The organism is Aeromonas sp. Y289-2 (assembly GCF_027705925.1).
GTDB lineage: Bacteria > Pseudomonadota > Gammaproteobacteria > Enterobacterales > Aeromonadaceae > Aeromonas > Aeromonas veronii.
In genome coordinates this window covers 1-57,671 of the sequence record NZ_JAPDCH010000005.1, presented here as the reverse complement: position 1 = coordinate 57,671, position 57,671 = coordinate 1, and the positions used below count along the sequence as shown (strand labels likewise).

Below are 57,671 nucleotides of genomic sequence, written 5' to 3'. Positions count from 1 at the left end.
CCGCTTTACCGGCGTAGAGGTAGCCCAGCTCAGCTGCGTAGTAGTCGTTGAAGTTGTAACCGCCGAACAGGCTCAGCGCGGTGGCGTCTTTGTCTGTATCCAGACCTTGTACATCGTCAAGGTTGTGAGCATAAGCCCAACCTGCACCAACACCGGTGTACCAGTCATCGGCAGCCTGAGCTGTGGTGCCTGCGGCGGCGAGCGCCAGTGCAATCAGGGTAGGAGCCATTTTGAGTTTCATCGGTTTATCCTCGTTGTGTTAGCCCATGTCGGGCAATGCACTTGTTTTTATTGCTGCGAAAAATCGCCAGCAAAGTGGATAGCGAAGGCTTTGGACTCTCATGATGCATTGGCGTCATGGACAACAGACCGGACAAGAAGCGCTTTTTAGTGCTTATCCAATACCTTACAGGCGCAACTACTTTATGCTTTCGAGACGAGGCAGGCAAGGGCAGGGAGGCGGGAGTGAGGGATGCAAGCGAGAACGAGACAAACAAAAAGGGATGCCGCAGCATCCCTTTTTTTCGCACTATCTGAACGAGGTCAGATTATTGCTGAACTTCTTGTACGCCAGATACGCGAACTTCTACGCGACGATCCGGAGCCAGGCAGGAGATCAGTTGAGCTTTAGCAGTTACGCCGTTGCACTTGGTGCCGGTAACCGGGTTGGCTTCGCCACGACCTTCGATGGCAACTTTGCTGGCAGCCATACCTTTGCTTACCAGGAAGTTGGCAACGGTACGGGCACGGGCTTCAGACAGCTTCTGGTTGTAAGCGTCGGAACCGATACGGTCGGTGTAACCAACAACAACAGCGTTGCCATCTTTCGGCTGGAACTCAACGATTTGCTGATTCAGACCGTTCAGGGCTGCAACGCCTTCCGGCTTCAGGGTGTCTTTGCCGAAGGCAAACAGCACGTCTGAGTTCAGGGCGAAGTTCTTCTCTACCACTTGCGGAGCAGGAGCCGGAGCTTCTTCAACTACCGGAGCAGCTACCGGAGCTACGTAGGAAGTACGGAACGGGTGGTATACCGCTTCCAGAGTAGCAATGCTCTGGTTGGCCTTGTAACGCTCACCGTTGGCGTGCAGGTCAGCCACGTCCCACATGTAGCGGTAGCGAGCTTGCAGATCCAGCGCGTCATTTACCTTGTAAGTCACACCAGCACCGGCCAGCGGGGAAACTTTAGTGTCGCTGGTGCCCAGACCATCGGTGTGACCCCAGTAGGCGCCGCCTTCAGCGAACAGGGAGAAGTCGTTGCCAACCGGCAGACGGGCGATACCGGACAGGGTGGCACCCTGGCTCTCGTAACGGTTGCCGTCGGTGTTGCCACGACCGGTGTACTGGTAGCCCAGTTCGGTACCGAAGTTCTCGGTGAAGTTGTAACCCATGAAGGCGTTGGCGGCAGCCGCGTCTTCCTGGCCTACATTGGTGCTTTCCAGCTTGTTCAGGCCGTTGAAGTGAGTAGCACCGACACCGGCACCGAAGTAGATGTCGTCAGCGGCGTGAGCAGCGGTAGCACCCAGAGCAGCCATGGCGATGGCGATCATGGAAGGAGCCATTTTCATCATAAAAAAATCCTCGTTGAGATCGCACGTTATTCACGTGCTTCACACTTTGTAATTTATGTAAGCTGCAGGCTCCGCCGTACGGCTGGCGTCGAGTCTGGCAGATGACCCGGCAGAACCGGGTTGCACACTCTCCTGGTGTGTCGAGTGCGCTGGCATGGCACGCAATGCGTGAGAAACCACTGCCAGGCAACTGATGTCATTCCGATGACGAGGCGCACTCTATGCCGATTTTAAAACATGATCAAGCTCACAAATGAGCCTTGTGGCAAATTGTGTCGTGCTCTTAACTGGCTGTTTATTTTGATTAATTAGTGATCCAGATAGGCCCTGTGCAGTTTCTTCTCCAGCTTCATATAAGCCTGAACCCAATCGCTATGCGGGCTGGCAGGATTCGCTCTGGTGGCAAAGACCGCAAGGTAATCTGCCTGGGTTGCGCTCTGCAGCAGGGGGGTAAATGTCATCAAAAAATGTCGGGCCAGATAGGGGTCAAGGGGCCAGATGTTGAGGATGGCGCGAGCCACAGGCTGAACCGCAGCTGAACAGATGAAGTGGCGATGTCCCGCCTCCAGCCAGTCGGCCATCTCGCACATGCCCGATTCGGGCACCAGACCACCATCACCCGGGGTGGTTGCCAGAGCAATTGCCTGACCATTTACCGTGATGAGCTGCTCATTGTTATGCAGGGTGCCGTCGTGGCTGCGCAAGGCCAGGTCCGGGCATGCCTGTTCAAGAAACAGGCTGCAGCTCTCCGGCAGGGCGGCCAGCAGCTCGCTGGCGTGGCTGGACATCAAGGCCGGAAGCCAGAATGCTTCGGTGCGATATTGTTCACCTTGCAGGCGCTGTTGTGCCAGTTCTTCTGTGCTGGATACGGGGTGCAGGCGAGAGATAATGCCGGGAAACGCCATACTTATTCCTCTTAATGGGTATCCGGCGGATTATACGAGTTATTGGGGGGGCCACAATAAAGGTTTCTTTTCGAGACTGTTTACCTGAGGCGGCTGAGCGATTACCATCCCCCCTTGAAGGCAAGGGTTGTCGCCGAAAGGCGCTCATAAGATAGAGGCTCGACCATAACGAGTCCGAACAAAACTGATACACTTGACTACGAGTCGTCGCGAAAAATAAAAGGCGGAGTAAATCCGCCAAACGGAGTATGGAACATTATGAATTCAAATATCGTCACTGTTGGCAAGAAGATCCGTCAGATCCGTGAAGCGGTCGGTTTGAGCCGTCCGAAGTTTGCAGATTTGCTGGGTGTTCCTCCCACCACGCTGAAAAACTACGAGCTGGGTTACCGTGAAGTTGGGGGCGCCTTCCTGGTTGCCCTGGCGCACCACCCGGATCTGCACAAGTTCACCCTCTGGCTGCTGGCAGACAAGAAAGTCGCCGAAATCGGCCAGATTGGCCCGGATGACCTCGCCAAGGCGTGATCATCGATGTGAATAGAAATGCCGCCTTCGGGCGGTATTTTTTTGGGTTGCCGATCGATATTTTGATCTAACACGCTTTGAATTATCCATGCAGGCCAACGAGAATAAGCGGCCCCAAAAAGTGGGCCACTGGTGGTATCTGGCCACCCGAACACTATTACATTCAGGATGATATGAGCAATCGTATGGAGTATGGGTATGAGCAGTAATGAGTTGGATAAACGCTATGGCCTGATGACTGCCATTGCGATGGTGGTCGGCGTGGTGATCGGCTCCGGTGTCTTCTTCAAGGCCGATGATGTACTGCGTCTGACTGGCGGTAATCTGGCCATTGCGTTGCTGGCATGGGCGCTGGGGGCATTTTCGATGATCTTCGGCGCGCTGGTGTTTGCCGAGTTTGCCCAGCGGATCGAAAAGTCCAACGGTATCGTCGATTATGCCGAAGCGGCATACGGCAAAATGTTTGGTTATCTGGTGGGGTGGTTCAAAGGCGTACTCTATTACGCCCCTCTTTCTGCCATCCTTGCCTGGGTCGCCGCTCTTTACACCATGATCTTGCTCGGTAGTGATAATCCGACCAACTCTGGTGCGACCTGGATACTGGCGGCTGTCTATATGACGGTCACCTATCTGATCAACTTCTACACCCCGATCCTGGCGGGCAAGCTGCAAGTGGGTTCTACCCTGATCAAGTTGATCCCGCTGATCCTGGTTGCCATTGTGGGCACTATTTCAGGCTTGCTCAATGGTGTCACCGTGACCAACTTTGTGCAGGCAATGGATGGGATAGGAAGCACCGGAGGCACTCTGGCCACGGCCGTGGTTGCCACCGCCTTCGCTTATGAGGGGTGGATCGCCGCTGTGACCATCAACAGCGAAATTCGCGATTCCAAGAAGAATCTGCCCAGAGCGCTGGTGATTGGCACCCTGATAGTCTTTGTGGTCTATGTCACCTATTTTCTGGGGATCGCCAGCGTCTTGCCGACGGACGAGATAGTGGCGCAAGGGGATAACGCGGTAAATCTCGCGACAACCAGCCTGTTTGGCGGGACTGCCTCGACCATTTTGACCGTGTTCGTGATTATCTCCTGCCTCGGAACCCTCAATGGTCTGGTGTTGGCGACCATGCGTATTCCCTACTCGCTGGCGATCCGCAATCAGGGGCCTGCCCCCAAGTGGATGAGCCGTATCGAACCGCATCACCACATGCCAATTAACTCGGCCCTCGCGGCAGCGTTGTTGTCGGTGATCTACTCAGTGTTGTGGTACTGCAGCATCAACGAGACATTCGGTCGTTACATCGCCCTGGACGAGATGCCGATCGTGCTGATTTATGGCCTCTATCTGTTCCTCTATGTCTGGTACATGCGCACCTTTACCGAGTTGGGCTGGATAAAGCGGTTCGTGATCCCGACCTGTGCCACCCTGGGCGCGCTCATCATTCTGTATGGCGGTATCACCAATCCCAGTCTGGGGCTCTATCTGCTGGTCTCTGTGGGGGTGATTCTGCTCGGGTTGCTCTTCTACCGTAAGGAGTGACCGGGTAAGTAAGTTGAAAAAAGCGCCGAATGGCGCTTTTTTCATGTGTAAACCACAGCATGTCGGCAACTAACTGCCCAGCAACCCGAGGCGGCCCAGTTCATCCTTGAGCTGATCGAGGTTGCGCTCGACGCAGGCTTCCCCCTCGTTGATGGCATCGCTGGCACGATGAAAATCCATGATGGAGAAGCTGCCAAGGCGTGGGCAGAGCTGGATCTCCGGCGGGTCACCGGCCATCCGGGCGCGGGTGATCCGCTCCTGCATGATGTTGATGGAGCCACTCATCACGCTCCACAGACCCGGGGTGGCTGGCGCCGATTCACCGCGATTGAGCCACTGGCTGAGCAGGCCGCCGCTGCCGGGTTGATCCGGCTCGTCGGTCCAGGGTTGGTGCATATCGGTGTTGAGGTTGACCGCAATCACCACCTCGGCCCCCATGGCGCGGGCCAGCGAGATGGGCACCGGATTGACCACGGCGCCATCGACCAGCCAGCGGTCGTTGATCCGGGTCGGGGTTAGGATCCCCGGCATGCCGCAGGAGGCGCGCACCGACTGGCGCAGCGGGCCCTGTTGCAGCCAGATCTCGCGGCCGGTATCGAGTTCGGTGGCGATGCAGGCGAAGGGGATGGGCAGGTTCTCGAGATCGGGATCCCCCAGATGGCTGGCGGCAAGACCAAACACCTTTTCGCCGCGAAACAGACCGCCGGAGAGGGCCGGGTCGAGCAGGCTGACCACCTGCAGGCGGGTAAAGCCGCGCACCCAGGTTTCCAGCCGATCCAGTTCTCCGGCGGCATAGGCGGCACCGACAAAGCTGCCGATGGAGCAGCCAGCGATCAAATCCGGTTTGATGCCGAGGCGTTCAAGGGCGCGGATGACGCCGATATGGGCCCATCCTCTGGCGGCGCCGCTCCCGAGAGCGAGCCCTACGCGGGGTTTACGTGGCACGACAGTCCTCCAAAAAAGGGGTTGAGGGCTCAGCTTACTCCGAGAGTCAGGAGGAGTCACCCTGCCATCTTTCGCTGCGGTTGCGACCATTGGCCTTGGCCTGATAGAGCGCCACATCGGCGCGGCGCACCGCTTCGTGCAGGGGAAGGCTCTCCTGGTGGGGCAGATAGCCGAGGCTGATGGTGACCTCCAGCCCGGGTTCGATGGCGGCCCAGTCGTGATCCGCCACTGCCTTTCTCAGCCGCTCCGCCAGCTCGCCGAGCTGCGTTGCATCTGCGCGGCCAATCAGCAGCAGAAACTCTTCGCCACCCCAGCGGATCAGGTGATCTGTGGGTCTAAGCTGCTGCTGGCAGATCTGCACCAGCCGGATCAGCACGATATCGCCGACGGCATGGCCGAAGTTGTCATTGACCCGTTTGAAGTGATCCGCATCGAACATCAGGATCCCCGCTTGCAACCGGGACAGCTCTCCCGCCTGTTCCAGCAGCACCAGATAGTGGCGGTTGAAGGCGCCGGTGAGGGCATCGTGGCAGGAGAGGTAATTGAGCCGCTGGTTGAGGCGATGGGATCTCAGGTTGGAGAGGGCGGCCAGCAGCATAAAGAGGATGGCGAGCAGGGTCGGCGTGGACTGGCAGAGCATGGCCCACACCAGCGGCATCAGGGTGACGTTGTGCACCAGTCGCAACGGGGTATCTGGGATTGCCATGGTCAGCTGCAATGCCCCTTGTTGCCACTGGTATTCGTCGGTCGGCTCGGGGTCTTGCGGCACCACGGGCTGATGTGCGCTGCTGGCCAGCACCTGATGGTACTGATTGAGCAGCAGATACTCACCCAGCGCCGGCGCCAGTTGATTGAGCTGCGATTGCAAGCGTGAGAGCAGGATGTCCATGCTGATCATCCCTACCAGCGAGCCGTCCTTGTAGAGAGGCTGGGACATGGTGACCATGGTGCCCAGTCCGGCAAAATCTTCGTAGGGGCGGGAGAGAATGGTGTCCCGGCTTGGGTTGGGTGACATCAGCGCATCCTGCCAGTAGTGCTTGTCATAGATGCTGCGGGCAAAACGAAACTGGCTGGAGGGGATCCAGGGATAGAGGTAGATAAAGTTGTCCACGCCGGTGAAGTAGGCCCAGGCGATCTCGCTGCCCAGGCGCTGGCTGGCGGTGGCCAGCAAGGGGGAGAGGCTCAGGGCCAAATGAAGTTGCGCCTCCCGCGCACTGCCGGGGGGCGGCAGCGGGCCGTCACCGGTGAGGTTGCCCGCCAGTCCGGCTGGTAAATCGCCGGGGAGCTTGTCGAGGGCCAGCCCCTCTGGCAGTACCTCGATATGGCGATAGAGCTGGCGGGTGAGCACCGACTGGGGGTCGCTGCGCAGTCGCTCTTCGGCCTGCCCGCGCATCGCCTCCAGAAACACTTCGGTCTGTTTGAACCGATCCCGCAGGTAGATGGCGCTGTTGAGGGTATCGCTCTGGTAGAGGCGTTCTATCTGTTTCAGGCTTTGCCGCAAGGTCAGACCAATCAGCAGGATGACCACGGCGAACAGGAGCCAGGTCAGGCGTGTGAGAAAGCGGTGGTCAGACATTTTGGGCATAGGCAGTCAGTCGGGTTGCGAAGGAAATTGTCGTTAGTGTATGCGATGTGGCGTGAAAACAAACGGCGCGACCTGAAACAGAGTGAGCTTATCCCGCTCTTGTTACGTTTTGTCACATTTATACATAGTCACGGCATAGTCTGGGGCTAAAATGGCCCCAATCTGGATTTACCCTCTCACTCTTCATGGACTGTTCGATGAAAATGCGTATCTGGCTCGGCTTGGGCCTTCTTCTAATCGTGGTTGCCGGCGTCTGGGCGCTGCGTCACAGCGAACCCGCCGCCAAAGCACCGACCAGACAGGTCAATATCCGCACTCAAACCGTCAAACAGAGTCTGGCCGAGCCGACCCTCAAGCTGGTGGGCAAGCTGGCGGCCAATCGTTCTGTCATCATCAGCCCCGAAGTGACCGGTCGCATCGTCAAGATTGCGGTGCAATCTGGTCAGAGCGTGGCGAAGGGGGAGACCCTGATCGCGCTGGATGCGGGCAAGCAGCAGGCGGAGCTGGCCGAGCAGAGCGCCAGTCTGCGCGACGAGAACCGCAAGCTGAGTGATATGCGCAAGCTGGTGGCCCGTGGCGCCGTGACCCAATCCGAGCTGGAGGGGCAGGAGGCCACCGTGGCCCAGGTGCAAGCTCGCCTCGATGCCGCCCGCTACGAGCTCTCCCTGCGTACCCTGCAGGCGCCCTTTGCCGGTACCGTGAGTCTGATTGACTTGAGTGAAGGGGCGCTGGTGGGCAGCGGCGACACCCTGCTGCATCTCGATGAACTGGACAAACTGCGCCTCGATCTGGCGGTGCCGGAGCGTTACCTCTCCCTGCTGCGCCCGGGCATGGCGGTCACCGCCACCAGCACTGCCTGGCCGGATCAGCAATTCAACGGCACTCTGACCACTCTAGATAGCCGCATTTCAAACGATACTCAGAACATCAAGGCGCGGGTGATGATCCCCAATGGCAATGGCCAGTTGCGCCCGGGCATGTTGCTCAATGTGGAGCTGGCACTGCCCGCCCAGCAGCTCACCCTGATCCCCGCCCAGTCGGTAGAGTACGCTGGTGAGCAGCGCTTTGTTTACCGTCTCGAGGCCGATGGCCGGGTCAAGCGGGTGCCTGTAGTGCTCGGCGAGACCGAAGGGGAGACCGTCTGGGTCACCGAGGGGCTGAAGGTCGGCGATCGCATCGTGGTCGAGGGGCTGGTCAATCTGCGTGATGGGGTGCAGGTGCGTGATCTGGCCGAGGTGAACGGCTGATGTGGCTCTCCGATATCTCAGTTCGCCGCCCGCTGGTGGCGGTGGTGCTCAGCGCCCTGCTGACCGTGTTTGGTCTGGTCGCCTTCAGCAAATTGACGGTGCGGGAGATGCCCGATGTGCAGATCCCCTCGGTCTCCATCACCACCACCTATGAGGGGGCTGCCCCCTCGGTGATGGAGAGTCAGGTCACCAAGCCCATCGAGGATCAGCTCTCCGGCATCAGCGGCATCAAGAACATCAACTCCATGACCCGCAAGGGTCGCTCGATGATCACCGTCGAGTTCAAGCTCGGCTGGAACATGGTGGAGGGGATCTCCGATGTGCGCGATGCCCTTTCTCGCGCGCGGCCACGGCTGCCCGATGATGTGGACGAGCCGCTGGTGACCAAGGATAGCGGCAACGGCGATGTGGCGATCTGGCTCAACTTCAGCAGCAGCCAGATGGATCGCACCGCCATGACCGACTACGCCAACCGGGTGCTGGTCGACCCCTTGAGTCTGGTGGACGGGGTGAGCGAAGTGGCGCTCTCCGGCGATCTGACTCAGGTGATGTATGTACGGTTGCGCCCGGCCGACATGGCGGCCCGAGGCATCACGGTGAGCGATGTGGAAGAGGCCCTCAAGCGCGAGAACATCGAGCTGCCGGGCGGCGAGATCCGCAACAACTCCATGACCATGGCGGTGCAGATCGCCCGTCTCTACCACACAGCGGAAGATTTTCAGCAACTGCAAGTCACCACAGCCGCCAACGGCCAGAGCGTCTATCTGGCCGATATCGCCGACGTGGCGGTGGGAGCCAAGAACGAAGACAGCGCCTATCAGCGCAACGGCAAAGAGAGTCTGGGTATCGGCATCGTCGCCCAGTCCACCGCCAACCCGCTGGCTGTCGCGCAGGGGATCGAGAAGAAACTCGGTGAGATGCAGCGCTTCCTGCCGGAGGGGGCCAAGCTCGAGGTGGATTACGACTCCACCATCTTTATCAAGCAGGCCATCGACGAGGTGTACGAGACCCTGGCCATCTGCGCCGTGCTGGTGGTGGCAGTGCTCTATCTGTTCCTCGGGCAGGGGCGCACCACGCTTATTCCTGCCATTACGGTGCCGGTATCGCTGATATCAGCCTTTATCGGCGCCTGGTATTTCGGCTTTTCCATCAACCTCATCACCCTGCTGGCCCTTATTCTCGCCATCGGCTTGGTGGTGGATGATGCCATCGTGGTGGTGGAGAACATCCACCACCATCTGCAGCGGGGTGAACCGCCCCTGCTGGCCGCCTGGCACGGCACCCGCGAAGTGGGCTTTGCGGTCATCGCCACCACCGCCGTGCTGGTGATGGTGTTTGTCCCCATCGCCTTTATGGATGGCATGGTGGGGCGGCTCTTTACCGAGTTTGCGATTCTGCTTTCGCTTGCGGTGCTCTGCTCCTCGCTGGTGGCGCTGACCCTGACCCCGGCCATGGGCTCCTGGTTGATGCGCCCGCTGGATAAACCGAACCGGCTGACCGCCGGGCTCGACCGCGGGCTCGGCTGGCTGGAGGGGCACTATCGTCACCTGCTGGCGTGGGTGCTGCGTCGCTCCCGCTGGACGCCGCTGGTGCTGCTGCTCTGTCTGGGCGGTATCGGGGCCCTCTTTGCCCAGCTGCCGACCAGCCTTACCCCGACCGAGGATCGCGGCGTCATCTATGTCTTCGTCAAGGGGGCAGAGGGGACCAGCATCGAGCGGATGAAGCGCAACATGCAGCAGGTGGAGTCCGCCATCATGCCGATGCTGGGCAAAGGGGTGGTGCAGGCGCTCAGCTTCAGCACCCCCGCCTTTGGCCGTGGCGGCGATCAGACCGGTATGGTGATCATCCAGCTCACCGACTGGGCCGAGCGCGACGTCACCGCCACCGAGTTCTCCCGCTCGCTGGGTGCCAAGCTCTCCGGCATTCCCGATGTGATGATCCGCACCTTCCAGCCCGGTTTCCGAGGCGGCTCCACCGCACCGGTGCAGTTCGTGCTGCAGGGTAACGACTATGCCGAGCTCTACCAGCAAGGGTTGGCGCTGCAACAGGCGGCGCAGGGCAGCGGCCTGATGCTGAGCCCGGATCTCGACTACGCCGAGAAGACCCCCGAGCTGCAGGTGACCATCAATCGCGACAGCGCCAGCCAGCTCGGCATTCCTGTCTCCACCGTGGCCAACAGCTTGCAGACCCTGCTGGGCGGGGCGAGCAAGACCACCTATGTGGACAGGGGCGAGGAGTATGACGTCTACCTGCGCGGCAACCAGACCGAGTTCAACGGCATCTCGGATCTTGGCCGCATCTACCTGAAGGCCGCCAATGGCGAGATGGTCAGTCTCTCGACTCTGGCGACCGTCAAGCAGGTGGCGACTGCCAACCGCCTCAACCACTACCAGCGGCAAAAGGCGATCTCCCTGACCGCCGATGTGCACCCCGATCACACCCTGGGTGAGGCACTTGATTTCCTCGATGGTTGGGCCAACGCCAACCTGCCCACCGGTATGACGGTGGATTACGCCGGTGATTCCAAGGATTACCGCGACAATCAGGGGGAGATGGTGCTGGTCTTTGGCCTCGCCCTGCTGGTGGTCTATCTGGTGCTGGTGGCCCAGTTCGAGAGCACCCTGACCCCGGCGGTGGTGATGGTGACTGTGCCGCTCGGTATCTTCGGCGGCCTGCTTGGCCTCTGGCTGACGGGGCAGGAGATGAGCATCTACAGCCAGATCGGGATGATCATGCTGATCGGCATGGTGACCAAGAACGGCATCCTCATCGTCGAGTTCATCAACCAGCTGCGCCAGCGCGGCGAAGGGTTCGAGGAGGCGATCATCGCAGGCTCGGTGCGCCGCTTGCGCCCCATCCTGATGACTTCGCTGACCGCCATTATCGGCGCTGTGCCGCTGATGCTCTCCATGGGGGCGGGTTACGAGAGCCGGATGGCGGTGGGGACAGTGGTCTTCTTCGGATTGTCGCTGGCAACCCTAGTCACTCTGCTGGTGGTGCCCGCCATCTACCATCTGATCGCCCGTCACGCCGGCATGACAGGGGCGCGGGATCAACAGGTAGACGAAGCGCTGGCCGCCAAAGGGGCAGGGGAGTCGCACCCTCCGGCGCCCTGATCAGCGCCTTGGCCTCAATCCTGGCCTGAACCCTGACCTGCGCGCTCAAGCGGGGGCCGGTTATCAGCCTCATCATCACAAGGGCGCCTGCGGGCGCCCTTGCTATTGCGGGCGGCAGCCTATTCCGCGGGATCTATAGGGACAAAAAGCCATCGCTCCCCTTGGCCGCAACCGGTATAATGCGCGACCCGAATTTTTCCAGGTGTTCAAAATGCAGCCGGTACCCAACCTTTTCTCCTATCCCCGCTATTGGGCCGAGTGCTACGGCACTGCGCCCTTCCTGCCCATGTCCCGCAAAGAGATGGACAAGCTCGGTTGGGACAGCTGCGACGTCATTCTGGTGACGGGGGATGCCTACGTGGATCACCCGAGCTTCGGCATGGCGGTCATCGGCCGGATGCTTGAGGCGCAGGGCTTTCGGGTCGGCATCATCGCCCAGCCGGACTGGTCATCGAAGGATGACTTTATGCGTCTGGGCAAACCGAATCTCTTCTTCGGGGTGACCGCGGGCAACATGGACTCCATGATCAACCGCTACACCTCCGACAAGAAGCTGCGCCACGACGACGCCTACACCCCGGGGGATGTGGGTGGCAAGCGGCCGGATCGCGCGACTCTGGTCTATACCCAGCGCTGCAAGGAGGCCTTCAAGGAGGTCCCCGTCGTCATCGGCGGCATCGAGGCTTCCCTGCGCCGCATCGCCCACTACGACTACTGGTCCGAGACCATCCGCCGCTCCATCCTGCTCGATGCCAAGGCCGATATCCTGATCTACGGCAACGCCGAGCGGCCGCTGGTGGAAGTGGCCCACCGCATCGCGGCGGGGGAGAGCATCGAGACCATGCAGGATATTCGCGGCACCGCCGTCATCCGCAAGGAGCCGCTGCCGGGCTGGAAAGGGGTGGATTCGAGCAAGCTCGACCAGATTGGCCGCATCGATCCCATCCCCAACCCCTATATGGAAGGGGCACCCTGCTCGGATGATGCCACCGACGCGGCCCCTGCCGCGCAGGAAGCCCAGCCTGTGCTGGTGCAGCCGCCCAAGCCCAAACCGTGGGAAAAAACCTATGTGAAGCTGCCGGCGTTCGAGCGGGTCAAAGAGGACAAGGTGCTCTACGCCCACGCCTCGCGCATTCTGCACCACGAGACCAACCCCGGCTGTGCCCGCGCCCTGTCGCAGGCCCACGGCGATCGCATCGTCTGGGTCAACCCGCCCGCCTTCCCGCTGGAAACCGAGGAGATGGACGGCGTATTCGGCCTGCCCTACCAGCGAGTGCCGCACCCGGCCTATGGCAACGAGAAGATCCCCGCCTTCGAGATGATCAAGACCTCGGTCAACATCATGCGCGGCTGCTTTGGTGGCTGCTCCTTCTGCTCCATCACCGAGCACGAAGGGCGCATCATCCAGAGCCGCTCGGAAGAGTCGATCTTGAAAGAAATTGAAGATATCCGCGACAAGGTGCCGGGCTTTACCGGTGTCATCTCGGATCTGGGCGGCCCCACTGCCAACATGTACAAGCTGCGCTGCAAGAGCCCCAAGGCCGAGCAGACCTGCCGTCGCGCCTCCTGTGTCTGGCCCACCATCTGCCCGCACATGGACACCGACCACAGCCCGACCATCAACCTCTATCGCAAGGCGCGCGACCTCAAGGGGATCAAGAAGATCCTCATCGCCTCCGGCGTGCGTTACGACATCGCGGTCGAAGATCCTCGCTATATCAAGGAGCTGGCCAAGTACCACGTCGGCGGCTACCTCAAGATCGCGCCGGAACACACCGAGGAGGGGCCGCTCTCCAAGATGATGAAGCCGGGCATGGGCAGCTACTACCAGTTCAAGGAGCTGTTCGACAAATACTCCAAAGAGGCGGGCAAGCAGCAGTATCTGATCCCCTACTTCATCTCCGCCCACCCGGGCACCACGGATGAAGACATGATCAATCTGGCGCTCTGGGTCAAAGAAAACCGCTTCAAGCTCGATCAGGTGCAGAACTTCTATCCGTCGCCGCTCGCCAACGCCACCACCATGTATTACACGGAGAAAAACCCGTTAAACAAGGTGAGCCGCACCGGTGGCGATGTGTTTGTTGCCAAGGGCGAGCGCCGTCGCCGCCTGCACAAGGCGCTGCTGCGCTACCACGACCCCGCAGGCTGGCCGATGATCCGCGAAGCCCTGCTCGCCATGGGTAAGGGCCACCTGATTGGCAATGGCCCCGGCTGTCTGGTGCCAGCGGAAGGGCGCAACGAGCGCGCCGCCAGCGGCAAGGGGCTGAAACCGGCCCTGACCCGTCACAGCAACATCAGTCACCAGCGTGGCAATGGCACAGGCAACAAGCCGACGGGCGGCAAACCGGTGGGTTCCCAGCTGCACAAAGGCGCGGCTAATGGCAAATCGGCCGCACAGGGCGAAGGCAAGAGTGCTGGTAAGGGTAAACCTGCCGGAAAACCCGCTCATAAGGGCAAGGCGCCGACCCGCGCCGGCTCTGCCAAGCCGGGTGCCAAATCCGCTGCTCAAGGCGGCAAGCCTGCGGCCAAAGGCAATGGAGCCAAGCGACCGGCCCGGTAAGTTTTTCTGATTGAAAGTGATAGAAATAAAAAGGCGACCGGATGGTCGCCTTTTTTAGTTTAAAAATTAATGTCATTATTATTTTTATATATTAAAAAGAATGATTTTTAATTATTAACATGTAATGTAAGTTAATTATTAAACTACTGCATTAAGCAACCAGTTCAACAGTTTGAAGGCGCAAGCTCTCATAATACTCCTCTGCCAATGCTGTTAATTTAAACTCACTATCAATATCAACAATAGTATCCACAGCATCCTTTATCGACAACAAGTCTACTTGGAAGAATTCTTTCCTCAGATTTACTGCATTCACTCGATGAGCTCTAAATTCACGATGTAAAGCTGCCTCCAACGCCGGAGCATCATCGGAATAAATCATAGCATGAACATCAAAAGAAAATGGCACACTAGCATCACCTAACTCTTTAACTCTATCCATCGGATCTAGTCTCCTAGTTAAGCCAATTTTATAGATATCCTCACCAAATGAACCAATATTACTGATGACGTATACATGGCCTTTACGAGTTTGTTCAGCCATGCTTTTGGCTCGAGCCTCTTTCATCTCTGCCTCAAGTAGCTGTTGTTCAAGCTCAGCTATTCTCTGCTCTGCAAATGCCCTTTCGCTTTCAGAGGTTTTCAACAATTCTTCTCGAGCCTTGCTCAATAGATCCCTATAGATACGCTCTTCCTTTTCAGCCTCAGCAATAGCTCGCTCATACTCTTTAATTGCACGCTGTTCTTCGCGGATCTGTTCTTTTATGATTCTTTGCTCATCAGCCTCTTCTTGTTTTTTCAAGGTGTATTGATACTGAAGCTTGCACTCTTCAAATTTCAATTCTACATAACTAATATTAAAGCCACACTTCAATGTTGCTGCTGACTTTTCTATTGTGTTGGCAAGACTTTCTATTCTCTGCAAGGTTCGGGCGAAGTTACTAGGACTCACCTTCCCAATCAAGAAATCACACTCAATATTAAATGCCGCTAGCATTAGCTTTATTTGACCATCGAGAATCTTTTTGTTTAATGATTTGTCATTCGCAATGATCAGAGTGACAGGATACGTTATCGCATTTTTATCTCTAATTAGATCTTTTTGTTGGCTTCGGATGTATTTTATTTCTTCTGAAAATCTAGCTGATGTTTCATAGAGATACTCTGGATTTTCAAAATGCCCAACAGACGTGAATTCGTCCAATCGAGAGTATAGGTCAAGCATTCCCATCAGATTTTTCACATCAACATTGAGCTTTGCTATTTCTAATGAAAGCCGATCCTTTTCCTCACTCTGTTTGTTATTTTGTTCAGTTGCTTCTCTGATTCTTTCTAAAAGCTGGGCTTCATCTGCTTTAAGTGCCCTCAGCTCTTCCGTCTCAATTCTGACCTGCTCTAGTTCTTTTGTATCGTTATACAAATCACTTTTTAGCGATGTAAGGCTCTCTTTTAATTGCGACAACTCTGTCTCAAGACTTGTATGCTCGCCAAGCTTAGCATCAACATCAGCCTTATATTTAGCCAGCTCCTTGTTATGTTTTAATTTGAGAATGAAATAGCCAATCAATATAGCTGCAATTGCACCAATGATAATGGCTAAAAGCATGTGTTCCATTTTTCTACCTTAGTTGTAAACTGATAAATTGTTGGCGCAGAGTCGCACGCTCTAAGCATCTGTCTTCATATTCGCCTTGGGCATCAGAAAGTTCATCTTTTAATCTTTCCTTTGCCTGAGCAATACTCAATTTTTCAGCTTTTTTAGCCAGTGCAAATTTTTCCTTTTCAGCACGAATTGCATCTCGTTCCTGTTCTCTTAAAAATTTTTGATATTCTCTTTCTGCTCTGGCATTTTCGCGTTCGGCAGACTTTTGTCTACGCGCTGATTCCCTAGCAGCCTGCTTACCGGCTCTGTCAATTGCCTTAGCGACTTTGATAGATAAACTTAAAAGACTACCCCGCCTTGCCAAACCATCCTCCTTACCACTTGTTTCTGTAACCTATTGTCATATGAAAAGATAAAACCTGAGACACCCACCCTTCTGAGCAGGAATAATGCTAGCGAGTCCCACGCTAATGCCCGTGGATTACAGCATTTCACAATGCTCAATTAACCAGCAGTGCAGGTACCAATTGCTGATTAATAAGCACCGTATGGGGATGTTAAGCCAAGCAAGGTTTACGACGCGAGCCTTTAAGTGATTAAATTGTCAGAAATTAATCATTTTTTGCGCTTGATCAGCAAATGGAACTGGAAGGCGGCTTTATAGCCATATTCATCTCTGGCAAGCAGGGAAGGGGAGTGAATAGGGGCGACCTGCTGGTCGCCCCTAGTGATTGCCATATCCAGTGCGCGAAGGGTTAGCCGTTATAGCCGTAGCAGCGCTTGAGCTCCTCGAAGTCGTAGTAGTGGCTGCCGCTTTGGTAGGGCTGGCAGCCTGTTTTAAAGGCGATCTCCTTTTCGTTGTAGAGCATCTTGACCAGCACCTGCCGCTGCCCGTTTTGGTAGATATCCCACTGAATATTGGCGGTATAGGGGGAGACCCAGCCGCCGCGCCACTCGTTGTTCTGCTGGCTGAACAGCTGATCCGGGCTGGCCCCCTGACGGCTCCCTTCCAGCTTCATCAGGGCGGCGAGGGGGATAATGGCTTCGGCGTGGGCAAAGCGCAGGGTGGCCCGTCTACTCTGCTCGCCTTCCACCACCTGACGCTGCACCTCGCCAAACAGGCCGTCGAGCAGCGGCTGGGCAATGGCGTAGGGGGCACTCTGGTTGGCAAAGCTCGGCCCCTTTTCGTAGAAATCTTCCGCATCGGAGAGGTAGGAGAACCAGGCAGACTCCTGTGGAGTGAGGAACTGCTCCAGCGCCCAGGGTTCGCTGCCCTGTGCCTGCGCTTCGCGGATCATGCCGGGGCCGATGATAAAGAGGTTGTAGAGCATCAGGGCGGCATCCACTTCGTCGCGCACATAGGTCATGCCGCCATCCTCCGGGTTGACGGCGACAAACTCGACGCCGCCCGCCAGATAGTCGACAAAGCCCTTGCTGTAGATACGCTCCAGCATGCTGCGGGCCATCTCTTTGGTCTTGCTCAGGTTTTTAAGCTGATCCAGCGCCCTGGCCAGCTCGGGGGCCGGGGCGATTCCGGCATCTTCGTCGCCGATAAAGCGCTGGTAGCTCTCATAGGCGGGCAGGTAGCGGGCGTAATCCCCCTCGGGCGTGGTCTTGTGGAAGTAGAGCTCGAACTTGTTGACCAGCTTTTTGTCGATCTTCGAGGGGTCATTCTGCGTGAGGTAGCACTGCGCCGAGTCGCTGACATAGTTCACGCTGCGCTTGAGGCTCTCCATAAAGTAGAAGGCGCTTTCGTTGGCCCTGTCCTTGCCCGAGGTGACCACCTTGATGCAGTGGGGCTCGCTGCTGTTGAGCAGGGTCGGCAGCCGCGCCGCCAGCCGGGTGGCGAGATTGGCGTGCTCCTCCTTGCCCAGCGCCGAGAGCAGGCCATAGCCCAGTTTCTGGTTGGCGGCCGTCACCAGATCGACCTTGCCTCCCAGCCCCTGCCCGAGAGTGGTGAGCGCCCCCTGACGCTGCGCCTCTTCCCATACCAGCTTGGTCAGCACGTCATATTTCGGGCTGGAGAGGGAGCGCGAGCCGTGGCGCGCCACCATCTCGGTAAAGACCGGGCTGAACCCCTGAGGCGCTGGCTCGTAGCTCTCCGCCTGCTGCTGCGGGCTGTAGACCGCTTTGGTGCTGTATTGATAGGCGGTTTTGCCCTGGCTGTCGGTAGACGATTCGTTCTCTGACTGGCAGCCGCCAAGCAAGACCAGCGAGACGGCCACAGCCACATAAGAAGAGCGCGGGAAAGTCATGATGTTCCTTATCTATCCATATGAAAAATAAGTGAAAAACTCTATGACTTGAAAATGACCGCGGGATGTCAGCCAGATGACAGGCTGATGACTTCTGATAAAGCAGTAAGCAAGGGGAGGGGCAGAGGATGGCTATAGGGAGGGTAATAGAGGCTCAACCAACCACTGCGCCTGTCACGGCTGAGTGGTCAGTGAGCGCTGTTGGGATGGGCCTTATTGCCTTACCTCCTGCCCCGCCATCTTGATCCAAAGGGGAGGCAATTAAAGGTTGCCAATTAAGGGTTGCTCAATACCACGCCAATATGGCATCGAACATGCGGGTATGGGTCACTTGCAGGTTTGCCGCCTTGGTAGAAATGGCTGCGCTATAGAGCTGGACGCCGGGTTCGTTATGACTCTGCACCAGATAGTTTTTATGGCGACAGGTCCCATAGAGAGAGAGGCTTTTTCTCGCACAGTGGCCGAGAAACAGCACGGCGCCAAGGCCGATCAACAGGCCGGATATATCCAGCAGATTGATATCCAGCAGATTGACGGCGGGCAGGGCAAATTGTGCCTCGGCTTGCTGCGCGAATTCATAGAGCGACACGGCAAACATGGCGCCGCAGAACAGCAGTTTGAGGCGGGCGAGGCTGGTGAGTTTGGTCTGCATCACGTCCGGCGAGGCAAAGTAGAGGTTCTCCAGATGCCGTCTCTGCTCCTTGATAAGGATCCCGCGCACATTGACATCAACCTCGACCTGGGTCGATTCGCGATAGACCAATCCCTGTTTTTCCCACTCGTCCGCCAGCATGGCAACCAGCACCGGATAGAGGACAATGGCCAGGCCGCAATAGATCGGCAGCGCATGATATCCGCTGGACATCAGTCCAACTGACAATATTGCGAATATATAGGGCGACAAGGCTTTGAGTGCAATTGATGATTTCATCGTTATACATCCATAAATAACGCGTTTTATAAGTGCCGATAGCGCACAGGCAATAGTGGCCGCGCCAATAAGCTGCGGCCAAACAGGGCGTTGGTCAGCGGTAATCCATTCCGGCATATGGCCTGAAATAGTCCCTTTGCTCGGCAACAGGGACAAGAGCGCCATAGTAAGCCAAACGAGGCCGCTCTGACAGTGACCCGGATGACATAAATCTGTGTGCCGCCGTCGAAATGAAATCATATTTTGTCGCTACTCCGGTTCCTCTATGCAAAAAGCCCCGAGAGCAGAGCTTTCGGGGAAGAGGAAAAACATCGACAAGGAATTACAAAGGCATTGGGGTCACACCTGAACCGGATCAGGCATCGACATAGATCACCTGGCCGCTAATAAAGCCATCGACGGAGCGCTCAAACGCCTTGCCGACCAAAGCGCCCGGCACCGGCTGGAAGCCGGGCATCATCTCGCCATATACGTCCCACGCCTCTTTCAGTACGGTCGGGTTGACCACATTGATGCGGATGCCGCGGGGCAGCTCGTGGGCCACGCACTGGACAAAGGTATCGATGGCGCCGCTGGTGGTGGCATCGGCAATGGCCAGCGGGATCGGCTTGATATTGAGGATGCCGGAGATCAGGGTGAAGGATCCCCCCTGATTGATGTAGTTGAGGCCGATATTGACCAGATTGATCTGCCCCATCAGCTTGCTCTGGATGGTGGTTTGCCACTGCTCGTCGCTCATCTCGCCAAAGGGGGCGTATTCGCAATAGCCGGCGGTATTGACCACCGCATCGAAGGATCCCACGTTTTGGTAGAGCCGCTCGATGGACTCTCTGCTGGTGATATCCACCTGAAAATCACATCCCTCGCCGGAGCGGCTGGCGGTAATGACCTTGTGCTTGCCCAGACCACTGAGGGCGGCTTGCCCCATTTTCCCCTGAGCACCAATCAGAATGACTGTTTTCATCGTTAACCTCGCTTTGCTGGAAGAGCTGCAAGGTTAGAGAGCCACTGATACAATGTAAATCATGGGTGGTTTGTATGTGATACAACTTTAATTGGTGAGGTGAGGGTGGAGAAGATCGATATCAGGCAGATGCGGGTGCTGGTGCTGCTGGTGAGATACAAGAGTGTGTCGCGGGTGGCCGAGCTGCTGGAGATCTCCCAACAGGGGGTGAGCAGCCATCTGAAAAAGCTGCGCGACCTCTTTCCCGCCGAGCTGTTTATCCGCCAGAGCGCCGGGTTGCAGCCGACCGACTACGCCTGCCAGCTGGCCGCCAAGTTCGAGCAGATCCTGGCCGATATCGACGGAGTCTTTGTGGCCGCCCCCTTCGATCCCGCCAGCAGCGAGCGCACCTTCAGGGTGATGGCCAACGAATATGCCCAGCTCGCCATTATTCCAAGGCTGGCGAGCGCTCTGCGCAGTCAGGCGCCCTCCATCCGGCTCGATGTGGTGGACTTTCAGGCCGAGCAGCATCTGGACGCACTGGCCAGCGGCGAGGTCGATCTGGTGATTGGTTTTGATGCCTATCTCGACCCGGGGTTGCTGCGCGCCACCCTGCGCCGGGATCACTACTGCTGTGTGCTGCGCCGCGACTCCCGATATCTTCCGGACAACGCCCCGCAGGATCTGGCGGCCATCCCCTTTGTGCAGTTCGCCAACAGCGTCGGCAATTTCGAAGGGCAGATGAGCCCGCAGCAGGTTGCCAGCGCGGCGGTGGCGACGCTCCCCTGTTACACCTCGCTGCAAGCCTTTATGTCGGTCAATGACGTGGCGGCCTGCATTCCGTCGGCCATCGCCGCCCTCGGCGATTTTCGCGTGCTGGAGCTGGCCGGGGCGCCGCAGCAGTTCGAGGTAGTGGTCGGCAGGCACCGCAAAAGTCAGGGCAATCTCGCCATCGAGTGGCTGGCCGAGGTAATCAAGTCGGTCTGCGATCTTGCCATGCCGAGATAACATCGCCGTTTGCACAGAGCTGCACACGCCTGCCAGCGCGCTAACGGCAGGCTGGATCTGCGGGACAAATCCTGCGATGGTGCGGGCAGTTATCCGCTTGTCCCGTTATCGAGTGAAAAGGAGTTGAGATGCGCATTGCCATGATTGGTCTGGGGGATATCGCCCAGAAAGCCTATCTGCCGCTGCTGGCGAGCGACGAGCGGATCACCCCGCTGCTCTGTACCCGCAATCCATCGGTGCTGGAGCAGCTCGCCCGCCAATATCGGGTCGCTGAGTGCTTTACCGATGTGGCGGCCATGCTGGTCAGCCGCCCCGACGCCGTGATGATCCACGCCGCGACCGCCGTTCACCGCGAGCTGGCCGAGCAGTGCCTGCGTGCGGGGATCCCCACCTTTGTCGACAAGCCCCTGTGCGACAATCTGGCCGAGGCCGAGGCGCTGGCCAACCTCGCCATCGCGCAAGATTGCGCCCTCTTTACCGGCTTCAACCGCCGCTATCTGCCCGCCATGGTCGAGGCGCGGGCCCAGCCGCTCACCGAGCTGAACTGGCAGAAACATCGCTTCGCCCTGCCCGGCAAGGCACGGGATTTTATGTTCGACGACTTTATCCATGTGCTCGACAGCCTCTGTTTTTATGGTGGCGTGCCGGTCGGCGACTTTCATGCGGTATTGCGCCCCTGTGCGCAGGACAACAGCCTGTTGGCCGGGGTGAGCGTCAGCTGGCAGAGCGGCGATCGTGCCATCAGCGGCAGCATGAACCGCAGCGCCGGGATCACCGAGGAGCGCATCGATGCCTACGGCGACAACCTCTCCCTGCACCTTGAGAACTGCACTCGCGGCAGCATCGCCCGCGACAAGCAGGCGCAGATGCTTAGCCCCAACGACTGGCAGCCGGTGCTGGCCCAGCGCGGCTTTGCCGCCATGCTGGCGCACTGGTATCAGCAGATTGAATCGGGCAAAGCGGATAGCGAGCTGATCGCCTCCTACCTGCACGGTCACCGGTTGGCGGAGCAGCTGGTGGCGCTGGCTGACCAGCGGGGATAAGGCTGGCTGGAAGCCTCAGAGATATGAATTCGAGGTGCGCGAAGATAGCGCACCAAACACAACGGGGCCCGCAGTTGCGGCCCCCCGTTGTTATGGGATGAGATGCATGGGATCAGATGCACTTCACCGGTTTGGGCAGGCCGCCAATCTTGGTCGCCTGCTTGGCTGGGCCTTCCGGGAACAGCTTGTAGAGGTAGCGGCTGTTGCCCTTCTCGGGGCCGTACTGTTTCTCCATCGCCTTGACCAGCGCGCGGATGGCGGGGGAGGTGTTGAACTCCAGATAGAAGGCGCGCACAAAGCGCACCACTTCCCAGTGCGGCTCCTCAAGCGTGATCCCCTCCTGCGCAGCCAGCACCAGCGCCAGCTCCTCGCTCCAGTCGTTGCTGTTGAGCAGGTAGCCCTTGGCATCGGTCTCGATGAGTTGGCCGTTGAATTCCAGCTGATGTTTTTCGGACGCAGACATGGGGGGCTCCTCGCTAATGGGGCTATCAGGATTGGGCGGGCATGGTAGCGCCTTGATCCCCGGTGAGCAACCGGCTCTCGTTGGCCAGATGCAGCAGCTGATCTGCCAGCTCGCTGATCAGGTTGAGCTGCTGGGTCAGCATCAGCTGCTCCTCGCTGCTGTCCGGGCTGCTGTCCGTGCAAAGAAGGGGGCACTGACCACCGATGGAGCTGGAGGGATTGCCCGCCAGATGACCGGCGGCCTGCTCAAGGGTGTGGCAGATGTGGTGGCGCACCTCATCCAGCCCGCTGATGGCCTCCAGCTTGTCGCGATGGGCCCCCAGCGCCGAGATGTAGGAGAGCAGGGCGTGGTTGCGCCAGGTGAGGGTAAAGCAGAGATCGAGGAAGCGGCGGCGCTTTTGCGGCTCCACCAGCATGCTCTGCCAGGCGGTGGCCAGTTCGCTGTCCGCCAGATGGGCGCTCTTGCGCGCCACCCGATAGTCGATGGACTCGTCCCGCTGCTGCTTGAGGCTCGCCAGCACCGCCGAGAGGTAGCGGGCGTTGGCCGAGAGCGAGTTGGCGATCAGCGTCGGCAGCCGCTTGTACTGCCAGTCAGGCCACAGCCAGGCTACCAGCCCGTAAGAGATCAGGCAGCCGAGCAAGGTATCGAGCAGCCGCGGCCCCAGAATGGCAAAGCCGATGCCATCAAGCAGGTTGAACGCCATCAGCACGTAGAGGGTGATAAAGCAGACCGCGGCGCTGTAGTTGTTGCGCACCTGAGTGAAAAACAGGAAGGCGGCGAGCCCCATCACCACCAGCTGGACGTGCAGCTCGGGGAAGAGCCAGAGCACCGGAATGCCCACCAGTATGCCGGCGAAGGTGCCGAGCATCCGCTGCACCAGTCGGCGGCGGGTGGCGCTGTAGCTGGGCTGGCAGACAAACAGCACGGTCAGCAAAATCCAGTAGCCCTTTTCCAGATCAAAGGCTTGCAGTATGCCGTAGCCGATCACCAGTCCTAGGGAGAGGCGCAGCGCGTGGCGAAACACCATGGAGTGCAAGGTGAGGTGCTGCTTGAGCTGGGTCAGCAGCGGCAGGCGGGGCGGGCGCGCCAGCGCGGGCAGCTCCTGCTCTGGCTGCTCGGGGTTTTGCAACACTTCGGCGCTGCCCAGCAACTGGTTGATGCTGGCCAGATTGCGGCGCAGGAACTTCATCGGCGTCAGCAGGGTTTTCGGGTAGTGCTGCTTGAGATTGGTGAACTCCAGCTGATCGCCAAGGGCCTCCAGCGTCCAGTGGATGCGCTTGTTATGGGCGTAGGGCTTGTGCACCAGAATGGCGTAACCGAGCCGCTGGCACGCCTCGGAGAGCTGCAGGAACACCTCCTGAAACCCTTCCAGTACGATGCCCTGCTTGAGCTCCGCTTCCAGCCGGCTGTAGGGGTAGTGGCTGGAGGTGGCACGCTCGTGAATTTCCAGCGCCAGCAGGTAGAGGCGCAGCAGGCTGGCCAGCTCGGGGCTGGCCGGATGACGGCGGCTCAGGCGGGCGTTGAGGGCCGATTTGGTGAGGGTCAGCGCGCTCACCAGATTGATGTTGAGCTGGGCCAGATTGTGGCGAATGGCCTGGGCGCCGTGCTCGTCCGCCGGGAAGAAGCGGGATTTTTCCAGCAGGTAGCGACCAAGGGCGAAGTAGCTCTGGGCCAGCTGCTCGTGCAGGGTTTTGTAGGGCAGCAGCCAGAGCCAGATAAACGAGACCAGCCCGTACCAAAGGGCGCCAGCGCCGAGCGCCAGCGGTTGGTAGAAGAGATCCGGTGCCTTGGCGGCACCCAGCATGGTGTAGATGGCGATCAGCAGCGAGCCGAAACTGATGGTGGCGTAGCGAGCGCCGAGCGCCCCCACCATCACGAAGATAAAGGTGGAGCTGGCCAGCCCGATGGCAAACAGCCAGGGGGTGGGGTAGAGATACTGCACGCACAGGGACGCAAACATGAAGCAAATCAGCGTCATGGCGAGGTTTTTGAGGCGTCCCCACAGGCTGTCGTCGGTTTCGGCGATGGCGCCCGCCACGACCCCGAGGGAGAGCAGCACGGTGAGCTGGATATTGCCGGTGGCCAGGGTGAAGGCGAGCAGACCGAGAATGGCCAGCAGTACCTTGAGGGCGAAGTAGATGTGACTATCGGTCAGCAGTCGGCGCAGCAGGCCAGAGAGATCCATCGGCATGAGACAGGTGAAACCCTTGATCGAAACGAGAGCGAGATAGTAACCCGCCAAGCGCGAAGTGGCCCTGATCCAAATCAGGGCCACTTCGCTTCATATCCTTGATTTACAACTTATCCTGACAGAAAGAGGAGCCAATAAAAACCCCGCCGAAGCGGGGTTTCTGATTAGTTGCGGTTGCCGCCAAGCAGGCTCAGCAAGCTCAGGAAGATGTTGTAGATGGAGACATACAGGGTGACGGTGGCGGAGATGTAGTTGGTCTCGCCGCCGCGCACGATCTGCTGGGTAGTCAGCAGGATGGCACCGGAGGAGAAGAGCATGAACATGGCGGACAGAGCCAGGCTCAGGGCGCTCATCTGCAGGAAGATGTTGGCAATCATGGCCACCAGCAGTACCCAGAAACCGACGAACAGCATGCCGCCGATGAAAGAGAGGTCACGCTTGGTAGTCAGAGCATAGGCCGACAGACCGAAGAAGGTGAGCGCGGTGCCGCCAAGGGCGGTCATCACGATCTCGCCACCACCATTGTTCATGTACATGTTGATGATGGGGCCCAGGCTATAGCCCAACAGACCGGTCAGGGCGAAGGTGAAGACCAGCCCCATGCCGTTGTTGCGATTCTTCTCGGTCAGGAACATCAGACCGTAGACACCGATCAGGAACACGGCCCAGTGCAGCGGCGGCATGTTCATCACGGTAGCGACCCCCGCCACCACGGCAGAGAAGCCCAGAGTGAGGGAGAGCAGCATATAGGTGTTACGCAGCACCTTGTTGGTATCGCGTACGGCACTTTGGGTGCCAGTGTAGATAGAACGGGTATCCATCTTGGGTGTCCTCTTGATGTCCGGGTGAGACGGCGAGCAGCCGCCTCGTGATCGCTGTTTGTTACTGCATGTTTACGCATTGTATGTAGAACAAATAGGGATGACGAGGAACAATTTCAAGCCACCTGCCATTTTGCTCCCGCACACTATCCCACAGGAAATATGTATTGCATATGAACAAGGGCTTAGCGTAGTATGCACGCCATTCGGAGGGGTGGCAGAGCGGCTGAATGCACCGGTCTTGAAAACCGGCGATGGGCGACCATCCGTGGGTTCAAATCCCACCTCCTCCGCCATATTCAAAGAGAAAGCCCAAGCGGTCACCCGCTTGGGCTTTTTTGTATCTGTCGTATCTGGCATTTCAACTGACACGTCACATGGACGATAAAAATGGCTCGGGTTGTCCCTGAGCCATTTTCACCTTGAATGATGGCTTAGATCCGCCCCTGATAGCGCAGGGGGAAGCGCCCCTGACTGTCGGGCTGGCCGAGGAAGGGGAGCCCCTGTTGCATCTGCGGTGGCAGTTCGGGGCCCGGTTTCAGGGTGCCCTGGAACAGGTACTGGCCATTGGGTTGCAGCTCGAGGCGACCCATGGTCTGTACCGCATCCGAGCCCTGCTTGAGTTCGGCCACCAGTTTGGAGTCGAGGCAGGTGAGTTTCACCTCGGGGTCGGCCAGATCCAGCTTGCCCGCCGGGGTATCGGCGCTGGCGTTGTACCAGTCGAGGTTGCCGTAGAGGTTGTCACACCAGGGGTTGCCCTGGGCAAACTGCTCCACTTTGAGCTGCAGCTGACCGCTGACGGAGATCGGGATCGGCAGGCGCATCGGCACCCGGCTCATCAACCAGGGGGCGGGGGCGTTGAAGGTTAGATCCCGGCCGAAGGCGGCGCCATTCCAGCCGACAACGCCCTGACCATTGAGGCCGTTGCGATCGCCAAAGCGAATGGCCACTTCGGGGGCGAAGCGCAGCAGCGACCAGCCGTTGAGATCCCAGCGCAGCTGGTTCACCGATTCGCTGGCATATTGCAGTCGGGCAATCTGGCCGTTCCAGAGGGTGCCGCTCACCCCTTCCAGTTTCAGCAGGTTGGCAGCATTGGCAGGCAGCGGCAGATGGCGAGCCACCAGTGCCGCGGGCAGGGTGGCCAGCAGGAATACCAGATAGGCGGCCAGAAACAGGCTGGCAATCAGGATGCGTTTTTTCATTGGGGACGACTCAACTGCAAACGTCTGACCTTGACCAGACCCGGGGCCAGATCCTCGCGGGCGATCTCGATGATTTGAACCTGAATGCCGTGCTGCTCCACCAGCGTGGAGAGCCAGAGCAGCAAGTCATCGAACTGGACCGTGTCGATCCACACTTGCAACTCCTGCGCCTGGGGTTGCAGCCGGGCAATCTTGATCTTATGGTTGAAGGCGGTGCGGTTGACCACCCCTTCCAGGGTGCCGCTGGTGTCGATCTGGCGACCCGAGCCACCCTGCATGGCCAGCACCTCTTCACCTTTCTCCTTGAGCCAGGCGAGGGTCTGCTGCTGGTTCTGCACCTGCCGCTCCCGCTCTGCGATGCGGTTGGCGATGGGCTGCCAGACGCTCCAGTAGAAGAGACCGACCAGCAGCAAAACGCCGCCTGCAGCCACCAGCCGCTGTTCCCGTGCGGTTATGCCGTGCCACCAGCTCTGCAATTTTTCCATCATGATGATTTACCCTTGAGCACCAGTGCGCCCTCTACCTTGCCCTCGGTGCTGCGCACCTCGCCTTGCTGTACCTCGAATTGCTTGCCAGCCAGCTCACGGAACCGCTCGATCTCGGCGAAGCCGGGAGCGGTCACCTGCAGCCGCAGCTCGCGGCGACTGGCATCAAAGCGCATCACCTGCGGCTTGAGGCCGGGTACTTCGGCAAAGGTGGGGGCCAGCTCGGTGAGCATCAGCAGTACGCCGTTTTGCGGGGCTTGTCCCATCTGTTGCAGATGCTGGGTCATCTGGCTGCGCACGTTCACGATGCGGCTCTCACCCGGGAAGATGCGGGTATAGACGGCACGGATCTCCGCTTTCAGCGCCTTGTCCTGCTCGGTGAGCTGATAAAGCTGCACCCCGCGCTGGCCGAGGGCCACCAGCAGCAACAGACCCGCGGTGATGGCTACCTTGCGCCACTGCAACCAGTAGCGGGCATATTCGGTCTGCGGTCGGTAGGGACCGGTCAGCAGGTTGGCCCGGCAGATGAGGGCCCCTTTGGCCAGCAGCAGCATGGGGAGCTCGGGCTCCGCTGCCTGCCAGTTGGCGGCGGCAATGGCGGGCACCGGGGTGTGGCTGTGGATGGTGACCGGCTCGGCTTCGGTTGCCAGCAAGATGGCCAGCAGTGGCTCGTCGGCGACGATCCCCTGACAGGGGCCTTGGCGTACCAGCCACTCATTGCCGAGTTGCAGCGCAGACCAGCCATCAGCGGCCTGTGGCAGCGCCAGCACATCGGGCAGCAGTTGCAGGCTCTTGAGGCCTGCGGCATCGAGCCAGCCGAGCCACTCGGCCATCTTCTGCCGATCCACCGCCATCAGATCCACCTGCTGGCCCTCATGGGCCAGCACCACCAGATGGAGCTCGTCCACGTCGGAGGCGATCTGCTCCTCCAGCAGGTAGGGGAGGGCCGCCGCCGACTGGCGGTTGTAGCGACCCGGCAGGGTGACGCGCCGGAAGATCAGATCGCTGCCCGGCACTAGCGTGACCACGGGGCGGCCACCGGCCCGCTCCTGCAGCTCGCCCAGGGCATCGGCCGAGGGCAGGGTGCCGGAGGCGATGATCTCCTGCTCCTGACCGGACCAGACCAGCCAGGCCACAGGTTGTTGTTTATTGGTCCCCAGTCGGATGACCAGACTTTCGCTCACGCATCTCTCTCCTGCGATACCGGTTTGCAAAGGGCGTTGTGCGCCCTGGCAACCGGTGCGCAGCCCGCAGGCTGCATCCAACATCTCTCGTACCCGCGGGCGATGGCCTGCAGGTGCGCTGTTTATTCGGCGCCGCTACTGAGGCGGCGCAGCATCACCAGTTTATTGTCCTTGCCCCGCTGGAACAGGGTTTCGAGCCAGGCCCGGTTGTCGCCGACCTCGGCCACGACTCGGGCTTCGAAGAAGTCGCTCTTGACTACCAGCGCATCTTTCAGCCCTTTCACCGCATCGACCGGAGCGAGCATGTCTGTCATCAGCTTGCTCTCTTTCCACCCCTTCTGTGGCCGCTCATTCAGTACTCGCTTGGCGTCATCCAGCCCGATAGTGCCCAGATAGAGGGCAACCAGCAGCTCGGGGCGCTGGGGGGCAAGGGTATTGATATTGATCTTCAACTTGTCGTTGGGCAGGGTGCAGACATAGGGGGCCAGTTTGGCATAGACCCGGGCAGTCACCCCGCGCACCGCCCTCAGCTCATCCTTGCCCAGCATCCACTGGTTGGCGGTGAGGTAGGGGGGCTTGAGCCCCTCGTAATAGGCGTCCTCTGCGCCAAGGCTGGAGACCAGCACCGTATCCTTGTCGGTCCAGTCACGGATGGCATCGGTGAGCTGGGCCGCCTCGTAATCATCCATCGCCAGCTGCTTGAGCAGTTCGCGAAACACCTGCACCGGATAGGGCTGCTGCGCCAGCTCCTCGCCGCTCCCCGCCTTGGAGGCCACGCTCAGGCTGTTGAGGTTGAAGCAGGATTGCAGGTCGGTCACCTCGCCTTTGAGCTGGCCATCGTCCACCGGAAATACAGTGTTCTTGCGGGCCCAGTTCTGGCTGAGGTTGACCACCTCGGGATTGTCCTTGAAATCCTGCGTCAGCACCTTGCTCACCAGCGCCTCTGCCGAGAGGGCATACCACCATGCCTGTTTGCCGGTGGTGATGTTGGCGGTGCGGCGCAGCTCAAGCTGCAGGCGGCCGCTCATATTGCTGGCGATGATCACCATCACCGAGAGGATCAGCAGCACCACCAGCAGCGCCATGCCGCGCTGGCGACCGGGGGCGGCGAGATTAGCCCGCATTGGCGCCCCCTCCGTTCTGGTTGTCACCATTACCGCCATTGGTATTGCCGTTGCCGCCGTTGTTCCCGTTATTGCTGTTGTTGCCGCCCCCCTGGTCGGGGTTGCTGCTCTGGCTGTTCTCTTCGGCGCGTTGGCCGCCGGCGCCAATCAGGAACTGACGGCGAATGGTGCCGTAATCTTCCAGATCCAGCTCCACTGCCAACCCGTGGGGCAGCACGCTGCGCTGGGTCCACTCCTCTTTCCAGTTGCCCTTGTCGAAGAAGTAGAGGCGAAACGCCGTGACCCCCGTCAGCACCGGCTGGATGCGCGGCTCGGTGCCGATCACCGGATCCGGATAGAGATAGCTCAGGCGCTCCAACTTCTGATCCTTGAGGCGCCAGCCGACCCGCTGCAGATGGGAGCGGGGCAGCATGCCGTCCGGGTTGAGCCAGCCGCTGCGCATAAAGGCCATGCCCCAGTCATCGCTCTGCTGGCCGAACCGGGAGGCCGCCAGCAGCACCTTGTTGTTCTCCCCCTCGATGCGACCGCTGCGCGGCACCATCTGGGTGATGTCTCGCTCCAGCAGGGTGAAGGCGAGCTGCAGTTCGTTGAGGCGGATCTCCTTGCGCTTGGCCACCTCGTCACTGGTGAGCACCCCCTGCAGCACCTGATAGGCGCCCATGCTGAGAGTGGCGAAGATGGCGATCGCCACCAGCATTTCGAGCAGGGTGAAACCGGCGTGACGGACGGTACGAGGCGTGCGGGCGGATAGCTGGGTCATCGGCTGATATAGGTCCGCATCATGGCGACCGGGTTCTCGGCCTTGGCCTCGGTGCGCACTTCCATATCGAGCGCCCGGAAGTTGTTGTCGGCGGTGGCGACGCCGCGATAGCGCCAGTACCAGGTGCTGCCCGCCATCTGCTCATCCCCTTCCACCCAGCTGTCGCCGGGCCACTTGTTCTCGAGCTTCTGTTGCACCAGCTGATTCTCTACCACCCAGGTGGCGAGGGTCTTCTGCTCCAGATAGTTGAGGGCCGAGAGGTGTTCGCTAGCGGTTTTCATTACCGCCAGACCCGCTATGGCAAAGACGGCCAGTGCGACCATGACTTCGAGTAGTGTCATACCGCGGGCGTTCATTCGCTCACCTCTTCATCTTCATCGCCGGTGAGCAGGGTGAGGCGGCCGAACTCGTCCCCTTTGACGATGCGGGTGTAGCGGGCATCGTCATCCTGCTGGGTGAAGGTGAGCACGAACGGGCTCAGCTCGCCGCCCGGGAAGATGAGCAACTGCGGCGTGCGCTCCTTCTCGTCGCGCTTCTGTTCGGTTTTCTCGTCGGAGTCCGGCTGCCAGCCAAAGCCTTCTAGCTCCAGCGCCAGCGTCATGTTCTCGGCCAGTTGCACCGGCCCCATCTGCTTGTCGCCAGTCAGGGCCAGCCACTTGCGATCCTTGGCCTGACGCTGCATAAACTGCCAGCCGTTATCCTCGATGCGAATGCCTACCAGCCGACCATCCATCACCGCATACTCCTGCGCCAGCTGCAGCGTCGCCATCAGGCGACGCGCCTGCTTGTCCAGCTCCCGATCTCCTCTGGCGCCTCCCATGCTGAGGGTGACGGCGGTGGCCACCAGCCCCATCAGCATGGCGACCAACAACACTTCCAGCAGAGTAAAGCCGGATTGGCGACGAGCAGATGGCGCAGCCTTCATTCAGGCTGCTCCAGCAAGGCGGAGTGAATGCGCTGGCGACATATCACTTATTGGAAATCCTTAAGGTTCCAGTTGCCGATGTCGTCATCGGTACCGGCTTCGCCATCCAGACCCATGGAGAAGATGTCGATCTTGCCGAACTGGCCCGGGCTCAGCAGCTGGTACGGGTTGCCCCAGGGATCTTGCGGCAGGCGCTTGATGTAGCCGCCATCGCGGTAGCTGCGCGGCGCCGGATCGATAGAAGGCTTGGTCACCAGCGCGTCCAGACCCTGTTCGGTGGTCGGGTAGCGGTTGTTGTCCAGCTTGTACATGTCGAGGGCGTTTTCCAGCGCCACGATATCGGAGACCGCTTTCTGCTGGTCAGCCTTCTCCTTGTTGCCCATCAGGTTGGGCACCACCAGACTGGCCAGAATGCCGAGGATCACGATGACCACCATGACTTCCAGCAGGGTAAAACCGGATTGACGACGTTTGTTCATGAGTTGCTCCGTAACGAATGAGATGGGATAGCCCATCAGAGAGTGATCACTGGGTGGGTTCGACGGGCCGCCAGCGGCGCCACCCAACACCGGAAACTTACATATTCACCATATTGTTGAGCTCGAGGATCGGCTGCAGGATCGACATCACGATAAACAGCACCACCCCGGCCATGGAGACCACCAGCATGGGTTCGAACACCCCGAGGGCGATATTGACCTGGGATTCAAACTCCCGATCCTGGTTGTCTGCCGCCCGCTCCAGCATGCTGTCGAGCTCGCCGCTCTGCTCGCCGGAGGCGATCATGTGCAGCATCATGGGCGGGAAAATCTTGGTCTCGGTCAGCGACTTGCGCAGACTGGTCCCCTCGCGCACCCGTTCGGCGGCTTCGAGAATGCGCATTCTGGCAAAGTCGTTGGAGAGCACTTCGCCGGAGATTTTCATCCCCTCCAGCAGCGGCACCGCACTGGCGTTGAGGATGCTTAAAGTACGGGCGAAGCGGGCGGTGTTGAGACCGCGACTGACCCGGCCAATCACCGGCAGGCCGAGCAGCACCTGATGCCAGCGCCGGCGGCGCTTTTCATCGGTGAGCCACCAGCGCCAGACAAAGCTGCCAAGGAAGATCAGCAGCAGGAACCAGAGGCCGTAGGCCTGCATCAGTTCGCTGGTACCGATGAGAAAACGGGTGGTGCCCGGCAGCTGCTGGCCCATGTGTTCAAACTGGGCCACCACCTTGGGCACTACGGCGGTAAGGAGGATCGAGATAACCCCGATAGCCACGCAGGTAAGCACGATGGGGTAGATCATCGCCTGCAACAGCTTGGTGCGCATATGCTGGCGCTGTTCGGTGTAGTCGGCGAGGCGGTTGAGCACCTTCTCCAGATGGCCCGACTTTTCACCGGCCGCCACCATGGAGCGAAACAGCTGGTCGAACACATGGGGAAAAGCCCCCAGCGAGTCGGCCAGCGAATAACCTTCCACCACCTTGCTGCGCACGGTCGCCACCAGAGAGCGCAAGTGGGCTTTTTCGCACTGCTCGGCCACCGCCTTGAGCGCCTCTTCGATGGTGAGACCGGCCCCCACCAGGGTCGCCAGCTGGCGAGTGATCAGAGCCAGCTCGGCAGTGCTGGCACCGCGCCGAAACAGGGCGAAGCGGGTCGCTTCCCGTTTCGCCTTCTCGGTGGTCTCGTTCACCTCGAGGGGGGTGAGCCCCTGTTCGCGCAGCAGCTGGCGTACCTGACGGGCTGAGTCGCCCTCCATCACGCCGCTCTTGCTGCGCCCCTTGTTGTCGAGGGCCTTGTATTCGAATGCCGCCATCTCAATCTTCCCGGGTCACGCGCAGTACCTCTTCGAGGCTGGTCTGCCCCTTGAGGACCTTGTCGATGCCGTCACGGCGGATGCTGGGGGTGTGGCCGCGGATCAGCCGCTCGATGGCGAGCTCGCCGCTGGCACTGTGAATGGCTTCACGCACCGCTTCGTCGATCACCACCAGCTCGTGGATGCCGGTCCGGCCACGGTAGCCGGTGTGGTTGCACAGCTCGCAGCCGACCGGGCGCCACACCTGCTGATCGGGAGCCAGCTCGATGCCCATGGCGAGGCGCTCCTGCTCGGTGATGGGACGCGGGGCGCGGCAATCGGGACAGAGGGTGCGCACCAGCCGCTGGGCCAGCACCGCCAGCAAGGACGAGGAGAGCAGGAAGGGCTCGATCCCCATGTCCCGCATCCGGGTGATGGCGCCAATGGCTGTGTTGGTGTGCAGGGTCGACATCACCAGGTGACCGGTCAGCGACGCCTGCACCGCGATCTGGGCGGTTTCTAGGTCTCGAATTTCCCCCACCATCACCACATCCGGATCCTGACGCAGGATGGCGCGCAGGCCGCGGGCGAAGGTCATGTCCACCTTGGTGTTGACCTGGGTCTGGCCCACCCCCTCGAGGTCATATTCGATGGGGTCTTCCACCGTCAGGATGTTGCGATCCCGCGAGTTGATTTCAGACAGCGCCGCATAGAGGGTGGTGGATTTACCGGAACCGGTCGGGCCGGTGACCAGAATAATGCCGTGGGGCTTGCGAATGAGCTCGCTGATGATGGTGCGGTTGGCCGCGGTCATCCCCAGCTGCTTGAGCTCGAGGCGCACGTTGTTCTTGTCGAGCAGACGCAGTACTACCCGCTCGCCGTAGCTGGACGGCATGGTGGAGACCCGCACGTCGACGGCGCGGCCGCCGATCCGCAACGAGATACGGCCATCCTGCGGTACCCGCTTCTCGGCGATATCCATTCGCGACATCACCTTGATCCGCGAGACCAGCAGTGAGGCCAGCTTGCGATGGGGGCGCAGGATCTCCCGCAGCACCCCGTCGATGCGAAAGCGGATCACCAGTGCTCGCTCGAAGGTCTCGATATGGATATCGGAGGCCTCTTCTTTTATCGCCTCGCTCAGCATGGCGTTGATGAGGCGAATGATGGGGGCATCGTCATCGGCATCCAGCAGATCTTCGCTTTGCGGCAGCTCTTCGGCCAGCGCGAAGAAGTCCATCTCGTTGCCGAGATCTTCCATCAGCTGGCGCGCCTCGGAGGAGTCGCGCTGGTAGTGAGCCATCAGCAGCTCTTCGAAGGCCTCGTTGTCGAGTTGCTCCACCGCGAAGCTGCAACCCGCGACCCGCCGCACTTCCAGCAGGGCCTGCGGGGTGACGCCAGGGCGGCACTGCAGCACGGGGGCGCCGTCCCGCTCAATCAGGATCACCCCGAAATTGCGGGCAAAGACAAAGGGGAGCTCGGGCAGTGGCGCAGGCCCGACGCTTCCATCCAGATGGTAGGCACTCATCAGGGCTTACTCTGCACAAACGGGGTGGTGGTCTCGGCAGTGCTTTGCTGTCTGCTCCGCATCTCGTTGATCTGCTTCTGGATCTCTTTTTGCAGCTCGGGCGACACCATCACATCCTGGCCATAGGCAGGCAATACCTGACGGGCGGGGGAGGTGAGATACCCCTCCTGCGAGGCGGCATTGAGCTGCTCGGCGCGGAACAGGCTGTATTTGTTGCTGGAGACACCGGTATAGACGTCCGCATCACGCAAGATGGTTGGCCGGATAAAGACCATCAGGTTGCGCTTGGAGGTGGTGTTGGAGGTGGAGCGGAACAGATAGCCCAGCACCGGGATATCGCCAAGCAAGGGCACCTTTGAGACCTGCTCCTTGGTCTGTTCGTCCATCAAACCGCCCAGCACCACAGTTTCGCCACTTTTCACCAGCACCGCATTCTTGACGGTACGGGTATCGAAAGTGGGGCCAAGGTTGGCAGTACCGGTCGCCTGGGTCTGGGCGACGCTGGAGACCTCCTGCTCGATATTGAGCAGCACCGAATCCCCTTCGTTGATCTGCGGGGTCACCACCAGCTTGGTGCCCACCGTCTTGCGCTCGATGGTGTTGAACACCTGATCGCTGGTGGTGGAGCTTTGCGAACCGCTCTGGACCGGGACCTCCTGACCGACGTTGAAGGAGGCCTCCTTGTTATCCATGGTGACGATACTCGGGGTGGAGAGAATATCGTTCTTGGTATTGGAGGCCAGCGCCGTGGCCAGCATGGCCCAGTCGCCGTGATAGAAACCGGCGGCCATGCCGTTGAACTCTTTCAGCAGACCGGCAGCGGTGTCGGTCTTGCCATTCTGGTAATCCTTGCCCGCCGCAATGGCGCTGCCGAGGGGCAGACCGGAGTTGGTGAACTGGGTGCCACCACCGTTGGCATTGCCCCACTGGACGCCAAGGGTGAGGCCGTCGCCATCCTGCATCTCGACGATGATCGCCTCCACCAGCACCTGGGCGCGGCGGATATCGAGCTTGGCCACCACCTGCTCCAGTTCGGACATCACGTCCGGCTGGGCGGTGATGACCAGCGCATTGGTGGTCTCGTCAGCGGAGATGGCCAGCTTGCCACCGCCGATGCTGGCGCCACCTGTGGTTGCGCCGCCGCCCTTCTTGTCGGCCTCGATGCTGGAGCTGACCCCCTTGAGCACCTCGACCATGTCTTTGGCCTTGCCATATTTGAGGTAGAAGACCCGGGTGTTGCCCTGGCTCTGCAGGTCGCGGTCGAGCTGGCGCATCATCTGGATGATGCGGGCGCGCGCTTTCGGCTCACCACTCACTACCACCGAGTTGGTGCGCTCGTCGGCCACCACCTTGGGGGAGAGCAGCAGGGAGGCGGTGCCGCCCTGCGGGTTGCCATCCTTGTTGAGGTTGGTTACCAGCCGCACCATTTCCCCCGCCGAGGCAAACTTGAGCTTGATGATGTCCACATCCTGATCGCCTGCGCGGTCGACCCGGTTCACCACCTCTACCAGACGATTGACCACGGCGGCGCGGCCGGTGATCAGCAGCACGTTGGAGGGCTCGTAGTGCACCACGTTGCCACCACCGGCGTTGTCGTTGAGCTGGCGCAGCAGCGGCGCCAGTTCACGGACCGAGACGTTGCGCACCGGCACGACTCTAGTCACCATCTCGTCGCCCATGCCCGGGTTGCTGCCATCCACCACCGGAATGGCGGAGGTCTTGGCATCCCGCGAGCGCAGCACCTTGAGCACCCCGTTGTCCATCGGCACCACGGCAAAGCCGTAGACGTCGAGCACGCTCAGGAAGAACTGGTAGTACTGCTCCTCATTGAGCAGGTCGTAGCTGCGCACGTTGATCTTGCCGCGCACCGAGGGCTCTATGATGATGGTTTTATTGAGGTTCTTGCCCACCGTATTGATGAACTCTTCAATGTCGGCGTTCTTGAAACTGGCAGAGTATTCGGTGGCCCAGGCTGAGCCCGCCATCATCAGTGCCGCTGCGATAGTGGCCAGACGCCAGCTTTTCCCTTTAGTGGTCATTATTGGTACGACTCCAAATCATTATTCTGACAAGCGCACATAGATGTCGAACTGTTCGCCCTGTCGCTCGACGGTCACTGTCATTTCCGTTGCGCCAGCCATCTGCTGCATCGCCTGCATGGCTTGCATGTTGTCCCGTAAATCCAGCCCGTTGATGCTGATGGCCAGGTCATTGGCCTGCAGCCCGCTCTGGTTGAAAAACTCAGGATTGCTGCCCGGATTGAGGCGATAGCCGGTCATGCGGCCATCCACCTGAACCGGTGAAATATTGAGGTAATCGGTGATCTTGCCCGGATCAGCCATCAGCTCGCTGCGCAGGGAGCCAAGGGGGGCGGCGTTGGTCTGCGGCAGCGGCTTGCCATACTCCTCGCCATCCAGCATCAGGGTCTCGTCGCGGCCATCCCGCTCGATGATCACCCGATCCGGATAGACCTGCCGGATCCGCGCCTGGGTGCCGTCAATCATGTCACCGACCCCGTAGGAGTTCTGGATGCCGGACATGGCGATGATGGCGATGGATTTGGCGGGATCCGAGCTGGCCAACACTCCGTTGAGCTGGGCATTGAGCTGGGTACGCGGCGCATTGGCGGCCACGGCGGCTTTGGCTTGCGCCTTGGGGATCGCCTTGCCAAACAGCGCCAGTCGGCTTACCTCGCCCAGTTCAAGGCGCGGGTTGCTCTGGCCGTTGACCGCCACGGCGGAGGGTTGCCACGGTTGGCTGGTTTGCGGGCTTGCCAGGGTGAGCAGACGCCAGGTGAGGGCGGCGCTGTGCTGGGCCAGCATGATCAGCAGCGCCAGAAAGGCCACCTGGGTGACTCTGGTCATGGGAAGCCGTCGGCACTGGGCCAGCAGCATGGTCAAGATGTCATCCCTGAATCGTAGCGTCATATTAATCAACATATTCCAGGCTCTGGGGCGGCTGCGTATTGTGTACGGCGGAGTGCTGTGACACAACGGGTCGGGGCGCGCCAAACCGTAAAAATGGATATTTCATCACACCGTAAACCTTTGAATGCTCACAAAAGTGGCACTCAGGTGAGGTGTATCGCTGCTTGCCAGCGAACATCAGGGTACGGTGCGTACTCATCCTCGCCAATCCTGCAGCGCCTTGAGGGTCACGCTCTGTCCGGCGACCTGCAGCACTATGTATTGCTGGTCGATGGTAGCGAGCACGACCCCTGGGGCGATTTCGCTCCCTTCCCGGTATTCCCGGCCATTGAGCACCACGGCCCGCTTGGCGGGGTTGGAGGAGAACACATGAGAGCCGTAGCTCAATTGCGGTACCTGCTGGCGCACCGACTGGGGCGCCGAGCCCAGCGCCATCAACTGGGCTGGTTGCACGTTCTGGCTGGCGGCGTGTGGCGCCTCCTGCAATGGGGTTTCATTGAGGGCTTTCATCAGCTGCTCGGCCAGACTCAGCGTGGGGGTATTCCCCTGACTTACCCCCTCGTTTTTGGCCACTGCTCTGGGTTGGGCCACCGGCTCCGGCAGGGGCGGGGGCAGCGGACGAGTCACCATCGCCTTGGGTTCGACCCGCACGAAGGGTGGAGTGATCACCTCTTTCACCTCCACCTTCTCCTCGATGGGGCGCAGGTGGATCAGATGCCAGCCATAGTTGGCGCCCGCCCCCAGCAGCAAGGCCAGGGGAGCCAGCAGCCAGCCGATGCGGCGTGGGCTGCGCTCCTCTTCCCGGGGCATGGGCAAGCCCATGGCCGGAATATGGGCGGAGAGTTGCGGTTGCTGCGCACGGCGCAGCGCCTTGAGCAGGGTAGACATCAGGAGGCCTCCTCCAGTCTGGGCATGGGTTCACCGGAGAGGGCGTTGAGACGCAGCAGGGTGTTGCTGCCCGCGATGCCATCAGGGGTGAGCCCCTGATCTCGCTGGAACTGCTGCAGCTTGTTCTTGAGCTCGCCATCGAAACGGCGCACCTTGCGCTCGGGTTGTTGCAACGCACGGCTGAGGGCGTTGTCGAGCCACTGGATCTGGGTCTGACCGGCATTGCTGGCAATCAGGCTGACGCCCCCTTTCGGCATGCGCCAGAGCAGGGTGTAGCTGCCGCCCCAGTTGTCGCTGAGCCACTGGCGATCCACCTGCCAGCTCTGGTCACCTATCATCAGGCTGGCCTTGTTCGGCCCCAGATTGACCAGGGTCGCGTAGTAGAGGCCGCCAGTCTGGTCAGTGAGCGTGATCATGGCGGGATACTGCAGGGCGCGCAGCTCGTCAAGGCTCGCCTCGCCCTCCTGACAGCGCAGACCGGCACGGGGGGCGTTATCGCAGGTTGCGTCGAACGGTTCCGGTTCATAACCCCAGACCCGATAGAGATTCTGCATGGCGCTGTCGGGGTCGATGGCCTGATTGATTGCCTCGGTCAGCTGCTCCTGCTGCTCGGCGGTCTCGTCGATGGTGACCGGCACCTCGACCTTGACTACCGGACGGGTAGGGAACACGCCGAAAAATTGCCAACCCCACCAGCCTGCGGCCACCAGCAGGGCGCCCGCCAGCGTCACCATCAGACCGGAGGCCCAGCTTCCTTCGTCCCGCACGCCATTGACCTCGAAGGCGGCCTGGCTGATATCGCTGTGGACAATCTTGTAGCTGCCACGGGCGAAAGCGGCGATCAGGGCGCGGTCGCAGATGAGGTTGATGAAACGGGGGATGCCGCCACTCAGGCGATGGAGCGTCTTGATGGCGCGCGGGGTGAAGATGGGTTGTACGCAGCCTGCAACTTGCAGCCGGAAGCGGACGTAGGCATCCACATCGCTGTGGGAGAGCGGCAGCAGGTGATAGCGGGCGGTAATGCGCTGGGCCAGCTGACGCAGCAGGGGTTGGCGCAGCATCTGTTGCAGCTCGGGCTGACCGATCAGCACCACCTGCAGCAGTTTTCGTTCGTCGGTTTCGAGGTTGGTGAGCAGGCGCAGCTGCTCCAGTACGCCGGGCAGCAGGTGCTGCGCCTCATCCACCAGTACCACGCTGCGCTTGCCTGCCGCCAGGTTGGCCAGCAGGTGATCGCGAATAAGGTCGAACAGCCGCTTGATCCCGGCATCCTCGGGATAGGGGAGTTGAAACTCGTCGCAGATGGCGGCCAGCAGATCCCGTTCGGTCAGGGAGGGGTTGAGGATATAGGCGATCTCGGTCTCGGCGGGCAGCTGTTGCAGCAGGCAGCGGGAGACGGTGGTTTTGCCGGTGCCCACTTCGCCGGTCAGCAGCACAAAGCCGCCGCCATCCTGCAATCCATAGTTGAGATGAGCAAGGGCTTCGCCGTGGCGCTCGCTCATATAGAGGTACTTGGGATTGGGCGAGATGGAAAACGGGTGTTCCGAGAGGCCGAAGAACTGTGTGTACATGAGGGTATTCTTTTGTAGCCGGCGACAGATGAAAAATGTCTCCGGATGATAGCAAACCTCGCTTTCATTGGAAGCCATCATTGGCGCCGGAGGGCAAATTGCGGCCTTTTCCTGCCATCTTGTGATCCCGGTTGCGTCATCGGCACAAGTCCGGATCACAAAATGACAAAAAATAGCTGTAAATAAAGGGAAATATCAATATGGGCGCGGCCTGGCAAAGGCCGTCAGCATGGCGCTGAACCGGCAATGGTCAGACCTGTTTGTGTACAATTTATGACGCCGGTTGCCCTGTCAGCCATCAGGGCAAGCTGGTCGGAATGTACTTGCTCAGTGGTGATCCTGAAACTGCGCGGCAATCTCCCTGAACTGCGCCTCACAGGCGAGAAACGCCGCGACAATGCCGGGATCAAAATGGCTGCCGCTCCCCTTCACGATGATCTCCTTCGCTTCCTCATGGCTGAAAGCAGGTTTGTAGACCCGTTTCGAGATGAGGGCATCGTAGACATCCGCTACCGCCATCAAACGCCCGGAGAGGGGAATGTCCTCACCCGCCAGCCCAGCCGGATAGCCGCTGCCATCCCACTTTTCGTGGTGGGTGAGGGAGATCTCCCGGGCTAGCCGCAAGAAGGAGTTGGAGCCCAGCTGCGCCTCGGCGCTCGCCAGCGCATCGGCGCCGATCTGCGGGTGGCGCTTCATGATGGCGAACTCCTCGTCGGTCAGCTTGCCCGGTTTGAGCAGGATGGCATCGGGAATGCCCACCTTGCCCACATCGTGCAGCGGGGCCGATTTGAACAGCAGGTCGATGGTGGCGTCATCGAGCGGATAGCGATCCCAATCGCTGCGACTGAGGTATTGCGCCAGCGCCTTCACATAATGCTGGGTGCGGATGATATGGGCGCCGGTCTCGTTGTCCCGGGTCTCCGCCAGCGAGGCGAGGCCAAGGATGGCCACGTCACGGGTCAGGTTGAGCTCGTCGCTGCGGGATTTCAGCTCACCGATCATCTGATTGGTGCTGGCGGCGATAAGGCCAAACTCGTCATCCCGGGTGACCGGCACCCGGGCGTCGAAGTCACCACACTGTACTCTGGCCATTGTGCTGGTCTGCTGGCGCAGGGATAGGCCGAGATTGCGACCATAACCGTGAATTATGAGGGCGAGATAACAGAAGGTCACCGTCATCACGAAGGCGATCTCCCACAGGATGTAGTGCTGGGCATCGACCCTCGGCAGGCTGCGCTCCACCGTCACCAGCCACTCCAGATCCTTGTTGAACAGCAAGAAGAAGACCCCCCCCAGCAGGGTGAGGGTAGCCAGGGTAAAGAGGGTGAACTTGCGTGGCATCGGCATGGCCAGCGGGTGGCTCAGAGCCAGGCTCTGCTCGGCTTGCCGTGTTCTGGCCCGATTCCAATCCCGCTCCAGGGTCAGATCGGCCGCCACCAGAAAGCCGAGGGTGGTCATCCCCAGCAGCACCTTGAGGTGACTCTCCAGCGGGAAGTCGTGGGTCAGGGCGTTGTAGCCCGAGAGCAGCAGTGCTCCCAGCAGGTAGAAACCCACCTCCAGTCCAAACCCGTCCAGCCCGTTGCGCGGCAGGGGCCGCCTTGAGAGCAGCCAATTGCGTACGGCGAACATGATGGCGAACGTCACCAGGGTTGGCCCCAGCAACTGGGGCAGGGTGAGACTCTCGAGAAACGGGCAAACCTGCCAGCCATAGAGACAAAATAGTGACAGGGTTACCCCGTAGTGCAGGGCGCAGCGCCCCGTGATCCTCTGCATATTCCCACCCATGTTGCTGGTTATTGTTATGTCGGCGGGAGGCCCGCCATTACAGGCGCCGCAGCAGCAAGCTACCGATGGAGTAGCCAGCGCCAAAGGAGCACAGTACGCCGCGAGCCCCCGCAGGAAGGTCGCGATTGTACAGATGAAACGCGATGATGGAACCCGCCGAGCTGGTATTACCATAGCTATCAAGAATGACCGGCGCCTCCTGCTGGCTGGCATCGTGGCCCAGCAGCTTGCGACCGATGAACTGGTTCATGGTGAGGTTGGCCTGATGGAGCCAGAGCCGGTTCAGGCTCTCGGCAGGCCAGCCCTGCTCATCGAGCTGGTTGGCTATCTGGTCGCACACCAGCGGCAACACCTCCTTGAACACCTTGCGCCCCTGCTGGCGAAACAGCTTGTCGTCGCCGTAGCGGGTGCGCGGGCTCAGCCGGTTCAGAAAGCCGAAGTTGTTGCGGATGTTGTTGGAGTACTGGGTCACCAGCTTGCTGGCCACCAGTTGCCACGGATTGGCCACCTTGCAATCGGCCTCCCGCTCTAGCAGCACCGCGGTGCAGGCATCGCCGAAGATAAAGTGACTGTCTCTATCGCGGAAATTGAGGTGCCCCGAGCAGATCTCCGGATTGACCACCAACGCCACGTTGGCGGTGCCAGCCGCCAGCATGTCGGCGGCTGTCTTGATGCCGAAGGTGGCGGACGAGCAGGCCACGTTCATATCAAAGGCCATGCCGCTCGCCCCCAGATAGTGCTGCAGCTCGATGGCCAGCGCTGGGTAGGGGCGCGGCATGTTGGAGGCGGCCACGATCACCAAATCGATCTCGCCGGGCTCGCGGCCGGCGGCGATCAGTGCCTGCTCGGCGGCGGCCACCGCCATCTCCACCATGATGGAGGGCATCTCATCGGGCCGCTCCGCCAGCAGCGGCTGCATGATGTCGGGGTTGAGCACTCCCTCTCGGCTCACCAGATAACGACTCTTGATGCCGGAGGCCTTCTCGATGAACTCGCAGCTGGAGTGCTGCTTGGCGGGAAGCTGGCCGGCGTCGATGGCGGAGGCGTTCTCCTCGTTGTAGAGATCCACATACTGGTTGAAGGCGGCCACCAGCTCTTCATTGCTGACGGCAAAGGGTGGGGTATAGAGGCCTGAGCCACTGATCACGATAGAGGTCATCTTTGCTCCTCGCCGGGTGCGTTCCCGGCTTGTCGGTTTATAGGGTAGAGAGGGTTACAGCTGGTCGATCGCCGCAGCGAGACCCGCCAGGGTCAGCGGATGCATCCGTCCGCCAACCACGTCATTCATCAGCTTGATGGAGGGATGCCAGAGCCACTCCCGCCGCGGGGTGGGGTTGATCCACACCAGTTTGGGAAAGTGCTGCTGCAATCGGGTAAGCCACACCTGACCCGACTCCTCGTTCCACTGCTCGACACTGCCGCCCGGCCAAGTGATCTCGTAGGGGCCCATGGTGGCATCCCCCACCAGGATCACCCGGTAGTCGCTGCCATAGGTGCGCAGCAGCCGCAGGGTATCGAACCGCTCCTCAAAGCGGCGGGCGTTATCCTTCCATACGAAGTCGTAGAGGCAGTTGTGAAAATAGAAGTACTCCAGATGCTTGAACTCGTGGCGCAGCGCCGAGAAGAGGCGCTGCACCTCGGCCACGTGGGCATCCATGGAGCCTCCCACATCGAAAAAGACCAATAGCTTCACCCCGTTGTGGCGCTCGGGTCGCAGCTTCACATCGAGCCACCCTTGGCGGGCAGAGCTTTTTATGGTGTCGTCGAGATCCAGCTCGTCCGGGTTGCCCTTGCGCACCCAGCGCCTGAGTTTGCGCAGTGCCAGCTGGATGGCGCGCTGGCCGAGCGGCGAGTCATCGCTGAAGTTGCGATAGTGTCGGGCCTCCCACACCTTGACCGCCTTACCGTGCTGCCCCTCTCCACCCATGCGCACCCCCTCGGGGTGAAAACCGCCGTGGCCAAACGGGCTGCTGCCACCGGTCCCCACCCATTTGTTGCCGCCGGCGTGGCGCTCTTTCTGCTCGCTTAATCGCTGGTTAAGGGTCTCCAGCAGCTTGTCGAGTCCGCCGAGGGATTTGAGCAGCGCCTTCTCCTCTGGGCTCAACAGTCGCTCGAACTCCTTGCGCAGCCACTCCTCGGGCAGGTTTTCCGGCAGCAGGGGGATGGCGTCCAGCCCCTCATAGTATTCGGCGAAGGCGCGATCGAAGCGATCGTAGTGGGCCTCGTCTTTTACCAACAGGCAGCGGGAGAGCTGGTAGAACTCGTCCATATCGACAGCGACCAGTCGGGCCGCCAGTGCGGCGTGCAAGTCCAGCAACTCGCGCAGGCTGCACGGGAGTTTGTGGCGGCGCAGGTGGGTAAAAAAGTCGATCAGCATGGGTCAGCTGCCGCGCCGTGCCAGAAAGGCGAGCTTCTCGAATAGATGCAGGTCTTGCTCGGTCTTGAGCAGGGCGCCATATAGCGCGGGCACCAGCTTGCCGGGCTCGCGGGCACGCATCGCCTCGGGGGCGATATCGTCGGCCAAGAGCAGGCGGATCCAGTCCAGCAGCTCCGAGGTGGAGGGTTTCTTGCGCAGTCCCTCTACCTCGCGCAGCTCGAAGAAGAGCTCCATTGCCTCGCCAAGCAGGCTCTCCTTGAGGTCGGGGTAGTGGAGTTTGACGATGGCCTGCATCTCGGCCTTGTCGGGGAAGCGGATGTAGTGGAAGAAACAGCGGCGCAGGAAGGCGTCCGGCAGCTCTTTTTCGTTGTTGGAGGTGATGATGACCACCGGCCGCTGGCGCGCCTTGACTCGCTCGCCGGTTTCGTAGACGTCGAACTCCATCCGATCCAGCTCCAGCAGCAGATCGTTGGGGAATTCGATGTCGGCTTTGTCGATCTCGTCGATCAGCAGCACAGGTCGCTGCTCGGCGCTGAAGGCCTGCCACAACTTGCCTTTACGAATGTAGTGGCTGATATCGGCCACTCTGGGGTCGCCGAGCTGGGAGTCCCGCAGCCGGGCCACCGCATCATATTCGTAGAGTCCCTGCTGGGCCTTGGTGGTGGACTTGATATGCCAGGCAATGAGATCGGTGCCGAGATGGTCGGCGACCGCTTCTGCCAGTACCGTCTTGCCGGTGCCCGGCTCCCCTTTGATCAGCAGCGGTTTTTCGAGGGTGATGGCGGCATTGACTGCCATCTTCAATGCATCGGAGGCGAGATACTGGCTGCTTCCTGAAAATCCCATAACGTCGGTTCCTTTGACGATTGGCTCCCGGAGTCAGGGGCCAGAGAGAATAAGCTCTATATGTTGTAATACCATATGGTTATAACGAATAGTCACTTCTCATTCATAAACCACAGGGTAATCTTGTTTCATCGTCGTAACAAACACAGGGATAGCACCATGAGCAAAATTTTTGAGGACAACAGCCAGACTATCGGTCACACCCCGCTGGTTCGTCTCAACCGTGTTACCAAAGGCCGCGTGCTGGCCAAGATCGAGAGCCGCAACCCCAGCTTCAGCGTCAAGTGCCGTATCGGTGCCAACCTGATCTGGGATGCCGAGAAGCGCGGTATCCTGACCAAGGGTAAGGAGATTATCGAGCCCACCAGCGGCAACACGGGTATTGCTCTGGCCTTTGTCGCGGCAGCTCGCGGCTATCCCATCACCCTGACCATGCCGGCCACCATGAGCCTGGAGCGCCGCAAGCTGCTCAAGGCGCTCGGTGCCAATCTGGTGCTGACCGAAGGGCCGCTCGGCATGAAGGGGGCCATTGCCAAGGCCAACGAGATCCTCGAATCCGAGCCGGGCAAGTATGTGTTGCTGCAACAGTTTGAAAACCCGGCCAACCCGGAGATCCACGAAAAGACCACCGGCCCCGAGATTTGGGATGCCACTGACGGCGAAGTGGATGTGTTCGTAGCCGGGGTCGGTACCGGCGGCACCATTACCGGGGTCTCCCGCTATCTGAAGCAGACGAAAGGCAAGGCGGTGGTCTCTGTTGCGGTCGAACCGGCCGAGTCGCCGGTCATCAGCCAGAAGCTGGCCGGGGAAGAGATCAAACCGGGCCCACACAAGATCCAGGGGATCGGCGCCGGCTTTATCCCGGGCAACCTGGACCTCTCCCTCATCGATCGGGTGGAGAAGGTGACCAGTGACGAAGCCATCGAGATGGCTCGCCGCCTGATGGAGGAGGAGGGGATCCTGGCCGGTATCAGCTCCGGTGCTGCGGTGGTGGCTGCCAGCCGTCTTGCCGAGCTGCCGGAATTTGCGGGCAAAACCATTGTGGTCATCCTGCCGAGTGCGGCGGAGCGTTACCTCTCTAGCGCCCTGTTTGCCGGGGTGTTCAGCGAGCAGGAGCTGCAGCAGTAACTGATCGGAATCTTTCAAAACAGCGGCGCTCCCAGGAGCGCCGCTTCTTTATGGGCTAGACTCAACCCCTGTTAGTGTCACTTGATCCTTATTTTTTGGGGTAAAATAACAAGTTCCGGAGTGAGAAAAAAAGCAGACATTCCGCTCTAAATCTCATATCCTGTGCGGCGTCACGCGGTGTTTGCTGGCTGGGTATCACAAAGTAACAAAGTGTTATTTTTCGTTATAAAATAATTTCAGGCCAGTCCTGATGCGGCTTGTAGCCCAATAACTGAAAATTGCCAACCAGCGCGCCGATTACTGCACAGAAACTTGACCTGGATTAAACCATTGCGGGTCTGCTTTCGTTACTTTACAACATATCCATACTGACACGGTGGGTCAGGTTGCCTCAAAAACGACCAATCCACCAAAAAATATCAATAATATGGGGTGAAACCATGTACGAGAAGTCTGTTGTTATTACTGCTGAAAACGGCCTGCACACCCGTCCGGCAGCTCAGTTCGTGAAAGAAGCCAAAGAATTCCAAAGCGAGATCACTGTGGTCTCCGGTGGCAAGTCCGCCAGCGCCAAGAGCCTGTTCAAGCTGCAGACCCTGGGCCTGACCAAGGGTACCAACGTAACTATCCAGGCTGACGGCCCGGATGCTCAGCAAGCTGTTGAGAAGCTGGTTGCCCTGATGGACGAGCTGGAGTAATCCAGCTTTAGATTCCTCCCCCACAGTCGTTTTAATAGGAAGGATTATGATATCTGGCATTCTTGCGTCCCCCGGTATCGCATTCGGTAAGGCGCTTCTTCTTAAAGAAGATGAAATCGTTATCAATCAGGGCAAAATCTCTGCTGACCAGATTGATGCCGAGATCAACCGTTTCCTCGAAGCTCGTACCAAGTCAGCTACCCAGCTGGAAGCCATCAAAGAGATGGCCGGTCGCACCTTCGGTGAGGAAAAAGAGGCCATCTTCGAAGGCCACATCATGCTGCTCGAAGATGAGGAGCTGGAAGGGGATATCAAATCCTTCATCAAAGAGAACAAGGCTTCCGCTGACAAAGCCATCTATGAGGTGATCGAACAGTACGCCAAGATGATGGCCGAGCTGGATGACCCTTATCTGCGCGAACGCGCTACCGACTTCCGTGACATCGGCACCCGTCTGGTCAAGAACGTACTGGGCATCGCCGTTGTCAACCTGAGCACCATCGACGAAGAGGTGATCCTGGTCGCCAAAGACCTGACCCCGTCTGAAACCGCTCAGATCAACCTGAAATATGTGCTGGGTTTCGTCACCGACATCGGTGGCCGTACCTCTCACACCTCCATCATGGCCCGCTCCCTGGAGCTGCCGGCCGTGGTAGGCACCAACGACATCACCGAGCGCGTCAAGAACGGTGACATGCTGGTGCTGGATGCGATCAACAACCAGATCATCATCAATCCGACTGCGGAACAGCTGACCGAAGCCAAGAAATTCCAGGCTCAGTTCCAGGCCGAGAAAGATGAGCTGGCCAAGCTGAAAGATCTGCCTGCCATCACACTGGATGGTCACCAGGTCGAAGTGTGCGCCAACATCGGTACCGTCAAGGATACCGAGGGTGCCATCCGCAATGGCGCCGAAGGCGTGGGTCTGTACCGTACCGAGTTCCTGTTCATGGATCGTGACGCGCTGCCGACCGAAGAAGAGCAGTTCAAAGCCTACAAAGAAGTGGCCGAAGCGATGCCGGATCAGCCGATCATCGTGCGTACCATGGACATTGGCGGCGACAAAGAGCTGCCCTACATGAATTTCCCGAAAGAGATGAACCCCTTCCTGGGCTGGCGTGCCGTGCGTATCTTCTTCGACCGCGAAGACATCATGCATGCACAGCTGCGGGCCATTCTGCGTGCGTCTGCCTTCGGCAAACTGCGCATCATGTTCCCGATGATCATCTCTGTCGAAGAGTTCCGTAGCCTGAAAGCGACCGTAGAGACGCTGAAAGCCGAACTGCGTGCCGAAGGCAAAGCCTTTGATGAATCCATTGAAGTGGGTATCATGATCGAGACCCCGGCCGCTGCCGTGATGGCTCATCATCTGGCCAAGGAAGTGGATTTCTTCAGTATCGGTACCAACGACCTGACCCAGTACACTCTGGCTGTCGATCGTGGTAACGAGATGATCTCCGCCATGTACAACCCGCTGTCACCCTCCGTCCTGACCCTGATCAAGATGGTTATCGATGCGTCCCACGCCGAAGGCAAGTGGACCGGTATGTGTGGTGAACTGGCTGGTGACGAGCGCGCTACCCTGCTGCTGCTGGGTATGGGTCTGGATGAGTTCTCCATGAGCGCCATCTCTGTACCGCGTATCAAGAAGCTTATCCGCAACACCAACTTCGAAGATGTGAAGGCAATGGCTGATCAAGCACTGAGCTTTGCCACCGCCGCTGAAATCGAAGCATGCGTAGATAACTTTATTAAGCAGAAAGCAGTCTGCTAAGATCGGCTGCAAACAGCGACAAATCATCTCTAGGAGCTTTATATGGGTCTGTTTGATAAACTGAAGAAACTGGTTTCCGACGATAGCTCTGACACCGGCGGCATCGAAATTTTTGCTCCGCTGTCTGGCGAAATCGTGCCGATCGAAGATGTGCCTGACGTTGTCTTCGCCGAGAAGATCGTTGGTGACGGGATCGCCATCAAGCCGGCTGGCAACAAGATGGTTGCTCCGTGCGATGGTACCATCGGCAAGATTTTCGAGACCAACCACGCGTTCTCTCTGGAATCCGACTCCGGTATCGAGCTGTTCGTTCACTTCGGTATCGACACCGTTGAACTGAAAGGCGAAGGCTTCAAGCGTATCGCTCAGGAAGGCCAGCAGGTCAAGCGCGGCGACACCATCATCGAGTTCGATCTGGCCGTTCTGGAAGCGAAAGCCAAGTCTACCCTGACTCCGGTTGTCATCTCCAACATGGACGAGATCAAAGAGCTGATCAAAATGACTGGTGCCGTGACTGTGGGCGAGACCCCGGTTATCCGTATCAAGAAGTAATGCCCGGCTGGCTCACGCCAGTTGCGCAGTAAAAAACCGAAGCCTTGTGCTTCGGTTTTTTTATGGCCGCGACTCGGCTTCCCTTTCTGGTGATCACTCTATTCCGTCGAGATGACAACCCGGTTACGGCCCTGATCCTTGGCCTGATAAAGGGCCCGGTCGGCCATCATCAGCAGATAGTCGATGCTCTCCTGCCCCTTCATGCTGGCACACCCCAGACTGATGGTGAGGGAGAGCTGTTTCCCCTGCCATGGCAATCGGGTGGTACTGACATGCTGGCGCAGCTGTTCGGCGCGCCGTGCCGCCTGGTCAATATCACAACCAGGCAGGATCAGCAGAAACTCCTCTCCACCCCAACGGGCCAGACTCTCCCCCGGCAACAGCTGGCTCGCCATGGCGTGGGCGACGGCGCAGAGCGCGGCATCACCCGCAGGGTGGCCGTAGCGGTCATTGACCTGTTTGAAATGGTCGATATCTCCCAGTACCACCGAGAGGGGCTCACCTTGCAACCAAAGGGCCTGCAGCTGTTGCTGGGCGCCGCGCCGGTTGGTCAGTTCGGTGAGTGGATCGGTGCAGGAGAGGCGGCTCACCTCTTCCACCATACACTGCAGGTCGTGGATATCGCGAAAGGTGACGATATGGCCATCCGGGATGGCATCGGCTCCCAGCTGGGCAGTGACGATAAACCAGCGCGACTGACCGCTCTTGCAGCGGATCAGCGCAGGCATTTCGGCAACCTCCAGTCCTTGCGACAAGCTCTGTTCCACCTGGGAGTGCCAGGAGTCGATGATGGTGCGGCGATACCCTTCATCCGGGTATGCGACCTGAAACCAGGAGGCCATGTCCGGCAGGTCGTCAAGGTTGTAGCCCAGCTGCTCAATAAAGGCTTTATTCAGGAAGCGGTGGCGCCGCTGCGGGATCATGTCGGGTGAGCAGCCATCGTGACGGGCAATGGATTCTGACACCAGAATAGGCAGCGGGATCACATCGAAGGAGCGAAACAGGATCTGTTGCAGTTCTCGGTCATTCATAGGAAAAGCGGCATCCACGATGCATCTTTTACATGCTTTACCATAGGTCAGACCAGTGTGGTGGTAAACCGATTTATGGCGGTTACGCCGCCGGTTTTTCAGCCAATGGCAAAGGCGAGAAAATGGCGGGGTTGTTTGCCGTGGCCGTATCGGGTGAAAGCTGGGCAGGCAGAGGAGAAACGGCGGGGCAAAGGGTCAAAAAAACCCACATGGTCAGGCACATGTGGGTCGGGAAAAACCAGGCAGGGTAAAACAGACACTCCCTGTGTCGGTCATCTTCAGCTCAGGTGGAGGTGGTCCATCTGCTGGAGCTTTTCGGGCCAGGGCCCCTGCTGGTGGTCACCAAATCTTCACACGCTCGGAAGGTGGCAGATAGAGCTTGTCTCCCGGCTTGATGGCAAAGGCGTGATAGAAGGCCGGCATATTCGCGACGACGCCATTGACCCGGTACTCCAGCGGCGAGTGGGGATCTGTCTTGAGCAGAACGGCAGCGAGCTCGGGCCGGTACTTTCCTTTCCACACCTGCGCCCAGCCGATAAAGAAACGCTGCTCGGCAGTGAAGCCATCGAGCACCGCTGGCAGGCGGTTGCCCAGGGCGAGCCGGTACGCCTTGTGGGCGATGGTCAAGCCGCCGAGATCGCCGATGTTCTCGCCAAGGGTCAGCTGGCCGTTGACATGCTCCCCCATGATGGGCTCGAAACGGTCGTACTGTTTTGCCAGTTTTTGCGCTCTGGCGGTGAACTCCTTGAGGTCGGCCGGAGCCCACCAGTTGTGCAAGGCACCGTTGCCATCGAATTTGGCCCCCTGATCATCGAAACCATGGCTCAGCTCGTGACCGATGACCGCGCCGATGGCGCCATAGTTGACCGCATCATCCGCCTTCAGATCGAAGTAGGGTGGTTGCAGTATGGCGGCCGGGAAGACGATCTCGTTGTTGTTCGGGTTGTAGTAGGCGTTCACCGTCTGCGGATTGTCGAACCACTCCTCCCGATCCACCGGTTGATGGAGGCGGGCAAGGTGCTCGTTGTAACGCACCGTGGCCGCGCGCTGGGCATTGCCGACCAGATCATCGGGACGGATCTCGATTGCGCTGTAATCCTGCCACTGGTCGGGATAGCCGATCTTGACCCTTACCTTCTCTAGTTTCGCCAGCGCCTGCTGTTTGGTCGGGGCAGACATCCAGTCGAGCCCACCGATCTCCTGGCGATAGGCAGCGATCAGATTGCGTACCATGGTCGCCATCTGTGCCTTGGCTTCGGCCGGGAAGTAGCGCTCCACGTAGAGTTTGCCCACCGCCTGACCCAGATAGTCGTCCAGCACCTCCATGGCCTGCTTCCAGGGCTCCCGCTGCCGGGGGATGCCGCTCAGGGTTGTACCGTAGAAAGCGAAGTGCAGAGCATTGCTCTGGCTGTCGAGATAGGGCGCATAAGTGCGTAGCAGATGGAACAGGCAGTAGGATTGCCACTGCGCGATGCTGGTCTCCTGCATCACGGCGGTCAGCTTCTCCAGATAGTCCGGCTCACTGACGATGATCTCCGTTTCCCCGGCGATACCGGCCTCTGCCAGGTAGCGTTGCCAATCCAGGGTGGGCAGCAACTGACTGAGGCGAGCGATGGGCAGTTTGTTGTAGGTGAGGTTGTCATCCCGCAGCTTGACTCTGCCCCACTGCAGGCTGGCGAGCTGGGTCTCCAGCGCCAGAATGCGATGGGCCTGCTCGCTCGCCCCCTCGACGCCGGCATGGTTGAGCAGGGCGGTAATGAACTGCTCGTAGCTGGCCCGCAGTGTCTTGCTGGTGGCATCTGCTTTCAGGTAGTAGCCCCGATCCGGCAGACCGAGGCCGGATTGCTGCAGGTAGATCCCGTAGCTGTCAGGCTGTTTCTTGTCGGCCATGAACCCGATACCAAAGGGAGCGCCGCCGCCCAGCTTGTTAACCCGGGCAAAGTAGGTGGCTAGCGAGGCGCCATCATGGATGGCCATGATCTCATCGCGCAGTGGCTGAATGGGGGTCAGCCCTTTGGCATCCCGCCCGGCCTGATCCAGATAGCTGGCGTAGAGATCGGCGATCTGCTGGTGAGGGGTTCCGGCTTGTTGCGGGCGCTTGAGCAGCTCCTCCAGCAACACCTTGCGATCCTCCAGCGACTTGTCCGCCAAAAGATTGCCGATGGTCTGCCCCGGCATGTCATCTGGAATTTGGGTCTGGGCCAGCCAGTTGCCGTTGACGTGGCGAAACAGATCGTCCGCCGCGCGCACGCTGTTATCCATGCTGGCCAGATCCACCCCGGAGTGGCCGCTGGCGGCACCGGCGCATGGGGCCAGGCCAAGCAGGGCCAGCGCAATGAGGCTGGCGATCATGCTGCGTTGCTGTTTCATCGTGAGTGTCCTGTATGGGGAGCCTGTGGTGATTGGCTGTAACCGCTGGCCAATCAGCTGCGAACGACCGAGAGGAAGCGACCGTCGTGATTGAAGGTGCAGGTAAAGTCGACCAGATCATCGTCGGTCTCGTACTGGCCATAGACCTTGTATCTGTGGCCACTCTCTTCTGCCGACTCGGTGGTGATATCGCGGGGGGAGACATGGAATTTGCTGGCTGCTTCCCCCGAGCAGTAACGGGGCATCTTGCTGGTGGCCATATGCTGGTCATCGCTATCGTCATGCTGGCCATCATGCTCGTGTTTGTTATCGCTGTACTTTTTCCCGGCGTAATAGCCAGCGGCGCCGATGGCACCCAGCGCAGCTGCACCTATCAGGACTTTCTTGGTATCCATATTCTGGCAGCCGCTCAATGTCAGACAGGCGGCCAACCCCATTACCATCAAGGAGTGTTTCATCTCTCGGATCCTTTCAATTATCAAATGAGCAAGTCGGTGTCAGCCGGACGGTGGTCACAGTGCCCGGCGCTGGAATGGCGCCACTTTGCAATGGTCAGGATGAAGAGGACACTCAAATAAAATTAAAAAAAGTTATAAAAGTCCGGGAGCCGGGGCGAGCGCGGTATGGGTAAGCGGTGAGGGGAGAAGGGCGCAGGTTTCATCTGTGCGGTAAGTAGTGGTGTGTAGCAAGTGTTTGTTTTTAAACTTTTATTTCTCTTTATATTTTATCAAGGGTGATGGCTGCCTGTTGTGCGGCGGCCAGCCATGTTGGCAATGGATAACTGTCTCTATCGCCATAAACTGGCATAAAAAAGGCTATGTCCCAATTACGTGTTGCATGGGGCGCCCCAGCGCCTCATGCAAACATGCTTTGATATTTACGCCTTTTCCGTAACGCTCCAACATCCGGCGCCAACCCAGGTAGTTCTTCAGGTAGTGCGTCGCCACGCCATGGAACCGCTCCATCCACTCTTTCAATCGATGGTGATATCCGTTCACATGCTGGATGTGATACGCACCGACTACCCGTTCGCCTTGACGATTGCGCACCACCTGATGGGTTATACCCTGTTCCTTGCTGAAACAGGCATACACACCCGCCCCATCGCTACACAGCACCGCATCTGGTGACACCAACGGCTTTAACACCGCGATGACCGTCTCGGCATCTATTTTCTCCAACTGGAAATCCGCATGGTGGCCTGTACGGTCTTGTACCACCATCACCGGGATGTAATCTGGCCCGGTTCCACGAGTTCGACCTTTACCACCGCGATGACGTGGTGGACGCGGCAGTCCCCGCTGCCCCTTGAACGATTCAAGGAAGAAGGTCTCATCAACCTCAACGATGCCCTCTTCCCGGGTGGCCTGATGGGTTGCCATCGCGCGCAAGAAGCGGTGACGCCAGAGGAACGCGGTGTTTTTGCTGACCCCACAGCGCCGCGCAGCCTGGCGGACAGTCAGTCCTTCGATGAGGGCTTGCGCGTAGTCTTCCCAGCACTGTGCTTTACGCAATCTGGCCAAGGGCGTCTTGGTCAGAACGGTGCTGGTGCGCAGACACAGTTTGCAACGGTAGCGGCGCAGCCCCCGACTCCATCCCCAAGGCGCCAGCTGGGTAACATCGGCCTGACAATGGGGGCAGCCACTGCATGCCGGTAACTGAGTATTGAGCGAGGTAATCGTGTGGGGTGCAGTGAGCTCCTGCTGAGCAACACGGCGCTGGCGCAGGGTTAACTGGGGAAAGAGAGACAGCAGGTGTTGAAAGGCTGGGGTATCCATGATGGTTGACCTCAAGGTGATGGCCTACTTCAAGATTAGCCTTTCAACACGTAATTGGGACAGAGCCATAAAAAAGCCGCTCACCTGGGTGAGCGGCTGTTGCTATCAGATTAATGCAGTTCGCTATCAGGCTGGCTGCTTGCCATCTTCTGCTGGCGGCGGCAGGGCGGCGGAGTTGGACTCCACCTTCTGCTCTTCGCCCTGCATGTTCTTGATGTAGACATCCATCTGGTTGAAGGCGATCTCGATGCCGTTCTCGCGGAACAGCTGGTCGATCTTGCGGTTCAACTCGTCCACCGCCGGGTTGCGATCCCCCAGTTCGCTCACGAAGAAGCGCAGCTCGTGATCCAGGGTGCTGGCGCCAAAGGTGAGGAAGTAGACGATGGGAGCCGGGTCTTTCAGCACCCGACTGTTTTCGTCGGCCGCCTGTTTCAGCAGGGTGCGGGTCAGCTCGAGATCCGAGCCATACGCCACGCCCACCCGCACGATCACCCGAGTGACGGTGTCACTCAGCGACCAGTTGATGAGCCGTTCTGTCATCAGCTGCTGGTTGGGGATGATCACCTCTTTGCGGTCGAAGTCGGTCAGGGTGGTGGCGCGAATGCGGATCCGCGAGACTGTACCGGAGAAGGAGCCGATGGTGACGGTGTCACCGATCCGCACCGGACGCTCGAACAGGATGATGATGCCGGAGACGAAGTTGGAGAGGATCTCCTTCATGCCGAAACCGATACCGACTGACAGACCACCCGCTACCCACTGCAGCTTGTCCCACTGAACACCCATCATGGAGAGAGCGGTGAGGGAGCCAAAGCCGATCAGCACGTAGTTGAGCATGGTGGTGATGGCGTAGGCGGTCCCCTGAGCCAGGTTGAGCTTGGAGAGCACCAGCACCTCCAGCAAGCCCGGCAGGTTGCGCGCCAGTGACCAGGCACCGCCGAGCAGCAGGAAGCCGATCAGCACATCACTCAGGCTGATGGGGAAGAGCACGGCGTTGGCGCCGGTGCCTTCACTGCGGTGCCACAGCACCATGCTGTCGAGGTAGGAGAAGACCGCGACCAGATCGGACCAGAGCCAGTAGAAGGCGACGCCGAAGATCAGCATCAGCACGGTACGGGTCAGACGCAGGGACTGCTGGCTGACATCCTCCAGATCCATGGGCTGCTCTTCGATGGACTCGCCACCTTCCGCATCTTCCGAAGATTTGTGCTCACGCTTGGCCACCGCACGGCGGTAGGCCAGACGACGGGCAGCCAGCTCCAGACCACGCAGAGCGGTGCGGTAGACCAGGCTCCAGATGATGATGAGGTAGAAGGATTCGATCAGGCGACCGGTCAGCTTCAGCGCGGTGTAGTAGTAACCGAGCACGGCCAGCACGATCAGCGCCACCGGTGCCAGCGCCAGGGCAATGGCGATCAGCGACTTCTGCATGCTCGCCTCGCCCTTGATGCGGGCGCGGGAGATGGGGAACACCAGATAGGCGGCCAGCCCCAGCAGGGTCAGGGTCATGGCCTGGCCGATCACATCGTTGCCCAGGGTGGAGGGTTCAACCACCGCCTTGGTCGCGAGCATGATGAGCGGCAGCAGTGGCAACCAGATGTAGCGCATGCTGTTGCGCTTGGCCTGCAGCTCCGCTTTCGGGATCCGGAAGTGGGTTTCGGCGATACCGCCCGGGCGCATCACCGCCAGATAGACGCTGAACACCAGATAACCGAGGGCGAGGTTCAGGGTGATCTGGAACATCAGCTTGGGACTGAGCAGACCGCAGTAGGTGAGCAGCAGACCGCCAGCCAGAATGAACATGCTGCCCGGCAGGCGTTGCAGCACGGTATAGAGCAGGGCGCGCGGGGTGTGCCACTGGCTGTCCTGACGGAAACGGCCAAGGTCCTTGGTGATCTTCTTCTCGCGCTCAACCAGCGCAGGGCGTTTCCAGACCAGCAGGCCGCCGATCAGCAGCAGCGGGAAGGCGAGCAGGGAGATCCCTAAGAGCTCTTCGCGCCAGCGTTTCCAGTCCGGTTTCAATACCCAGTCGGAGGCCTGTTTGTAGGCCTGGGCGGGCCAGCTGATAAACCACTTGCTGTCGATGGGCTTGTTGCTGCTTACCCAGAAGATGTGTTGCTGCAGGGTAAATTCGATAGAGGCATAGACCCGCGCCAGCTGCTGCTGGGTCAGCTGCAGGCTGATGGCGTTGGTGAGCTGGCTGTCGAGTTGGCGGTTGAGCTGATCGAGCAGATTGATGCGGGTGTCGAGCAGCTTGGCAAGGCTCTCCTTGTCCTCCTCGCCCACCGGATCCTTGCTGCTAGCGATCAGATTGTCCAGATAGAGGTTCTTCTGGAACAGCTGGTCACGCTGCTGGCTCAGTTCAAACTGGGCCAGATGCAGATCGGCAATCTGCTCTTCCAGGTTTTTGACGGCGATGGTGGGTGCCGCTTCCAGCTGCTGGTAGAGCTGATAGAGGATGCGTGACAGCAGCAGATTACCCTTGAGCATCTGCACCTGTTCATTGAGGTTGCGCTCGGTCTGGATGCCGCGCTCCAGCCAGCTCTTGGCTTGCAGGTTTTTCTGTACCAGCGAGTTGAGGCTGGTAGTGGCACCGATCAGCTGCTGGCTGAGCTGGTGGTTGAGCTCCTGCTCTTTTTGCACCAGCGGGCTGTCTTCGGTCGCCACCAATTCACCGGTCTGCTCGGCGGTTTTTTCGGTGTCGCCGAGGCGCTTGGCGCTGCTCTGATCCTGCAACAGCTGCAGTTTCTGCTCTTCGCTGGCGAGACGGGCACTCTGGTAGTCGCGCTGCTTGATCGCCAGATCCTGCATGCTGGTACGGTTATCTAGCTCCTTTTGCAGGTGGGCCAGTTGCAGGTCGAGCAGGGCCAGCTCGGCACCGAGCTTCATCTTCTCGGCGCTGGAGACGCTTTCACCGGCGTTGAGGCGGGTACGGATCTCCTGACTGCGCTGGTAGGCGCGGCTCATGCTGGCCTGGGCCCGCTCCGGCAGGGTCTGCAAGCTGGTGAGCTGGCTGCCGATGGCGCCGAGGGCCTCCTGGGCCGCCTGCATGTTGGCCAGCACTTCCGGCTGACGGCTGTCGAGCTCTGCCAGACTCATGCTGGCGTATTCGCTCTTGATCTGCTCGGCACTCTTGCCCTTGGTCAGGGCATCGAGCTTGGCGCTGATCTCTCTGAGTTCGGTGGGCAGGTTGCGGATCCGCTGGGCCTGGGTCTTGGCCTTCGCCTCTTCCTTGTCGATGCTGTCGAGCAGGGCGAGGGTTTCGGTCAGCAACTTCTGATCCGCTTGCTGACTGACGGTCAGGGTCTCTGATTTACCCAGACCATCCAGCGCTCGCTGAACTGCGTTGCGAGAGGGGACATCTTGCGCCATGGCTTGCGGCACGCAGAGGCTGGCGAGGAGACAGAGCAGCGGCAACAGGGTGGCCGAGACTCTTTTAAAACGTATTGAGGGCATATAACTTCCGGGTTATTACGCGATATTCGGGAGATTTCCCGCATAGATTAAATTCGCGTGGATTCTAACACCGGGCTTGTCAGGTAAGCAGGGGGGAGGGACAAAAAAAACGGCGCCCGCAGGCGCCGTTTTCAACTCGTTCAGCTCTGATTAAAGAACGTGAACAGAAGCGGTGTTGGTGGTGCCGCTCGGTACCAGAGCACCGGAGACCATCACAACCACGTCACCTTTCAGACCCATGCCGATTTCCAGCGCGGC

General features: G+C 59.5%; 46 protein-coding genes, 1 tRNA gene and 1 pseudogene (1 of these 48 running past the window's edge). 12 read left to right on the top strand and 36 right to left on the bottom strand.

All coding sequences use genetic code 11. The features are described from left to right. The 3 genes from ompA (OKC43_RS09635) to OKC43_RS09625 form a co-directional block, all read right to left on the bottom strand. On the bottom strand, window positions 1–241 hold the 5' end (the start) of the coding sequence (gene ompA / locus OKC43_RS09635) for a porin OmpA (RefSeq protein ID WP_139405970.1). The gene continues 761 nt to the left of window position 1, outside the view; the window shows 241 of its 1,002 coding nt (coding positions 1–241); its start codon is at window positions 239–241; the stop codon falls past the left edge of the window. 307 nt (window positions 242–548) lie between these two features. Continuing rightward, window positions 549–1,568 (bottom strand): porin OmpA, encoded by a 1,020-nt coding sequence (gene ompA, locus OKC43_RS09630; protein ID WP_270659033.1) that lies wholly within the window; start codon window positions 1,566–1,568, stop codon window positions 549–551. A gap of 308 nt (window positions 1,569–1,876) precedes the next feature. After that, a complete protein-coding gene (locus OKC43_RS09625; protein WP_236272528.1) occupies window positions 1,877–2,473 on the bottom strand; it encodes a hypothetical protein in 597 nt (198 codons plus the stop codon). A 258-nt stretch (window positions 2,474–2,731) separates the two neighbouring features. Between OKC43_RS09625 and OKC43_RS09620 the strand changes: the two genes are divergently transcribed. After that, window positions 2,732–2,998 carry a helix-turn-helix domain-containing protein gene (locus OKC43_RS09620; protein WP_005338367.1) on the top strand — a complete coding sequence of 89 codons (267 nt, stop codon included), beginning with the start codon at window positions 2,732–2,734 and terminating at the stop codon, window positions 2,996–2,998. A gap of 198 nt (window positions 2,999–3,196) precedes the next feature. Further along, a complete protein-coding gene (locus OKC43_RS09615; protein WP_236272529.1) occupies window positions 3,197–4,537 on the top strand; it encodes an APC family permease in 1,341 nt (446 codons plus the stop codon). Window positions 4,538–4,606: 69 nt separating this feature from the next. Here OKC43_RS09615 and OKC43_RS09610 read toward each other — a convergent pair whose 3' ends face one another. Together OKC43_RS09610 and OKC43_RS09605 are read right to left on the bottom strand one after the other, a co-directional pair. Beyond that, window positions 4,607–5,482: a patatin-like phospholipase family protein gene (locus tag OKC43_RS09610; RefSeq protein WP_005338362.1), complete on the bottom strand. Its 876-nt coding sequence runs from the start codon at window positions 5,480–5,482 to the stop codon at window positions 4,607–4,609. 46 nt (window positions 5,483–5,528) lie between these two features. Continuing rightward, on the bottom strand, window positions 5,529–7,067 hold the full coding sequence (locus OKC43_RS09605) for a sensor domain-containing diguanylate cyclase (protein WP_236272530.1): 1,539 nt from the start codon (window positions 7,065–7,067) through the stop codon (window positions 5,529–5,531). A gap of 197 nt (window positions 7,068–7,264) precedes the next feature. Here OKC43_RS09605 and OKC43_RS09600 point away from each other — a divergent pair, with 197 nt between their 5' ends. The 3 genes from OKC43_RS09600 (at window position 7,265) to OKC43_RS09590 (ending at window position 13,993) form a co-directional block, all read left to right on the top strand. Continuing rightward, window positions 7,265–8,314, top strand: a complete 1,050-nt coding sequence (locus tag OKC43_RS09600; RefSeq protein ID WP_162517487.1) for an efflux RND transporter periplasmic adaptor subunit — start codon at window positions 7,265–7,267, stop codon at window positions 8,312–8,314. Then, window positions 8,314–11,430 carry an efflux RND transporter permease subunit gene (locus OKC43_RS09595; protein WP_270804013.1) on the top strand — a complete coding sequence of 1,039 codons (3,117 nt, stop codon included), beginning with the start codon at window positions 8,314–8,316 and terminating at the stop codon, window positions 11,428–11,430. The genes OKC43_RS09600 and OKC43_RS09595 overlap by 1 nt, the downstream gene beginning before the upstream one ends. A 211-nt stretch (window positions 11,431–11,641) precedes the next feature. Continuing rightward, entirely contained in the window at window positions 11,642–13,993 is a 2,352-nt protein-coding gene (locus tag OKC43_RS09590; protein WP_236272532.1) for a YgiQ family radical SAM protein, read from the top strand. A 151-nt stretch (window positions 13,994–14,144) separates the two neighbouring features. Here the strand turns inward: OKC43_RS09590 and OKC43_RS09585 are convergent, their stop codons facing one another. From OKC43_RS09585 to OKC43_RS09565, 5 genes are all read right to left on the bottom strand, one after another. Further along, the gene (locus tag OKC43_RS09585; RefSeq protein WP_042052640.1) at window positions 14,145–15,608 is read right to left on the bottom strand and encodes a DUF4041 domain-containing protein; all 1,464 of its coding nucleotides are present in this window, start codon (window positions 15,606–15,608) and stop codon (window positions 14,145–14,147) included. 4 nt (window positions 15,609–15,612) lie between these two features. Next, window positions 15,613–15,960 (bottom strand): hypothetical protein, encoded by a 348-nt coding sequence (locus OKC43_RS09580; RefSeq protein ID WP_236272817.1) that lies wholly within the window; start codon window positions 15,958–15,960, stop codon window positions 15,613–15,615. A 391-nt stretch (window positions 15,961–16,351) separates the two neighbouring features. Then, a complete protein-coding gene (locus OKC43_RS09575; protein WP_236272818.1) occupies window positions 16,352–17,851 on the bottom strand; it encodes a histidine-type phosphatase in 1,500 nt (499 codons plus the stop codon). Between the two features lie 286 nt (window positions 17,852–18,137). Further along, entirely contained in the window at window positions 18,138–18,716 is a 579-nt protein-coding gene (locus tag OKC43_RS09570; protein ID WP_236272819.1) for a hypothetical protein, read from the bottom strand. 421 nt (window positions 18,717–19,137) lie between these two features. Next, window positions 19,138–19,746, bottom strand: coding sequence for a short chain dehydrogenase (locus OKC43_RS09565; RefSeq protein WP_236272820.1), 609 nt, complete (start codon window positions 19,744–19,746; stop codon window positions 19,138–19,140). 105 nt (window positions 19,747–19,851) lie between these two features. On the opposite strand from OKC43_RS09565, the gene OKC43_RS09560 reads away from it, so the two are divergent. Beyond that, on the top strand, window positions 19,852–20,733 hold the full coding sequence (locus tag OKC43_RS09560) for a LysR family transcriptional regulator (protein ID WP_236272821.1): 882 nt from the start codon (window positions 19,852–19,854) through the stop codon (window positions 20,731–20,733). Between the two features lie 128 nt (window positions 20,734–20,861). Then, window positions 20,862–21,776, top strand: coding sequence for a Gfo/Idh/MocA family protein (locus OKC43_RS09555; protein WP_236272822.1), 915 nt, complete (start codon window positions 20,862–20,864; stop codon window positions 21,774–21,776). Between the two features lie 112 nt (window positions 21,777–21,888). On the opposite strand, the gene OKC43_RS09550 is transcribed toward OKC43_RS09555, so the two are convergent. From OKC43_RS09550 to OKC43_RS09540, 3 genes are all read right to left on the bottom strand, one after another. Beyond that, window positions 21,889–22,239: a TusE/DsrC/DsvC family sulfur relay protein gene (locus tag OKC43_RS09550; protein WP_019446869.1), complete on the bottom strand. Its 351-nt coding sequence runs from the start codon at window positions 22,237–22,239 to the stop codon at window positions 21,889–21,891. 25 nt (window positions 22,240–22,264) lie between these two features. Further along, the gene (gene yccS, locus OKC43_RS09545) at window positions 22,265–24,430 is read right to left on the bottom strand and encodes a YccS family putative transporter (protein WP_201967246.1); all 2,166 of its coding nucleotides are present in this window, start codon (window positions 24,428–24,430) and stop codon (window positions 22,265–22,267) included. Between the two features lie 164 nt (window positions 24,431–24,594). Further along, on the bottom strand, window positions 24,595–25,251 hold the full coding sequence (locus tag OKC43_RS09540; protein WP_005338308.1) for a Bax inhibitor-1/YccA family protein: 657 nt from the start codon (window positions 25,249–25,251) through the stop codon (window positions 24,595–24,597). Between the two features lie 208 nt (window positions 25,252–25,459). Between OKC43_RS09540 and OKC43_RS09535 the strand changes: the two genes are divergently transcribed. Beyond that, window positions 25,460–25,547, top strand: a tRNA-Ser gene (locus tag OKC43_RS09535). Between the two features lie 138 nt (window positions 25,548–25,685). On the opposite strand, the gene exeN is transcribed toward OKC43_RS09535, so the two are convergent. The 18 genes and pseudogenes from exeN to OKC43_RS09445 form a co-directional block, all read right to left on the bottom strand. Next, entirely contained in the window at window positions 25,686–26,453 is a 768-nt protein-coding gene (gene exeN, locus OKC43_RS09530) for a GspN family type II secretion system protein ExeN (RefSeq protein WP_236272620.1), read from the bottom strand. Then, entirely contained in the window at window positions 26,450–26,941 is a 492-nt protein-coding gene (exeM, locus tag OKC43_RS09525) for a GspM family type II secretion system protein ExeM (RefSeq protein ID WP_005350039.1), read from the bottom strand. Before exeM ends, exeN begins: the two co-directional genes overlap by 4 nt. Beyond that, window positions 26,938–28,122 carry a GspL family type II secretion system protein ExeL gene (gene exeL / locus OKC43_RS09520; RefSeq protein ID WP_236272621.1) on the bottom strand — a complete coding sequence of 395 codons (1,185 nt, stop codon included), beginning with the start codon at window positions 28,120–28,122 and terminating at the stop codon, window positions 26,938–26,940. The genes exeM and exeL overlap by 4 nt, the downstream gene beginning before the upstream one ends. Before the next feature lie 122 nt (window positions 28,123–28,244). Beyond that, entirely contained in the window at window positions 28,245–29,246 is a 1,002-nt protein-coding gene (gene exeK / locus OKC43_RS09515) for a GspK family T2SS minor pseudopilin variant ExeK (RefSeq protein WP_236272622.1), read from the bottom strand. A gap of 112 nt (window positions 29,247–29,358) precedes the next feature. Next, a pseudogene (gene gspJ, locus OKC43_RS09510) lies at window positions 29,359–30,006 on the bottom strand (type II secretion system minor pseudopilin GspJ); the annotation flags it as partial. After that, complete coding sequence (exeI, locus tag OKC43_RS09505; protein WP_005338301.1) at window positions 30,003–30,362, bottom strand: GspI family T2SS minor pseudopilin variant ExeI; 360 nt, start codon at window positions 30,360–30,362, stop codon at window positions 30,003–30,005. The gene exeI and the pseudogene gspJ, both read right to left, overlap by 4 nt. After that, a complete protein-coding gene (gene exeH / locus OKC43_RS09500) occupies window positions 30,359–30,931 on the bottom strand; it encodes a GspH family T2SS minor pseudopilin variant ExeH (protein WP_270659014.1) in 573 nt (190 codons plus the stop codon). The genes exeI and exeH overlap by 4 nt, the downstream gene beginning before the upstream one ends. Before the next feature lie 47 nt (window positions 30,932–30,978). Next, a complete protein-coding gene (gene exeG / locus OKC43_RS09495) occupies window positions 30,979–31,410 on the bottom strand; it encodes a GspG family T2SS major pseudopilin variant ExeG (protein ID WP_005338297.1) in 432 nt (143 codons plus the stop codon). A 97-nt stretch (window positions 31,411–31,507) separates the two neighbouring features. Next, window positions 31,508–32,728: a GspF family T2SS innner membrane protein variant ExeF gene (exeF, locus tag OKC43_RS09490; protein ID WP_005338296.1), complete on the bottom strand. Its 1,221-nt coding sequence runs from the start codon at window positions 32,726–32,728 to the stop codon at window positions 31,508–31,510. Between the two features lies 1 nt (window position 32,729). Beyond that, entirely contained in the window at window positions 32,730–34,235 is a 1,506-nt protein-coding gene (gene exeE, locus OKC43_RS09485) for a GspE family T2SS ATPase variant ExeE (RefSeq protein ID WP_005338295.1), read from the bottom strand. Next, a complete protein-coding gene (gene exeD, locus OKC43_RS09480) occupies window positions 34,235–36,274 on the bottom strand; it encodes a GspD family T2SS secretin variant ExeD (protein WP_270659011.1) in 2,040 nt (679 codons plus the stop codon). Before exeD ends, exeE begins: the two co-directional genes overlap by 1 nt. Before the next feature lie 21 nt (window positions 36,275–36,295). After that, window positions 36,296–37,129: a GspC family type II secretion system variant ExeC gene (gene exeC / locus OKC43_RS09475; RefSeq protein ID WP_270659163.1), complete on the bottom strand. Its 834-nt coding sequence runs from the start codon at window positions 37,127–37,129 to the stop codon at window positions 36,296–36,298. A gap of 228 nt (window positions 37,130–37,357) precedes the next feature. Then, on the bottom strand, window positions 37,358–38,050 hold the full coding sequence (gene exeB, locus OKC43_RS09470; protein WP_201952052.1) for a GspB family T2SS assembly factor variant ExeB: 693 nt from the start codon (window positions 38,048–38,050) through the stop codon (window positions 37,358–37,360). Beyond that, the gene (locus OKC43_RS09465; RefSeq protein ID WP_216948210.1) at window positions 38,050–39,618 is read right to left on the bottom strand and encodes an ExeA family protein; all 1,569 of its coding nucleotides are present in this window, start codon (window positions 39,616–39,618) and stop codon (window positions 38,050–38,052) included. Before OKC43_RS09465 ends, exeB begins: the two co-directional genes overlap by 1 nt. Before the next feature lie 327 nt (window positions 39,619–39,945). Beyond that, on the bottom strand, window positions 39,946–41,391 hold the full coding sequence (locus OKC43_RS09460; protein ID WP_270659008.1) for an HD domain-containing phosphohydrolase: 1,446 nt from the start codon (window positions 41,389–41,391) through the stop codon (window positions 39,946–39,948). Between the two features lie 49 nt (window positions 41,392–41,440). Next, window positions 41,441–42,562 carry a beta-ketoacyl-ACP synthase III gene (locus OKC43_RS09455; RefSeq protein ID WP_139459968.1) on the bottom strand — a complete coding sequence of 374 codons (1,122 nt, stop codon included), beginning with the start codon at window positions 42,560–42,562 and terminating at the stop codon, window positions 41,441–41,443. Between the two features lie 54 nt (window positions 42,563–42,616). Then, window positions 42,617–43,780, bottom strand: coding sequence for a vWA domain-containing protein (locus tag OKC43_RS09450; RefSeq protein ID WP_270659006.1), 1,164 nt, complete (start codon window positions 43,778–43,780; stop codon window positions 42,617–42,619). A gap of 3 nt (window positions 43,781–43,783) precedes the next feature. Then, window positions 43,784–44,626, bottom strand: coding sequence for an AAA family ATPase (locus OKC43_RS09445; protein ID WP_005350058.1), 843 nt, complete (start codon window positions 44,624–44,626; stop codon window positions 43,784–43,786). A 159-nt stretch (window positions 44,627–44,785) separates the two neighbouring features. On the opposite strand from OKC43_RS09445, the gene cysK reads away from it, so the two are divergent. The 4 genes from cysK to crr all read left to right on the top strand — a co-directional run bounded on the left by cysK (window position 44,786) and on the right by crr (window position 48,778). Beyond that, complete coding sequence (gene cysK, locus OKC43_RS09440) at window positions 44,786–45,754, top strand: cysteine synthase A (RefSeq protein WP_005338267.1); 969 nt, start codon at window positions 44,786–44,788, stop codon at window positions 45,752–45,754. Window positions 45,755–46,194: 440 nt separating this feature from the next. Continuing rightward, entirely contained in the window at window positions 46,195–46,452 is a 258-nt protein-coding gene (locus OKC43_RS09435; RefSeq protein WP_005338266.1) for an HPr family phosphocarrier protein, read from the top strand. Window positions 46,453–46,498: 46 nt separating this feature from the next. After that, window positions 46,499–48,226 (top strand): phosphoenolpyruvate-protein phosphotransferase PtsI, encoded by a 1,728-nt coding sequence (gene ptsI, locus OKC43_RS09430; protein WP_019446785.1) that lies wholly within the window; start codon window positions 46,499–46,501, stop codon window positions 48,224–48,226. A gap of 42 nt (window positions 48,227–48,268) precedes the next feature. Further along, complete coding sequence (gene crr / locus OKC43_RS09425; protein WP_005338264.1) at window positions 48,269–48,778, top strand: PTS glucose transporter subunit IIA; 510 nt, start codon at window positions 48,269–48,271, stop codon at window positions 48,776–48,778. Between the two features lie 98 nt (window positions 48,779–48,876). Here the strand turns inward: crr and OKC43_RS09420 are convergent, their stop codons facing one another. The 5 genes from OKC43_RS09420 to mscK all read right to left on the bottom strand — a co-directional run bounded on the left by OKC43_RS09420 (window position 48,877) and on the right by mscK (window position 57,413). Then, complete coding sequence (locus tag OKC43_RS09420; RefSeq protein WP_270658999.1) at window positions 48,877–49,809, bottom strand: GGDEF domain-containing protein; 933 nt, start codon at window positions 49,807–49,809, stop codon at window positions 48,877–48,879. A gap of 339 nt (window positions 49,810–50,148) precedes the next feature. Next, window positions 50,149–52,179, bottom strand: coding sequence for a M13 family metallopeptidase (locus OKC43_RS09415; protein WP_270658998.1), 2,031 nt, complete (start codon window positions 52,177–52,179; stop codon window positions 50,149–50,151). Between the two features lie 53 nt (window positions 52,180–52,232). Next, a complete protein-coding gene (locus tag OKC43_RS09410; protein ID WP_270658996.1) occupies window positions 52,233–52,637 on the bottom strand; it encodes a hypothetical protein in 405 nt (134 codons plus the stop codon). Between the two features lie 357 nt (window positions 52,638–52,994). Further along, window positions 52,995–53,957, bottom strand: coding sequence for an IS1595 family transposase (locus OKC43_RS09405; protein ID WP_100654160.1), 963 nt, complete (start codon window positions 53,955–53,957; stop codon window positions 52,995–52,997). A 126-nt stretch (window positions 53,958–54,083) separates the two neighbouring features. Next, window positions 54,084–57,413 carry a mechanosensitive channel MscK gene (mscK, locus tag OKC43_RS09400; protein WP_201990817.1) on the bottom strand — a complete coding sequence of 1,110 codons (3,330 nt, stop codon included), beginning with the start codon at window positions 57,411–57,413 and terminating at the stop codon, window positions 54,084–54,086. Window positions 57,414–57,671 lie beyond the last annotated feature (258 nt).

Bases quoted from the DNA above. Each gene is read 5' to 3' on its own strand.
- OKC43_RS09605 (WP_236272530.1), bottom strand. From the start codon at position 7,067: ATGCCCAAAATGTCTGACCACCGCTTTCTCACACGCCTGACCTGGCTC.
- OKC43_RS09595 (WP_270804013.1), top strand. From the start codon at position 8,314: ATGTGGCTCTCCGATATCTCAGTTCGCCGCCCGCTGGTGGCGGTGGTG.
- OKC43_RS09615 (WP_236272529.1), top strand. From the start codon at position 3,197: ATGAGCAGTAATGAGTTGGATAAACGCTATGGCCTGATGACTGCCATT.
- OKC43_RS09570 (WP_236272819.1), bottom strand. From the start codon at position 18,716: ATGTCCAGCGGATATCATGCGCTGCCGATCTATTGCGGCCTGGCCATT.
- exeD (WP_270659011.1), bottom strand. From the start codon at position 36,274: ATGACCACTAAAGGGAAAAGCTGGCGTCTGGCCACTATCGCAGCGGCA.
- OKC43_RS09620 (WP_005338367.1), top strand. From the start codon at position 2,732: ATGAATTCAAATATCGTCACTGTTGGCAAGAAGATCCGTCAGATCCGT.
- OKC43_RS09455 (WP_139459968.1), bottom strand. From the start codon at position 42,562: ATGACCTCTATCGTGATCAGTGGCTCAGGCCTCTATACCCCACCCTTT.
- exeM (WP_005350039.1), bottom strand. From the start codon at position 26,941: ATGATGGAAAAATTGCAGAGCTGGTGGCACGGCATAACCGCACGGGAA.
- OKC43_RS09465 (WP_216948210.1), bottom strand. From the start codon at position 39,618: ATGTACACACAGTTCTTCGGCCTCTCGGAACACCCGTTTTCCATCTCG.
- ptsI (WP_019446785.1), top strand. From the start codon at position 46,499: ATGATATCTGGCATTCTTGCGTCCCCCGGTATCGCATTCGGTAAGGCG.
- OKC43_RS09540 (WP_005338308.1), bottom strand. From the start codon at position 25,251: ATGGATACCCGTTCTATCTACACTGGCACCCAAAGTGCCGTACGCGAT.
- exeI (WP_005338301.1), bottom strand. From the start codon at position 30,362: ATGAACGCCCGCGGTATGACACTACTCGAAGTCATGGTCGCACTGGCC.
- exeG (WP_005338297.1), bottom strand. From the start codon at position 31,410: ATGAACAAACGTCGTCAATCCGGTTTTACCCTGCTGGAAGTCATGGTG.
- OKC43_RS09585 (WP_042052640.1), bottom strand. From the start codon at position 15,608: ATGGAACACATGCTTTTAGCCATTATCATTGGTGCAATTGCAGCTATA.
- yccS (WP_201967246.1), bottom strand. From the start codon at position 24,430: ATGCCGATGGATCTCTCTGGCCTGCTGCGCCGACTGCTGACCGATAGT.
- mscK (WP_201990817.1), bottom strand. From the start codon at position 57,413: ATGCCCTCAATACGTTTTAAAAGAGTCTCGGCCACCCTGTTGCCGCTG.
- OKC43_RS09405 (WP_100654160.1), bottom strand. From the start codon at position 53,957: ATGGATACCCCAGCCTTTCAACACCTGCTGTCTCTCTTTCCCCAGTTA.
- OKC43_RS09575 (WP_236272818.1), bottom strand. From the start codon at position 17,851: ATGACTTTCCCGCGCTCTTCTTATGTGGCTGTGGCCGTCTCGCTGGTC.
- OKC43_RS09625 (WP_236272528.1), bottom strand. From the start codon at position 2,473: ATGGCGTTTCCCGGCATTATCTCTCGCCTGCACCCCGTATCCAGCACA.
- exeE (WP_005338295.1), bottom strand. From the start codon at position 34,235: ATGAGTGCCTACCATCTGGATGGAAGCGTCGGGCCTGCGCCACTGCCC.
- ompA (WP_270659033.1), bottom strand. From the start codon at position 1,568: ATGATGAAAATGGCTCCTTCCATGATCGCCATCGCCATGGCTGCTCTG.
- OKC43_RS09445 (WP_005350058.1), bottom strand. From the start codon at position 44,626: ATGGGATTTTCAGGAAGCAGCCAGTATCTCGCCTCCGATGCATTGAAG.
- OKC43_RS09410 (WP_270658996.1), bottom strand. From the start codon at position 52,637: ATGAAACACTCCTTGATGGTAATGGGGTTGGCCGCCTGTCTGACATTG.
- crr (WP_005338264.1), top strand. From the start codon at position 48,269: ATGGGTCTGTTTGATAAACTGAAGAAACTGGTTTCCGACGATAGCTCT.
- OKC43_RS09435 (WP_005338266.1), top strand. From the start codon at position 46,195: ATGTACGAGAAGTCTGTTGTTATTACTGCTGAAAACGGCCTGCACACC.
- exeF (WP_005338296.1), bottom strand. From the start codon at position 32,728: ATGGCGGCATTCGAATACAAGGCCCTCGACAACAAGGGGCGCAGCAAG.
- exeB (WP_201952052.1), bottom strand. From the start codon at position 38,050: ATGTCTACCCTGCTCAAGGCGCTGCGCCGTGCGCAGCAACCGCAACTC.
- OKC43_RS09590 (WP_236272532.1), top strand. From the start codon at position 11,642: ATGCAGCCGGTACCCAACCTTTTCTCCTATCCCCGCTATTGGGCCGAG.
- OKC43_RS09415 (WP_270658998.1), bottom strand. From the start codon at position 52,179: ATGAAACAGCAACGCAGCATGATCGCCAGCCTCATTGCGCTGGCCCTG.
- exeH (WP_270659014.1), bottom strand. From the start codon at position 30,931: ATGAAGGCTGCGCCATCTGCTCGTCGCCAATCCGGCTTTACTCTGCTG.
- exeN (WP_236272620.1), bottom strand. From the start codon at position 26,453: ATGAAAAAACGCATCCTGATTGCCAGCCTGTTTCTGGCCGCCTATCTG.
- OKC43_RS09600 (WP_162517487.1), top strand. From the start codon at position 7,265: ATGAAAATGCGTATCTGGCTCGGCTTGGGCCTTCTTCTAATCGTGGTT.
- OKC43_RS09565 (WP_236272820.1), bottom strand. From the start codon at position 19,746: ATGAAAACAGTCATTCTGATTGGTGCTCAGGGGAAAATGGGGCAAGCC.
- OKC43_RS09555 (WP_236272822.1), top strand. From the start codon at position 20,862: ATGCGCATTGCCATGATTGGTCTGGGGGATATCGCCCAGAAAGCCTAT.
- OKC43_RS09420 (WP_270658999.1), bottom strand. From the start codon at position 49,809: ATGAATGACCGAGAACTGCAACAGATCCTGTTTCGCTCCTTCGATGTG.
- OKC43_RS09460 (WP_270659008.1), bottom strand. From the start codon at position 41,391: ATGCAGAGGATCACGGGGCGCTGCGCCCTGCACTACGGGGTAACCCTG.
- OKC43_RS09550 (WP_019446869.1), bottom strand. From the start codon at position 22,239: ATGTCTGCGTCCGAAAAACATCAGCTGGAATTCAACGGCCAACTCATC.
- exeC (WP_270659163.1), bottom strand. From the start codon at position 37,129: ATGCTGCTGGCCCAGTGCCGACGGCTTCCCATGACCAGAGTCACCCAG.
- OKC43_RS09450 (WP_270659006.1), bottom strand. From the start codon at position 43,780: ATGCTGATCGACTTTTTTACCCACCTGCGCCGCCACAAACTCCCGTGC.
- cysK (WP_005338267.1), top strand. From the start codon at position 44,786: ATGAGCAAAATTTTTGAGGACAACAGCCAGACTATCGGTCACACCCCG.
- exeK (WP_236272622.1), bottom strand. From the start codon at position 29,246: ATGCGGGCTAATCTCGCCGCCCCCGGTCGCCAGCGCGGCATGGCGCTG.